At 27.3% G+C, this 57,671-nt stretch carries 59 protein-coding genes and 1 pseudogene (2 of these 60 cut by a window edge); 52 read left to right on the top strand and 8 right to left on the bottom strand.

What is annotated here, in order from left to right; genetic code table 11:
* Positions 1 to 486 carry the beginning of an aspartate kinase gene (locus tag BUB01_RS04905; protein WP_072985570.1) on the bottom strand. It extends 828 nt beyond the left edge of the window, so 486 of the gene's 1,314 nt are visible here — the first part of the coding sequence; its start codon is at positions 484 to 486; the stop codon falls past the left edge of the window.
* Positions 487 to 864: 378 nt separating this feature from the next.
* Between BUB01_RS04905 and BUB01_RS04910 the strand changes: the two genes are divergently transcribed.
* The 21 genes from BUB01_RS04910 to scpB all read left to right on the top strand — a co-directional run bounded on the left by BUB01_RS04910 (position 865) and on the right by scpB (position 19,895).
* Positions 865 to 2,226, top strand: a complete 1,362-nt coding sequence (locus tag BUB01_RS04910) for an efflux RND transporter periplasmic adaptor subunit (RefSeq protein ID WP_072985571.1) — start codon at positions 865 to 867, stop codon at positions 2,224 to 2,226.
* A 12-nt stretch (positions 2,227 to 2,238) separates the two neighbouring features.
* Positions 2,239 to 2,952, top strand: a complete 714-nt coding sequence (locus tag BUB01_RS04915) for an ABC transporter ATP-binding protein (protein WP_072985572.1) — start codon at positions 2,239 to 2,241, stop codon at positions 2,950 to 2,952.
* The gene (locus tag BUB01_RS04920; RefSeq protein ID WP_072985573.1) at positions 2,949 to 4,121 is read left to right on the top strand and encodes an ABC transporter permease; all 1,173 of its coding nucleotides are present in this window, start codon (positions 2,949 to 2,951) and stop codon (positions 4,119 to 4,121) included. The genes BUB01_RS04915 and BUB01_RS04920 overlap by 4 nt, the downstream gene beginning before the upstream one ends.
* A gap of 15 nt (positions 4,122 to 4,136) precedes the next feature.
* On the top strand, positions 4,137 to 4,811 hold the full coding sequence (locus tag BUB01_RS04925; protein WP_072985574.1) for a response regulator transcription factor: 675 nt from the start codon (positions 4,137 to 4,139) through the stop codon (positions 4,809 to 4,811).
* Positions 4,804 to 6,405 carry a sensor histidine kinase gene (locus BUB01_RS04930; RefSeq protein ID WP_084108364.1) on the top strand — a complete coding sequence of 534 codons (1,602 nt, stop codon included), beginning with the start codon at positions 4,804 to 4,806 and terminating at the stop codon, positions 6,403 to 6,405. The genes BUB01_RS04925 and BUB01_RS04930 overlap by 8 nt, the downstream gene beginning before the upstream one ends.
* A 478-nt stretch (positions 6,406 to 6,883) precedes the next feature.
* Positions 6,884 to 7,729, top strand: a complete 846-nt coding sequence (locus tag BUB01_RS04935; RefSeq protein ID WP_072985575.1) for a patatin-like phospholipase family protein — start codon at positions 6,884 to 6,886, stop codon at positions 7,727 to 7,729.
* A 43-nt stretch (positions 7,730 to 7,772) separates the two neighbouring features.
* On the top strand, positions 7,773 to 8,270 hold the full coding sequence (locus BUB01_RS04940) for a deoxycytidylate deaminase (protein WP_072985576.1): 498 nt from the start codon (positions 7,773 to 7,775) through the stop codon (positions 8,268 to 8,270).
* 195 nt (positions 8,271 to 8,465) lie between these two features.
* Entirely contained in the window at positions 8,466 to 9,131 is a 666-nt protein-coding gene (locus tag BUB01_RS04945) for a Type 1 glutamine amidotransferase-like domain-containing protein (protein WP_072985577.1), read from the top strand.
* Positions 9,132 to 9,398: 267 nt separating this feature from the next.
* Positions 9,399 to 10,568, top strand: coding sequence for a D-alanyl-D-alanine carboxypeptidase family protein (locus BUB01_RS04950; RefSeq protein WP_072985578.1), 1,170 nt, complete (start codon positions 9,399 to 9,401; stop codon positions 10,566 to 10,568).
* Positions 10,569 to 10,736: 168 nt separating this feature from the next.
* On the top strand, positions 10,737 to 11,840 hold the full coding sequence (hisZ, locus tag BUB01_RS04955) for an ATP phosphoribosyltransferase regulatory subunit (RefSeq protein ID WP_072985579.1): 1,104 nt from the start codon (positions 10,737 to 10,739) through the stop codon (positions 11,838 to 11,840).
* On the top strand, positions 11,830 to 12,453 hold the full coding sequence (gene hisG, locus BUB01_RS04960) for an ATP phosphoribosyltransferase (RefSeq protein WP_072985580.1): 624 nt from the start codon (positions 11,830 to 11,832) through the stop codon (positions 12,451 to 12,453). Before hisZ ends, hisG begins: the two co-directional genes overlap by 11 nt.
* Entirely contained in the window at positions 12,447 to 13,730 is a 1,284-nt protein-coding gene (hisD, locus tag BUB01_RS04965) for a histidinol dehydrogenase (RefSeq protein WP_072985581.1), read from the top strand. The genes hisG and hisD overlap by 7 nt, the downstream gene beginning before the upstream one ends.
* Before the next feature lie 56 nt (positions 13,731 to 13,786).
* Positions 13,787 to 14,848: a histidinol-phosphate transaminase gene (gene hisC / locus BUB01_RS04970; RefSeq protein WP_072985582.1), complete on the top strand. Its 1,062-nt coding sequence runs from the start codon at positions 13,787 to 13,789 to the stop codon at positions 14,846 to 14,848.
* 1 nt (position 14,849) lies between these two features.
* Entirely contained in the window at positions 14,850 to 15,437 is a 588-nt protein-coding gene (gene hisB, locus BUB01_RS04975) for an imidazoleglycerol-phosphate dehydratase HisB (RefSeq protein WP_072985583.1), read from the top strand.
* A complete protein-coding gene (gene hisH, locus BUB01_RS04980; protein ID WP_072985584.1) occupies positions 15,434 to 16,060 on the top strand; it encodes an imidazole glycerol phosphate synthase subunit HisH in 627 nt (208 codons plus the stop codon). The genes hisB and hisH overlap by 4 nt, the downstream gene beginning before the upstream one ends.
* A gap of 18 nt (positions 16,061 to 16,078) precedes the next feature.
* A complete protein-coding gene (gene hisA / locus BUB01_RS04985) occupies positions 16,079 to 16,801 on the top strand; it encodes a 1-(5-phosphoribosyl)-5-[(5-phosphoribosylamino)methylideneamino]imidazole-4-carboxamide isomerase (RefSeq protein WP_072985585.1) in 723 nt (240 codons plus the stop codon).
* A gap of 17 nt (positions 16,802 to 16,818) precedes the next feature.
* Complete coding sequence (gene hisF / locus BUB01_RS04990) at positions 16,819 to 17,580, top strand: imidazole glycerol phosphate synthase subunit HisF (RefSeq protein ID WP_072985586.1); 762 nt, start codon at positions 16,819 to 16,821, stop codon at positions 17,578 to 17,580.
* A gap of 66 nt (positions 17,581 to 17,646) precedes the next feature.
* Positions 17,647 to 18,021, top strand: a complete 375-nt coding sequence (hisI, locus tag BUB01_RS04995; protein ID WP_084108367.1) for a phosphoribosyl-AMP cyclohydrolase — start codon at positions 17,647 to 17,649, stop codon at positions 18,019 to 18,021.
* 31 nt (positions 18,022 to 18,052) lie between these two features.
* Positions 18,053 to 18,391, top strand: a complete 339-nt coding sequence (gene hisE / locus BUB01_RS05000) for a phosphoribosyl-ATP diphosphatase (protein WP_072985587.1) — start codon at positions 18,053 to 18,055, stop codon at positions 18,389 to 18,391.
* Positions 18,392 to 18,562: 171 nt separating this feature from the next.
* Entirely contained in the window at positions 18,563 to 19,315 is a 753-nt protein-coding gene (locus BUB01_RS05005; protein ID WP_072985588.1) for a segregation/condensation protein A, read from the top strand.
* Positions 19,311 to 19,895, top strand: a complete 585-nt coding sequence (gene scpB, locus BUB01_RS05010; RefSeq protein WP_084108415.1) for an SMC-Scp complex subunit ScpB — start codon at positions 19,311 to 19,313, stop codon at positions 19,893 to 19,895. The genes BUB01_RS05005 and scpB overlap by 5 nt, the downstream gene beginning before the upstream one ends.
* A 58-nt stretch (positions 19,896 to 19,953) precedes the next feature.
* Here scpB and ytfJ read toward each other — a convergent pair whose 3' ends face one another.
* Together ytfJ and BUB01_RS05020 are read right to left on the bottom strand one after the other, a co-directional pair.
* Positions 19,954 to 20,367: a GerW family sporulation protein gene (gene ytfJ / locus BUB01_RS05015; RefSeq protein WP_072985590.1), complete on the bottom strand. Its 414-nt coding sequence runs from the start codon at positions 20,365 to 20,367 to the stop codon at positions 19,954 to 19,956.
* Between the two features lie 44 nt (positions 20,368 to 20,411).
* Entirely contained in the window at positions 20,412 to 20,942 is a 531-nt protein-coding gene (locus BUB01_RS05020; RefSeq protein ID WP_072985591.1) for a DUF2953 domain-containing protein, read from the bottom strand.
* A gap of 178 nt (positions 20,943 to 21,120) precedes the next feature.
* Between BUB01_RS05020 and BUB01_RS05025 the strand changes: the two are divergent.
* The 9 genes and pseudogenes from BUB01_RS05025 to pflA all read left to right on the top strand — a co-directional run.
* A pseudogene (locus BUB01_RS05025) lies at positions 21,121 to 21,918 on the top strand (D-alanyl-D-alanine carboxypeptidase family protein); the annotation flags it as partial.
* Between the two features lie 424 nt (positions 21,919 to 22,342).
* The gene (locus tag BUB01_RS05030; RefSeq protein WP_072985593.1) at positions 22,343 to 23,341 is read left to right on the top strand and encodes a hypothetical protein; all 999 of its coding nucleotides are present in this window, start codon (positions 22,343 to 22,345) and stop codon (positions 23,339 to 23,341) included.
* Positions 23,342 to 23,594: 253 nt separating this feature from the next.
* Positions 23,595 to 24,518, top strand: a complete 924-nt coding sequence (pyrB, locus tag BUB01_RS05035) for an aspartate carbamoyltransferase (protein WP_072985594.1) — start codon at positions 23,595 to 23,597, stop codon at positions 24,516 to 24,518.
* A gap of 12 nt (positions 24,519 to 24,530) precedes the next feature.
* The gene (locus tag BUB01_RS05040) at positions 24,531 to 25,733 is read left to right on the top strand and encodes a dihydroorotase (RefSeq protein WP_072985595.1); all 1,203 of its coding nucleotides are present in this window, start codon (positions 24,531 to 24,533) and stop codon (positions 25,731 to 25,733) included.
* A gap of 3 nt (positions 25,734 to 25,736) precedes the next feature.
* Positions 25,737 to 26,618, top strand: a complete 882-nt coding sequence (pyrF, locus tag BUB01_RS05045) for an orotidine-5'-phosphate decarboxylase (protein ID WP_072985596.1) — start codon at positions 25,737 to 25,739, stop codon at positions 26,616 to 26,618.
* Positions 26,619 to 26,620: 2 nt separating this feature from the next.
* The gene (locus BUB01_RS05050; protein WP_072985597.1) at positions 26,621 to 27,358 is read left to right on the top strand and encodes a dihydroorotate dehydrogenase electron transfer subunit; all 738 of its coding nucleotides are present in this window, start codon (positions 26,621 to 26,623) and stop codon (positions 27,356 to 27,358) included.
* Between the two features lie 17 nt (positions 27,359 to 27,375).
* Positions 27,376 to 28,278 (top strand): dihydroorotate dehydrogenase, encoded by a 903-nt coding sequence (locus BUB01_RS05055; protein ID WP_072985598.1) that lies wholly within the window; start codon positions 27,376 to 27,378, stop codon positions 28,276 to 28,278.
* Between the two features lie 411 nt (positions 28,279 to 28,689).
* The gene (gene pflB, locus BUB01_RS05060) at positions 28,690 to 30,915 is read left to right on the top strand and encodes a formate C-acetyltransferase (RefSeq protein WP_072985599.1); all 2,226 of its coding nucleotides are present in this window, start codon (positions 28,690 to 28,692) and stop codon (positions 30,913 to 30,915) included.
* Between the two features lie 141 nt (positions 30,916 to 31,056).
* Entirely contained in the window at positions 31,057 to 31,776 is a 720-nt protein-coding gene (gene pflA / locus BUB01_RS05065) for a pyruvate formate-lyase-activating protein (RefSeq protein ID WP_072985600.1), read from the top strand.
* Positions 31,777 to 31,844: 68 nt separating this feature from the next.
* On the opposite strand, the gene rd is transcribed toward pflA, so the two are convergent.
* The 3 genes from rd to rocF form a co-directional block, all read right to left on the bottom strand.
* On the bottom strand, positions 31,845 to 32,006 hold the full coding sequence (rd, locus tag BUB01_RS05070; RefSeq protein ID WP_072985601.1) for a rubredoxin: 162 nt from the start codon (positions 32,004 to 32,006) through the stop codon (positions 31,845 to 31,847).
* A 121-nt stretch (positions 32,007 to 32,127) separates the two neighbouring features.
* A complete protein-coding gene (locus tag BUB01_RS05075; RefSeq protein ID WP_072985602.1) occupies positions 32,128 to 32,739 on the bottom strand; it encodes a 3'-5' exonuclease in 612 nt (203 codons plus the stop codon).
* 95 nt (positions 32,740 to 32,834) lie between these two features.
* Positions 32,835 to 33,731, bottom strand: coding sequence for an arginase (rocF, locus tag BUB01_RS05080; protein WP_072985603.1), 897 nt, complete (start codon positions 33,729 to 33,731; stop codon positions 32,835 to 32,837).
* A 214-nt stretch (positions 33,732 to 33,945) separates the two neighbouring features.
* Between rocF and BUB01_RS05085 the strand changes: the two genes are divergently transcribed.
* On the top strand, positions 33,946 to 34,896 hold the full coding sequence (locus BUB01_RS05085) for an L-lactate dehydrogenase (RefSeq protein WP_072985604.1): 951 nt from the start codon (positions 33,946 to 33,948) through the stop codon (positions 34,894 to 34,896).
* Positions 34,897 to 34,954: 58 nt separating this feature from the next.
* Here BUB01_RS05085 and BUB01_RS05090 read toward each other — a convergent pair whose 3' ends face one another.
* Positions 34,955 to 35,923 carry a biotin--[acetyl-CoA-carboxylase] ligase gene (locus BUB01_RS05090; protein WP_072985605.1) on the bottom strand — a complete coding sequence of 323 codons (969 nt, stop codon included), beginning with the start codon at positions 35,921 to 35,923 and terminating at the stop codon, positions 34,955 to 34,957.
* Between the two features lie 336 nt (positions 35,924 to 36,259).
* Between BUB01_RS05090 and BUB01_RS05095 the strand changes: the two genes are divergently transcribed.
* The 8 genes from BUB01_RS05095 to BUB01_RS05130 all read left to right on the top strand — a co-directional run bounded on the left by BUB01_RS05095 (position 36,260) and on the right by BUB01_RS05130 (position 44,344).
* The gene (locus tag BUB01_RS05095; protein WP_072985606.1) at positions 36,260 to 37,636 is read left to right on the top strand and encodes a PhoH family protein; all 1,377 of its coding nucleotides are present in this window, start codon (positions 36,260 to 36,262) and stop codon (positions 37,634 to 37,636) included.
* Positions 37,637 to 37,818: 182 nt separating this feature from the next.
* Positions 37,819 to 38,661 (top strand): M15 family metallopeptidase, encoded by an 843-nt coding sequence (locus BUB01_RS05100; RefSeq protein WP_084108371.1) that lies wholly within the window; start codon positions 37,819 to 37,821, stop codon positions 38,659 to 38,661.
* An 18-nt stretch (positions 38,662 to 38,679) separates the two neighbouring features.
* Positions 38,680 to 39,684, top strand: a complete 1,005-nt coding sequence (locus BUB01_RS05105; protein ID WP_072985607.1) for a phosphodiester glycosidase family protein — start codon at positions 38,680 to 38,682, stop codon at positions 39,682 to 39,684.
* A gap of 15 nt (positions 39,685 to 39,699) precedes the next feature.
* Complete coding sequence (locus tag BUB01_RS05110) at positions 39,700 to 40,683, top strand: hypothetical protein (RefSeq protein ID WP_072985608.1); 984 nt, start codon at positions 39,700 to 39,702, stop codon at positions 40,681 to 40,683.
* A gap of 11 nt (positions 40,684 to 40,694) precedes the next feature.
* Complete coding sequence (locus BUB01_RS05115; protein WP_072985609.1) at positions 40,695 to 41,336, top strand: site-2 protease family protein; 642 nt, start codon at positions 40,695 to 40,697, stop codon at positions 41,334 to 41,336.
* 23 nt (positions 41,337 to 41,359) lie between these two features.
* Positions 41,360 to 41,995, top strand: coding sequence for a tRNA (guanosine(46)-N7)-methyltransferase TrmB (trmB, locus tag BUB01_RS05120; RefSeq protein WP_072985610.1), 636 nt, complete (start codon positions 41,360 to 41,362; stop codon positions 41,993 to 41,995).
* A gap of 489 nt (positions 41,996 to 42,484) precedes the next feature.
* Positions 42,485 to 42,718 (top strand): small acid-soluble spore protein Tlp, encoded by a 234-nt coding sequence (tlp, locus tag BUB01_RS05125; protein ID WP_072985611.1) that lies wholly within the window; start codon positions 42,485 to 42,487, stop codon positions 42,716 to 42,718.
* 360 nt (positions 42,719 to 43,078) lie between these two features.
* Positions 43,079 to 44,344 (top strand): O-acetylhomoserine aminocarboxypropyltransferase/cysteine synthase family protein, encoded by a 1,266-nt coding sequence (locus tag BUB01_RS05130; RefSeq protein ID WP_072985612.1) that lies wholly within the window; start codon positions 43,079 to 43,081, stop codon positions 44,342 to 44,344.
* A 76-nt stretch (positions 44,345 to 44,420) separates the two neighbouring features.
* On the opposite strand, the gene BUB01_RS05135 is transcribed toward BUB01_RS05130, so the two are convergent.
* Positions 44,421 to 45,266 carry a metallophosphoesterase gene (locus BUB01_RS05135; protein ID WP_200802841.1) on the bottom strand — a complete coding sequence of 282 codons (846 nt, stop codon included), beginning with the start codon at positions 45,264 to 45,266 and terminating at the stop codon, positions 44,421 to 44,423.
* A 198-nt stretch (positions 45,267 to 45,464) separates the two neighbouring features.
* On the opposite strand from BUB01_RS05135, the gene BUB01_RS05140 reads away from it, so the two are divergent.
* From BUB01_RS05140 to splB, 13 genes are all read left to right on the top strand, one after another.
* The gene (locus BUB01_RS05140) at positions 45,465 to 46,625 is read left to right on the top strand and encodes a glycoside hydrolase family 3 N-terminal domain-containing protein (RefSeq protein WP_072985613.1); all 1,161 of its coding nucleotides are present in this window, start codon (positions 45,465 to 45,467) and stop codon (positions 46,623 to 46,625) included.
* A 118-nt stretch (positions 46,626 to 46,743) separates the two neighbouring features.
* A complete protein-coding gene (locus BUB01_RS05145) occupies positions 46,744 to 46,950 on the top strand; it encodes a hypothetical protein (protein ID WP_072985614.1) in 207 nt (68 codons plus the stop codon).
* Between the two features lie 395 nt (positions 46,951 to 47,345).
* Positions 47,346 to 47,642 (top strand): hypothetical protein, encoded by a 297-nt coding sequence (locus BUB01_RS05150; RefSeq protein ID WP_072985615.1) that lies wholly within the window; start codon positions 47,346 to 47,348, stop codon positions 47,640 to 47,642.
* A 205-nt stretch (positions 47,643 to 47,847) separates the two neighbouring features.
* Positions 47,848 to 48,219 (top strand): hypothetical protein, encoded by a 372-nt coding sequence (locus BUB01_RS05155; RefSeq protein WP_072985616.1) that lies wholly within the window; start codon positions 47,848 to 47,850, stop codon positions 48,217 to 48,219.
* Between the two features lie 243 nt (positions 48,220 to 48,462).
* Entirely contained in the window at positions 48,463 to 49,008 is a 546-nt protein-coding gene (locus BUB01_RS05160; protein WP_072985617.1) for a flavodoxin domain-containing protein, read from the top strand.
* 3 nt (positions 49,009 to 49,011) lie between these two features.
* Positions 49,012 to 49,593: a CDP-alcohol phosphatidyltransferase family protein gene (locus BUB01_RS05165; protein WP_072985618.1), complete on the top strand. Its 582-nt coding sequence runs from the start codon at positions 49,012 to 49,014 to the stop codon at positions 49,591 to 49,593.
* A 22-nt stretch (positions 49,594 to 49,615) separates the two neighbouring features.
* On the top strand, positions 49,616 to 50,230 hold the full coding sequence (locus BUB01_RS05170; protein ID WP_072985619.1) for a TetR/AcrR family transcriptional regulator: 615 nt from the start codon (positions 49,616 to 49,618) through the stop codon (positions 50,228 to 50,230).
* A 102-nt stretch (positions 50,231 to 50,332) separates the two neighbouring features.
* Entirely contained in the window at positions 50,333 to 51,211 is an 879-nt protein-coding gene (locus BUB01_RS05175; protein ID WP_072985620.1) for a hypothetical protein, read from the top strand.
* 139 nt (positions 51,212 to 51,350) lie between these two features.
* A complete protein-coding gene (locus BUB01_RS05180) occupies positions 51,351 to 51,827 on the top strand; it encodes a flavodoxin domain-containing protein (protein ID WP_072985621.1) in 477 nt (158 codons plus the stop codon).
* Between the two features lie 394 nt (positions 51,828 to 52,221).
* Positions 52,222 to 52,593: a GNAT family N-acetyltransferase gene (locus tag BUB01_RS05185; protein WP_278337118.1), complete on the top strand. Its 372-nt coding sequence runs from the start codon at positions 52,222 to 52,224 to the stop codon at positions 52,591 to 52,593.
* Between the two features lie 478 nt (positions 52,594 to 53,071).
* Positions 53,072 to 54,346, top strand: a complete 1,275-nt coding sequence (locus BUB01_RS05190) for an MFS transporter (RefSeq protein WP_072985622.1) — start codon at positions 53,072 to 53,074, stop codon at positions 54,344 to 54,346.
* A gap of 613 nt (positions 54,347 to 54,959) precedes the next feature.
* Positions 54,960 to 57,431: a polysaccharide lyase 8 family protein gene (locus tag BUB01_RS05195; protein ID WP_072985623.1), complete on the top strand. Its 2,472-nt coding sequence runs from the start codon at positions 54,960 to 54,962 to the stop codon at positions 57,429 to 57,431.
* 159 nt (positions 57,432 to 57,590) lie between these two features.
* A protein-coding gene (splB, locus tag BUB01_RS05200; protein ID WP_072985765.1) for a spore photoproduct lyase crosses the window boundary here: on the top strand, positions 57,591 to 57,671 show its start. The gene runs 942 nt beyond the window's last position; 81 of the gene's 1,023 nt are visible here — the first part of the coding sequence; it begins with the start codon at positions 57,591 to 57,593; its stop codon lies beyond the right edge, outside the window.

The raw sequence follows: 57,671 nt of genomic DNA on the forward strand, positions 1-57,671 counted from the left end.
CACATTGGAAAGTCTGGATTCAATGAGTTGGTTAGTTTTTTCAGAATCTAGATTTCTAGATTTATCAAAAACTATAAGTTCTGCAGCGTCTATAAATTCATAGTTTAAATATTTTGCAAGAATAATACCATTTAAATATTCTCCTCTGCTTGCAGCATAATCACGAGAAAATCCGTTTTCGAGATTTTTCTTTATTATATTTAAGTCATCATCTATGTTTAAATCAAGTCCTAAATCTTTGACAATTTCCTTATATCTATCACTTATCAATTTAAATACTTCATCAAATGGAATAGAGCTTTCTACGTGAGCATGACATAAATATAGAAGATCTGTTATTTTATAATCTTTATTATGTCGTTTACCAGGTGCAGATGGAATTACAAACCTCCTTTTAGAATCAGAAAGTATAATTTCTTTTACTTTTTTAAATTGCTTAGCATCAGCTAATGAGCTTCCCCCAAATTTTGTTACGATACAATCCATTTTTTAGCCCCCTAAATAAATTTTATAAGTTAAATAATAACAATTTTAAAATTAAATTGCAACCTTAAATGATATAAATTTAAGTAATATATTAGAGGAAATATATTCTATATTGCCATAATTTTTTGTGAAAATATTATATTTTTTAATTTTTTCTAAACTATCCGCAATAAAGCTATAGAATACTTGAATTAGAATTATTTATATATGAGTATTATTTAATATCAATATTTTATGTGAGAAACTTATAATTCATTATATGTTTTTAACGTTCATAATTTTTTAATTATTTCATCACTTTAAAAACAAAAGCTTTTTCTAATATGTAATTATATAAAATTTAAAAATCTTTTTTGTTATATAAGTAGGAGGAAGATTATGAAAAAAAATATGGTGAAAATAATAGTAATAGCTATAGTTGCTGTAGTTTCTATAGGAGGTTTGGCTTTTGCTTATTCTAAATATAGTTCTAGTCAGAAGGTAACAGCCTCTCAGAACACATATATTTCTATGAAGACAAGTAAGCAAAATATAAAGATAAATGTGCAGGGAACAGGTTCAGTTGTAGCAGAGCAATCAAGTGATATTATGGGATCTGTTCAGGGAAATATTTCAGGTTTAAACTTAAAGGTTGGAGATAAAGTAAAAGCAGGTCAAACAATTTGTACTATTTCAAGTGATCAACTTGATAGTGCTGTATCTAAAGCTAATAGTAATATATCAAAACAAAATATACAGCTTACAAGTCTTCAAAACCAGTTGCAAAATACAAATACACAACTTCAAAATGCTCAAAATGATTTAAATACTGCCAAAACTCAATTACAAACAGCTACAGGTAATGATGCTAAAACTTTAAATGATAAAATAAATACATTACAAAATCAAATAAACACTCAGACTAATAATATATCTAGCTTACAAAATCAAATAGCTACTCAAAATATAAATATAAGTGATGCAAAAAATGATTTAAAAACAGCTACTGATGAGAGAAGTAAAGCTACTATTGTAGCACCTATAGATGGAATTGTTACTGCTATAAACAATCAAAATGGAGATAGTACCCAAAGTGGGAAAGCTATTTTATCATTAGTAAATACAAATTCTTATAAAGTAAAGGTGTCTGTGGATGAACTTGATATAGCAAAAATTAGAGAGGGATTAACTGCAGATATTACATTTGGTGCATTAAAGGATAAAAAATTTACAGGTAAGGTTTCTACAGTAAGTTTAGTTGGAACTACAACAAACAATGTAACTACTTATGATGTTTATGTTCAATTAGATAGTACAGATGGGGTAGCTTTAGGGATGACAGCCAATGTAAGTATAAATGTAGATGGAAAAGATAATGCTTTAGTAGTTCCATCAGAAGCAATTACGGAAAGAAATGGCAAAAAGTATGTTATGGTACCAAATGAAACAGATAGTTCTACTCAAAATGTTTCTAATAGTAATCAAAATTCACAAAAACAAAAAGGACAAACTTATGGTAAAGGTAATTTAGTAGAAATTAAAACAGGGCTTGAAAATGAAAATTATGTTGAAGTGTTAGATGGATTAACAGAAGGACAAAAAGTTCTAGTAATGCTTCCTAAGAGTACAAATCAATCAAATCAAAATATGAGACAAGGTGGATTTGGTGGAAATAGTGGCTTTGGAGGAGGACAAAACTTTGGTGGAGGTAGCCAAAATAAATCACAAAAAGGTGCATCAGATAATTCAACTAAGAAATAAGGAGGCTATACAATGAATGAGTCTAAGGAAATAATTAAAATAAATGGCGTTTCAAAGATTTATAATACTGGAGCCACTAAATTTAAAGCTTTAGATAATATAAATCTTACGATAAACAAGGGCGAATATGTTGCTATAGTAGGGCCTTCAGGTGCTGGAAAATCTACTTTAATGAATATTATAGGTTGTTTAGATACACCTACAGAAGGTGAGTATATATTAGATTCTGTAAACACAAAGTGTAGCGATTCGAAACTTGCTAGTATAAGGAATTCTAAAATAGGTTTTATATTTCAAAGTTATAATTTGCTTCCTAAAATATCAATACTAGATAATGTAGAATTACCGCTACATTATCTAGGTGTATCAAATAAAGAAGCTAGAGAAAGAGCCGAAAAGGCATTAGATAAAATGGGACTTTCAAAGCATGTTAAGCATAAACCAACTGAATTATCAGGAGGTCAAATGCAAAGGGTAGCTATAGCTAGAGCACTTGTTAGTACTCCTCAAATTATTTTAGCAGATGAACCTACAGGAGCTCTTGATAGTAAGACTGGTAAGGAAGTAATGGAAATTTTAAAATCTTTAAATGATGAAGGAAATACAATAGTTATGATAACACACGATAGAGATTTAGCTAAAAGAGCTAAACGTATAGTAACTGTTATGGATGGAATAATAACATCTGATGAGTATAATGAACAAGTGCAGGAGGTATCTTTATGAAAATAAAAAAGCTATTTGGAATAGCTATAGGGTCAGTTTTAAGTAATAAAGTACGTTCCTTACTTACAATGCTTGGTATAATAATAGGTATATCTTCAGTAATACTTTTAGTTGGTATGGGAGAAGGAACTAAAAAGCAGGTTTCAGATCAAATAGAAAAGCTTGGAACAAACCTTATAACTATTAGTATAACAGGTAAGAAAACTGTACCTATTACTGATAATGATCTTAAAGAATTAAAATCAAGGCCAGGGATAAAAGAAGTAGCGCCGTCTTTAAGCCAGCAAAATGTAAATATAAAAGCAGGCACTGAAACTTCTACAACAAGTGTAGAAGGAACAACTCCAAATTATACAGAAATAAGAAATGTGAATGTAGCAAATGGAAGGTTTATAGAAGATAGAGATATAGAAAATAGATTTCATGTAGCAGTAATAGGAGTAGATACAGCAAATAATGTATTTAATACTACTAATGTAGTGGGAAAAGAGATTTTTGTAAATGGATATAGCTATAAAATAATTGGGGTTTTAGAATCTCAAGGTTCAAGTATGGCCGGTTCTAATGATGATAAAATATTAGTACCAATAACAACAGCACAAAGGGATTTTAAAACTAATGATATTAAAACTTTTTATATAGAAGCAAATTCAAAAGATGATGTTGATACAGCTATGGGATATACACAGTTACTTTTAAATAAAAAGTATAATAATGATACAAAAAGTTATAGAGTACTTAATCAAAGTAGTTTATTAGATACTGCTAATTCAACAACTGAAAAAATGACAGCAATGCTTGGTGGGATTGCTGCTATATCATTGTTAGTAGGTGGTATAGGTATAATGAATATAATGCTTGTTTCAGTTATCGAAAGAACTAGAGAAATAGGTATAAGAAAAGCAATTGGAGCGAAAAGATCTACTATATTACTTCAATTTTTAATAGAAGCTGCTACAATAAGTACATTAGGTGGTATATTAGGAGTTATAGTTTCATATATCGGATCTTATGTAGCATTAAATTTCTTCAACACAAGCATAATTATAACAAATAGTGTTATAATTATCTCATGCGTATTTTCGGTGGCTGTTGGAGTTTTATTTGGAATTTATCCAGCTAATAAGGCTTCCAAGTTAAACCCAATAGATGCATTAAGATTTGAATAAAGTGGAGTGATTTCTATGAATGAAACAATTTTAGTAGTTGATGATGAGGATAGAATGAGAAAGCTTATAGGTGCGTACTTAAAAAAATCAGATTACAAAGTTTTAGAGGCTTGCAACGGATATGAGGCTATTAAAATTTTTGATGAGAATAGAGTTCATTTAATAGTTTTAGATGTAATGATGCCAATTATGGATGGATATGAAGTTTGTAAGGAAATAAGAAAGAAATCAAATGTACCTATAGTATTTTTGACAGCAAAATCCGAAGCTGAGGATATGATCCTTGGCTTTGAACTTGGTAGTGATCATTATGTAACTAAACCTTTTGATACAAGGGTTTTACTTGCTAAAATAAAATCTATAATAAATAGAACCTATAATATAGGTGAAAGTACTGAAATAAAAGAACTTAATTTTGAAGGAATAAGAGTAGACCTTTTATCTCATAATGCATTTGTGGAGGATAAAGAGATATATTTGGCTCCAAAGGAGTATGAACTACTAGTTTATTTAATAAAAAATAAAAATATAGTTTTATCTAGAGAACAAATACTTAATTCTATTTGGGGAATAGATTTTGATGGAGATTTAAGAACAGTAGACACACATATTAAGAAGATTAGGGAAAAATTAGATACTAAAGCAAATTTAATAACTACTATAAGAGGAAGCGGTTATAAATTTGGGTAAAATATTAAAAAAAGTTTATATGGGTGTCTTAGAAATATTAAAGAAGTATAAAATAATTTTTAAAGAAAATAATGATGCACCAAGATTCAAAATTGGTATAAAAAGAAAATTATTTTTGGTTACAGCTATTATTTTCGCATTGTTTATAACAACAAATTTAGTTATAAATTCACTTTTTTTTGAAAAGTTTTATGAAAGAAAAATAACTAGCGAAATGGAAAGTATTTCACAAAAATTAAAACATAGCTATGATAAATTAAATAAGTCTGACGATGTGGAAGATAGAGAAGCCTTAAATAATACTTTAAAAGAATTTGAAGATGAATATCCTATAAAAATAATAATATTAGATGAGAACTTAAAACTTATAGCTCTTCAAAAAACACAACCATCTAGGGATGATGTTATAAAGACAAAAGAGTTAACACAGTTTATTTTAAATTTTAAAAAAGATCCAGAATTATCTCTTAATATTGACAGTATCAAAGCAAAGACAGTTACAATTAATGATTTAAGAGCCAAGGAAAAGAGAATAGTAAGCATAATGAAGGCAAGTAAAAGCAATGATAAAATATTTATAATACGTTCATTACAACCAGTGAATGATGCAGCATCAACTATAAAGGAGTTCTATATATATTCTTATGGCTTTGCTATTTTATTTATAATATTATTATCATTCATATTTTCAAAAATGATAACTAAACCTCTTTTAACTATAAATAAAACAGCCACAAAAATGTCAAAGCTAGATTTTGAAAGTAAATGTCATGTAAACACTAGAGATGAATTTGAAAATGTGGCAGAATCATTAAACTTTTTAAGTGAAAATTTAGATAATGCATTAACTTCGCTTAAGGAGGCAAATATAAAACTTGCAAATGATATAGATAAGGAAAGAAGATTAGAGGCTATGAGAAAAGAGTTTATAGCAGCTATTTCTCATGAACTTAAAACACCAATAACATTAATAGACGGTTATGCAGTAGGACTCAAAGATGAAATTTTTGAAGATGAGGACAAAGATTTTTATTTAGACGTTATAATAGATGAAAGTAGAAAAATGGCAAGTTTAGTATCAGAAATGTTGGAATTGTCTCATTTAGAATCAGGAAATTTTAAACTACAAAAGAAAGAGTTTAATATTGGAGATTTTATACAAGATTTAGTTAAGAAATATACAGGACCCTTGAATGAAAAAGAATTAACTTTAAAAAGTTATATATTAGATAAAATTATATATGCAGATATAAACAAAATAGATCAAGTAATAACAAATTTTATAACAAATGCAATAAAGAATGCAAATAGGAATGGTCAAATAAATGTTTTAATGCAAGAGGTACAAGATGGACTTAGAATATCAGTGGAGAATACTGGTAGCCATATAAATGAAGAAGAACTTAAACTTATATGGGAAAGGTTTTACAAAATAGATAAATCGAGAAATAGAAAACTGGGAGGCACTGGTTTAGGTTTATCTATCACAAAGAATATTTTGGAGCATCATAATTTTCCATATGGTGTAAGGAATACAGATGTGGGAGTAGAATTTTATTTTATGGTGAATAAAGATAGTATAATTGATAGTTAACATCTAAAAGAAGATACTGACTAGGTATCTTCTTTTAATTTTATAAAATTTTTTTAGTTAAAATGTAGTGTGTACTTGCAATTATTTGAGAGCTAATAAAAATATTATTTGTAAAAAACGGATTGATAAATAATTTAATAAGACTACAGCTTACACTATTTTTATTGATGTGAAGTAGGACTATTTTCATAGAAGTACCTAAAATAATTACTATAGTTTAATATATGAGTTATTTTGGTTAAAATTACATATAAGTAAAATGTTTTAAGTTAAGTAAAAATCTAAGTCTGGGTTAATTTACTAATTTATTTGTGAAAACTACTTTTATAAAATTATAAATAATATTAGTCTCATGTAATAAAAAATTTGAGATAATATTAAAAATAAATTTTTAGCATATAGTTTTAAGTAAATTTAATAATAAAGCATAAAAATATGGTAAAATGTTAAATAGTGAATGTTAAAAGAGGTGAAAGATTTGGAAAAGGTAGGTTTAGTATTAGAAGGTGGAGGTATGAGAGGAATTTATACCTGTGGAGTTTTGGATTATTTTATGGAGAATGAAATTTACTTTAAATACATAATAGGTGTATCAGCAGGTATTTGTAATGCTGTTTCGTATGCTTCAAGACAAAGAGGAAGAAGTGAAAAAGTAATATTAGATTATATAGATGATAAAAGGTATTTAAGTTTTAGAAATTTAATAAGAGATAAGTCTTTATTTGGAATGGAATTTATTTTTAATGAAATACCTAATAGGTATGTACCTTTTGATTATGATACGTTTAATAATGAGGAATTTGAATTTATAATAGGTACTACAGATTGTACTACTGGGAAACCAGTATATTTTAATAAAGAGGATATGAGAGACGGCTTAGATGCACTTAGGGCTTCAGCATCTTTACCGCTAGTTTCTCCAATAGTTAGTTATAAAGGGTATGATCTTTTAGATGGTGGTGTTTCAGATTCAATACCAATAAAAAAATCAATTGCTGATGGGAATGAAAGAAATATTATAGTTTTAACTAGAAATTTAGAATATAGAAAAAAACCATCTAAACTTATGAAATTTTTAAAGTATAGATATAAAGATTATCCAAAGTTAGTTGAGGCTATGATTAATAGATATAAGGTTTATAATGAAACATTAGATTTTATAGAACAACTTGAAAAAGAAGGCAAAGCTTTAGTAATAAGGCCTAGTAAAGAAGTCAAGGTTGGTAGATATGAAAAGGATAGAAATAGGTTAATGGAATTATTTAAAAATGGTTACGCAGATGCAAATGATTTAAGTAATAAAATAGAAGAGTTTATAAAATAAATATTTAGAAGTAAAATTATATATAAGTTTTGGAGGAGATAAAATGAGCAAAAGAAAAGATTATATATCATGGGATGAATATTTTATGGGAATTGCACTTATAAGTGCAAAAAGGAGTAAGGATCCTAATACTCAAGTAGGAGCTTGTATAGTTGATAATAATAAAAAAATAATAGGAATAGGATATAACGGGTTCCCTATAGGCTGTTCAGATGATGATTTTCCTTGGGAAAATAAAGGAGAATTTTTAGATACTAAATATCCTTATACTTGCCATGCAGAACTTAATGCAATTTTAAATAGTATAGGAAAAGAACTTAGTGGATGCAAGGTATATGCAACGTTATTTCCATGCAATGAATGTGCAAAGGCTATAATACAATCAGGTATTAAAGAAGTTATATATTTGTCTGATAAATATAAGGAAACAGATGTTGTCAAAGCGTCTAAGCTTCTTTTTGATACTGCAAAGGTTAAATATACAGCATTAGACACAAAGCTTGAAAATCTTAATATTTCATTTAAGCCGGAAGATGTTTAAATTTAGTTAAATGATAAGTATAAACCTTCTTAATTGTAAAAACAATAAGGAGGCTTATGTTTTTTTAGTAAAAAACTGGAATGATTATATGTTGGATATTATTATATTAATAAAAATATTTTTAGAAAATTGAAAAAAGTATTTATCTATGATAGTATATAATAAAAATTGGGGTAAAAATTTAGGGGGCATAATATGAAAATTATACTATTTAGTGAGCAAAGAATAGACCAAAAAAATCCTATGAATCTAGATTTGGCAAAAATTGTAAATAAAAAAGATGCTAAATTAGCTTACATTAGTCCAACAAAAGATGAGGCTAAAAAATATTTTGATCAAACTAAAAATTATTATGATTCTATTGGAATAAAAAGGCTTGATTATTACAATTTATATGATAATTTTGATGATAGTAAAGTTGAAAATATATTAAGTTGTGATGCTATTCACTTGTCGGGTGAAGATACACAAGAACTTTTAAAGATAATTAATGAGAGAAATTTTAAGATTGTTATAGACAAATTTAATGAAACGGATAAACCTATAATATGTGTAGGAGCTGGAAGTGTCATAATGACAAAGAGTATAGAAAGTGTTAAATTTATTGGAGGAAGCTATGACGATAAGCTAAGTGATGGCTTAAATATGGTTGATTTTGAATTTATACCTAATTGGGGAGAAAATAAAAATAATTTATTTATGGTTATTGATTATTCAGCAAAAAGACAACATCCTATTTATTGTTGTAAAGATGGTTATGGAATAATTGTAAATAATAAAGAAATTAATTTTTATGGAGAAATTACTAAAATTGAAAAGGGGAGAGTATCTCTTCTTAATGGAAACGTAAGATTATACTAGATTATAGGCTATTACTTTTAAAACATAAAAAGTAATAGCTTTTTTTATTTGCTCTATAAATGGTTTAAGTTTTATAACTAAAATATGAAGAATTAAATGCAAAAATATAAAATATAATCTATCCTAATTTTGAACTGCTCCCTGTCAAGTAGACAAGGAGTAGTTCATTTAGAAAGATTAAGATAGCTTATTTTAAAAATAATTTTATATAGTTTGTGATAATAAAAAAAAATTTGGTAAAGCTAAATGTGAAAGGAGGATATAAATATGAAAAATAAAAAATTAATTAGTATCTTCTCACTTATTATATTTTTAACTTCAATATTCTCAGTGCCAGTAAAAGCAGCTGAAGATGCAGGAATTAAGGTGGAAGCAAACTCAGCAGTACTTATGGAATCAACTTCTGGAAAAGTAATTTATGAAAAAAATCCTGATCAAAAATTTGCACCAGCTTCCGTAACAAAAATAATGACAATGCTACTTGCTATGGAATCAGTAGACAATGGTAAAATTAAACTTAGTGATAAAATAACCTGTAGTGAAAATGCAAAAAAAATGGGTGGTAGCACTATGCTATTAGATACAGGTGAAATTAGAACTGTAGAAGAAATCTTGAAAGGAATAGCTATAGCTTCAGGCAATGATGCTGCAGTTGCAATGGCAGAATATCTAGGCGGAACAGAAGAGGGTTTTGTAAAAATGATGAATGAAAAAGCGGCTGCCCTAGGTATGAAAAATACAACGTTTAAAAACTGTACAGGATTACCATCAGATGGACATATGTCAACTGCTAAAGACATTTCTATAATGTCTAGAGAGCTTTTAAAACACCCAACTATATTAAAATATACAGGCACTTATATGGATAATATATCAGAGGGCAGAAAGAGTCCTATAGAACTTGTTAACCATAATAAATTAGTTAGATTTTTTAAAGGCTGTGATGGTCTAAAGACTGGTTTTACTAATGAAGCTAAATATTGTATTTCCGCAACAGCTAATAAAGATGGTACTAGAATGCTCGCAGTAATTATGGGAGCACCAACTTATAAGATAAGAAATAGAGATGCAAGTATGTTGCTTAACTATGGATTTTCTAAATTTGAAAGTAAAAAGTTATTAGTTAAGGATCAGGATGTTGAAAAGGTACCATTAAACAAACAGGGAGATAAATTCTTAATGGCAAAAGCTAAGAATGATGTATACATAACCTATGAAAAAGGTAATGGTGATAAGGTTCAAAAGAAGTTAATCTTAAACATAGACGAAAATAAAAAAGCTTTTACTAAGGGAGAAGTAATAGGAAAATGTGAATATTACATAGGAAATTCTTTAGTTGGAAGTGTAGATATTTATTCAGATAGGGACATAAAGAAAGGTAATTTCTTAGACAATATAAAATATAACTTCAAGAATTTATTTAAAGGTGGAGTTTAAAGTTTTAGCCTCTCATAAAGTTTTATGAGAGGTATTTTTTGTGTTTTTATAAATTTAAAAATATTTTCTAAAAAAAGTATTGACAATTAATTGGGAAAAACATATTATAATTATAAAGATATTTTAATGAGTTAAAGCGATATAGTGATAAAGTTCAGGAGGTGAAATATGAGATTAAATGAAATACCAAATGGAACTATGGATTTAATAAATATTCAATGTGAAACAAGAGAAAATTTAATACTAAGAATAAACAATCTTTTTAAATCGTGGGGATATAAAAAAGTGATTACTCCAACTATTGAATATTACAAGGTTATAAATAGTGGTTTTGAAAGTTTTAAAGAGCAAGATATTTATAAAGCTTTTGATAATAATGGAAGAATTCTTGTTCTTAGGCCTGATATGACAATACCTATAGCAAGACTTGTAGGTTCCAAGTTTAAAGGAGTAAAAAAACCTTTAAGATTAAGTTATACTTCAAATATTTTCAGGGTAAATAAGGAATTATTAGGTCAAAAAAATGAATCTACTCATTGTGGAATAGAGCTTATTGGAGAGTGGGTTAAGGGTTCTGATCTGGAAGTGATAATATTAGCTATAGAAAGTTTGAAATTATTTAATTTTAAAAAATTTAAGATTGAAATAACGCATGTAGGGATTTTTAATGAGCTTTGTATTAAGGCAGAACTGGATTTAAAAACAAAAAATAAATTGGCTAGCTTAATAGAAGAAAAGAAAATAAAAGAGCTAGAAGATTTATTAGCTGACTTAACAATAGATGTTGATTATAAAGATATTATAAAAAAGCTGCCTTGGTTAGTAGGAGGAAAAGAGATTTTAGAATTTAACGAAAAATTAGAGCTTAATAGTCTTAAATACTTGAAGACTTTAGCTAAAACTATTGAAGAGTTAGGATATGAAGAGTTTATTTGTTTTAATTTAGGAAGACTACCAAGGATAAATTATTATACGGGATTAATTTTTAGTGCTTATGTAGAAGGGTATGGTGATTTTGTTTTAAATGGAGGACGTTATGATAACTTGTTAAAAGTTTATGGTGAAGCTAATAATGCTGTAGGTTTTTCTATAAATATAGATGCGTTAGCGGAAATTAATACTTTGAATCTATTAATGGATTCAAAAGAAAAGATAATTTTAGAGTATAAAGAAGAGAACTTTATAGATGTTATAAAGGAAGCAGATCATTTAAGAAGTATGGGTAAAATTGTAGAAATTAAATTAAAGAGGAGTAATGAGTATGGCTCTTAATATAGCTTTAACAAAAGGAAGATTAGAAATTAGTAGTTTAGATTTATTTGAAAAAGCAGGCTTTAATTGTAGTTTTAGAAATAATAAGGGCAGAAAATTAATTTTTAAGGATTTAGATAATGATATAAGTTATTTTCTAGTTAAAGCTAATGATGCAATAACATATGTAGAGCATGGAGTGGCTGATTTAGCTGTGGTTGGGAAAGATAGTTTGCTTGAAAGTAGTAGTAATTATTATGAACTTTTAGATTTGAATATAGGAAAGTGTAAGTTTATATTAGCTGGGTTAAAAGACAATAATATCTTTAGTAATAGTGGACATATAAAAATAGCTACTAAATACCCAAAAGTGGCTAAAGGATATTTTAAGACTAAAAATATGGATGTAGAAATAATTAAAATAGAAGGTTCAGTTGAGATAGCTCCTTTAATAGGACTTTGTAATGGAATAGTTGACATTATGGAGACTGGTACAACATTAAAAGAAAATGGGTTAATAGTATTAGATGAAATTTTAAATATAAGTGCTAGATTAATTGCAAATAGGGCAAGCTTTAATTTGAAACAAAAAGAAATAGTAAATTTTTTAGAGAGGATTAGTAGTATATGTTAGAATTAATAGATTTAAGAAATAAAAATAAAGATTTTGAATTAGATAATTTAAGAGATAGAGAGTTGAAAGTTTCTAAGAAAGTACTAGATTCAGTTAATCATATAATAGAGTCTGTAAAAGATAAAAAAGATACAGCAATTAAAGAATTTACTACTAGGTTTGATAAAGTTTTTATAGAAAAATTTGAAATTCCACAAGAAACATTTAAGGAATGTTTAGAAGAGGTGGAAGAGGACTTTTTAAAAGCTTTAATAGAAGCTAAGAATAATATTTATAATTATCATAAATATCAAAAATCAAATGGCTATTTTATGACAGATAAAGATGGTGTATTTAAAGGTCAAAGAGTGATTCCATTAGAAAAGGTTGGTGTATATGTACCAGGAGGGAGCGCTTCATATCCTTCTTCTGTGCTTATGAATGTAGTACCAGCTAAAATTGCTGGAGTTTCAGAAATAATAATGGTAACTCCACCTACTAAAGACGGGGTGTTAAATAAATATGTAGCAGCGGCAGCGTATATAGCAGGAGTAGATAGAGTTTTTACAGTAGGTGGTGCTCAAGCAATAGCTGCATTAGCTTATGGAACAGAAACTATACCAAAGGTTGATAAAATAGTAGGCCCAGGAAATATATATGTAGCTACAGCTAAGAGACTTGTATATGGGATTGTAGATATAGATATGATAGCAGGTCCTAGCGAAATATTAGTTATAGCTGATGAAAATGCAAATCCAGATTATATTGCAGGAGATTTATTATCACAAGCAGAACATGATAGTCTTTCAAGTGCTATTCTAGTAACAACATCTAAAAAAATATATGATAAAGTTTGTTTAAGTATACAAAATCAAATTATAAACTCGCCTAGAAAATCAATTATAGAAGAATCCCTAAAAAATTATGGCAAAGCCTTCTTATGTAATAATTTAGAAGAATGCATTAAATTAAGTAACAGAATTGCACCAGAGCATTTGGAAATAATGACAGAAAAACCAATGGAATTATTAGATGAAGTTAAAAATGCAGGTTCAGTATTCTTAGGTTATTATACTCCAGAAGCTGTTGGAGATTATTTCGGAGGAACAAATCATGTTCTACCTACTAATGGTACATCAAGATTTTTTTCTCCACTATCAGTGGATAGTTTTATAAAAAAATCATCATTTCTCTATTATTCTAAAGAAGCCTTAAGTCTTCATGGAAATAAAATAATAGAGCTTGCAGAAAAAGAAGGATTAGATGCTCATGCAAATTCTATTCGTCTTAGATTATAGAATATTAAATTATGAAAAAATCTAAAAGCTATTTTTAATATGGAGGAGGTTAATATATGTATGATGTAGTTAATAATTATTTTGAAGTAGATAATAAAGAGCATGTAAAATTAAATGCTAATGAAAATCCGTATAAGATTTATGAGTTAACTAAATCCTTAGAAGATTATGAGTTAAACAGATATCCAGATAATGATGCACTTCTTTTAAGGGAAACTTATGGCAAATGCATAGGAATTAAAAAGGAAAATATATTAGCGGGAAATGGTTCTGATGAAATGATAAATTTAATTATTTCAAGTTATATATCAAAAGGAGATACAGTTATAACACTTGAGCCTGATTTCTCAATGTATGATTTTTATACAAGGAGACAAGGTGGAAATATTACTAAGTATAAGTTCTTTTCAGGAGGTAATAAGTTCAATATAGATGAATTTATAAGCTTTGCAAAAAGCAATAATCCTAGACTTATAATATTTTCAAATCCTAATAATCCAACGGGAAATGTTATAGATGAAGTTGATATTTTTAAAATGTTAATTGAATTTGAAGATATAAAGGTAGTTATAGATGAAGCCTATGTTGAGTTTTATGGTAAAAGTATGGTCTCAAATATTGAGAAATATCCAAATCTTATAATTATAAGAACTTTATCAAAAGCATGGTCAATGGCAGCACTTAGGGTTGGCTTTTTAATTGCTAATAACGCTACTATAGAAGAAATTAAAGGAAATAAGGTTCCTTATAATATTAATAGTATAAGTCAGAGTTTAGCTACAGAGCTTTTAAAATACGAGGAAACATTTAAAAAAAATCTAGATTTAATATTTAGAGAAAGAAAAAAAGTTTATAAGGAGCTTGTTTTGTTACAGGAAAAATATAAAATTTTTAAGGTTTATCCTTCAAAAGCTAACTTTATATATGGGCAATTTAATGGGAAATATATTTTGAATTTCTTAAAAGAGTTAGAATTTAATAATATTAAGATAAGAAGTTTTAAAGATAATTATTTTAGGATAACTATAGGAAGCTTTAATGAAAATAAGATTTTAATAGAAGTTATTAAAAATTTCTTGGGAAATATTGTAAAAAAGAAAATAGTAGGTGAATATTAGTATGGTTAGACAAGGCAAATTTTCTAGAAAGACTAATGAAACAGATATTAATCTATTTCTTAATTTAGATGGAAATAAGAGGATTGATATTAGCACAGGAATAGGCTTTTTTGATCATATGTTAACTCTATTCGCTTTTCATGGAAATCTTGACTTTAATATTTTAGCAAAAGGTGATTTAGAGGTTGATGATCACCATTTAATAGAGGATGCAGGAATTCTAATTGGAAAAGCTTTAAAAGAATTATTAGGAGAAAAGAAAGGAATCAAAAGATATTCATCAGTTTTTTTACCTATGGATGAAGCTTTAGCTTTTATAGTAATAGATATCTCGGATAGGTCTTACCTACTATTTGAAGGAGAGTTTAACAAGGATAAGGTGGGAAATTTTTCGACTGATATGGTTGAAGAATTTTTTAGAGCTATTGCTTTAAATGCAGGAATTACTATGCATTTAAAGATTATGTATGGAAAAAATGATCATCACAAGATAGAGGCACTATTTAAAGGTTTTGGAAGAGCTATTAAGGAAGCTATAAGTATAGATGATTCTATAAGTGGTGTTTTAAGTACCAAGGGGGTATTATGATAGGAATAATTGATTATGGTGTAGGAAATTTAAAAAGTGTTTATAATGCATTAAATTATTTAAATATAAAAACAAAGTTTGTAAAATCAAGTAAAGATTTTAAGGATTGTTATGGTTTTATACTTCCAGGAGTAGGGGCATTTAAGCATGGCGTAGAGAATCTAATAAAATCAGGCTTATATGAGGAAATTGTTGATGTTAAAAATGAAGGAAGAGCAATTCTAGGTATTTGTCTTGGTATGCAGCTTTTATTTAATAGAAGTGAGGAAGGAGATAAAGATACTTCTGGTTTGAATTTTATTGAAGGCGATATAGTTAAGCTAAAGGGAGATATAAAAATTCCTCACATAGGATGGAATAGTCTATATTTTAATAAATCTAATTTAAAACAAGATATTTTTAGTGGAATAAAAGAGGAAGCCTACGTTTATTTCGTGCATTCTTATATGGCTAGTGTAGGAGAAGAAAATGTAATTGCTTATACAAGTTATGGGGAAAATAAAATTCCTGCTATTGTAACAAAAGACAATTTAATAGGTATGCAGTTTCATCCAGAAAAAAGTGGAGAAGTTGGTCTTAAATTTTTAAAAAGTTTTTCAGGATTTGCGAAAAATAGAGTTTGAATTAAAGGAGATTAGAAAATGATAATTATACCGGCTATAGATATAAGGAATGGAAAAGCTGTTAGACTTTATAAAGGTGATTATTCTAAAGAGGAGATTGTAGCAGAAAGTGTTATAAAAACAGCTTTAGATTTTAAGAACCAAGGGGCAGAATATATTCATATAGTTGATTTAGACGGGGCAAAAATAGGTGCCTTAAAGAATTTTTCAATAATTAAAGAGGTTATAGATATAACAAAGATTAAAGTTGAAGTAGGTGGCGGAATTAGAAATATAGATACTATAAAAAAACTTATTGATTTAGGAGTAGAAAAAGTCATTCTAGGAACAGCAGCTTTAAATGATTTGAGCTTATTAAAACTTGCAGTAAAGGAATATGGAGAGAAAATAGCTATAGCAATAGATTTTAAAGATGGTTATGTATATGGGAGAGGATGGGTTGAAAAAAGTAATATAAATTTTTTAGATATGTCAAAATCATTAGAAAAAATAGGTATTTCAAATATAATAGTTACAGATATAGATAAGGATGGAACATTAAATGGACCAAGCTATGAAGCATTAAGAGTATTGAATAAAGTAAGTAATATTAAAATAACAGCTTCAGGAGGCATAAGAGATATTCAGGATATAAAAAAATTAAAAGAAATGAATCTTTATGCTGCAATAACAGGTAAAGCCATATACTCAAAAACATTAAATCTAAAAGAAGCACTAGTTCTTTGTAAACTTGAAGTTTAATTAAAAGGAGGGAAATAATGCATACTAAAAGAATAATTCCTTGTTTAGATGTTATAGGCAAGAATGTGGTAAAGGGGGTTAATTTTATAAATTTAGCATCTGTTGGTTCAGCCATAGACTATGCAAAATTTTATAACAATGAAGGAGCAGATGAACTTGTATTTTTAGACATTACTGCAAGTAACGAAGATAGAGGAATAATGATAGACTTAGTTAGGAGTATATCAGAAGAAATTTTTATACCATTTACAGTAGGTGGTGGACTTAAAAATATCAATGATGTAAGAGCTATATTAAAAGCAGGTGCTGATAAGGTAAGCTTAAATTCAGCAGCTGTTAAAAATCCAAGATTGATAAAAGAAGTAAGTGATTATTTTGGAAGTCAGTGTATGGTTTTAGCGGTTGATGCTAAAAGGAGAGCAGATTTTAAAGGATTTAATGTGTTTATCAATGGTGGTAGGATAGACACAGGTATAGATGTATTTAAATGGATAGAGAAAGCGGAAAAGTTGGGTGCGGGAGAAATACTTTTAACATCTATGGATTCTGATGGAACTAAAAAAGGGTTTGATTTAGAACTTTTAAAATCTATAAACAATATAGTTAAAATACCAGTAATAGCTTCAGGGGGAGCTGGTAAGATTGAGGATTTTTACAATGTATTTAAAGAAGCTGATGTAGACGCTGCATTAGCAGCTTCATTATTTCATTATGAAGAAGTTAAGATAAATAAACTTAAAGTATATCTTAAAGAAAATAATATAAAGGTTAGAATTTAGGTATAGTGAAAAGAATAATAGCTAAGCCACTACTCTATTATTTTTTTATATATCTTAGGAGGATGTATGCTAAAAAAAATCACAATTTTAGAAAATGGGTTTGAAGTAATTAATGAGAATATAATAGATGCTATAAATTTTGAAAAGTCTAACGGCTTGGTACCAACTATAATTCAAGATATAGAAACAAATGAAGTATTAATGTTAGCTTATATGAATAAAGAAAGTTTTATAAAAACATTACAAGAAAAAACTACTTGGTTTTATAGTAGAAGTAGAAAAAAACTTTGGAATAAGGGAGAAAGCTCAGGTAACTTTCAGTATGTTAAGGAAGTAAGGATTGATTGTGATTTAGATACTATATTAATAAAAGTTAAACAAGAAGGTGTTGCTTGTCATACAGGAAGCTTTAGTTGTTTTTTTTATAAGGTGAATTTATAAAATAATTGTTAATTTATAAGGAAGGTAATGAATGGATAGAAAAATAGAAAATTCAATAGTAGATTTATATAATTTAATTGCACTTAGAAAAGAAGAGGACTATGAAAATTCATATACAAATTACTTGTTTAAGCAAGGATTAGATAAAATATTAAAAAAGATAGGTGAGGAATCAACCGAAGTAATAATAAGTGCAAAAGGGAATAATAACTATGAGGTAATTAAAGAGGTATGTGATCTTATTTATCATTTATTAGTTTTATTAAATTCTAAAAATATAAGTTTAATAGAAATTCAAGATGAACTTATGAAACGAAAAAGTAAAATGGGTAATTTAAAGGCAGAAAGAAAAGAAATAGAGGTATTATGACATTACAAATTGTGGTGTAAATAGATGTGAAATTTTACTTAAGTAAAGTGTATTTATAAAGTAATTCATGTCTATTTTTTATTTATTATAGTAAGGCGAACAAGCTTGCTTTATAATAAGACAATTGCTATTATATAATATAGGAATTATAGCATTTAAGGGGGATTAGTAATGGCAATGCCAGATATTAGGGTTTCAAATTTTGAAGGCCCGTTTGACGTACTTTTACATCTAATAAAGAAGAATAAAATGAACATTCATGATATAAAGATATTTGAAATAACAACTCAATATTTAGATGTTATAAAGCAAATGAAGGAATTAGATTTAGAAATAACCTCTGAATTTATAGTTATGGCAGCGACCCTTTTAGAAATAAAGTCAAAAACGCTTTTGCCAAAGCCAAAGGAAGAAAATCCAGAAGACGAGCAAGACATGACTAAAATACTTATGGAAAAGCTTATAGAATATAAAAAGTTTAAGCAAGCAGCCATGTTTTTAAGTGAAAAAGCAATATATACAGGAAAGGTTTTTACTAAGAAACCAGAGATAATAGAGGATGTTAAAAATGATATATCAAATGAGGAATTACTTAAAAATTTTGATATGTTAAAGTTGTATACACTTTATAATCAACTTATAGAAAATTACAAAAATAAACAAAACAATGCAAATGTAATTGAAAAAAAGATATATGTGGACAAGTATAAAATAGAAGATAAGATAGAATATATAATTAATAATATAGAAAAAGGGAACTATTATGAGTTTTCAAAGATAGTTGAACAGTGTGAATGTAAAATGGAGGTTGTTGTAACATTCTTGGCTTTATTAGAGATGATAAAACAAAAGATGGTTAAGATAGTTCAACAAGAAAATTTTGAAGAGATAATAGTTGAAAGGAGTACAGATAATGAATATTAATGATATAAATCAATTTGAATTTAAGGAAACTTCAAAAAAAGATAAGTTTTTTTCTATAATAGAGTCATTATTATTTGTAAGTGGAGAGCCACTTACAGGAAAAGAAATAGCTAAGATAATAGAAACTCCTTTAGAGTATACATATGAACTTATGGATGAACTTACAAAAAGGTATGAAGATTCATCAAGAGGAATAAAACTTATAACTGTAAATGGAATGTATCAATTAGTTACAAAGGCAGAGAATAGTGATTATGTACAAAAATTATTAAAGAAAAACTCAAGGCAATCCCTATCTCAGGCATCATTAGAAAGTCTTGCTATAGTTGCTTATAAGCAACCAATTACAAGAATAGACATAGATGAAATAAGAGGAGTTAAAAGCGAAAGTGCTCTTCAGAAATTAATTGAAAGAAATCTAATAAAGGAAATAGGAAGGCTTGAAGTTCCAGGAAGACCAATACAATATGGAACTACAGATGAATTTCTAAGACAGTTTGGTCTTGGAGACTTAAAAGAGATGCCATCTATTGATTTATTCAATGAGGTTATAGAAAATGAAGAAGAACAATTAGAATAAAAAAAGTTGAAAATTGAGAGCTCTAGATAAATTTACTCTCAATTTTCAATTTCATAATTTATTCTTCTTCAAAATCCTCATCATCTTCAGATTTTTGTCCAAACAAATCTTTTATCATGTCAAATAATTGAGGAACTGTATCTACTATTCTGTCATAGGTGTTGTTTTGATCTACAGGGATTAGTCTTACAGAATCACCTCTAATAATTAAAAATGCTACTGGTTTAACTGTAGCACCAGCTCCAGATCCACCTCCAAATGGATAACGATTATCTTTTCCATCAATTATCTTATCACAACTAAATTCACTACCTCCAGAAGCAAAACCAAAGGATACTTTAGATATAGGAATTATGTAACTGCCATCCTTAGTTTCAATGGCTTCACCTACAACAGTATTTACATCTATCATATCTTTTAAGTTTTCCATAGTACTACGCATCAAGTCTTCAATTGGATGATTTAAACTCATAAAATTCCCCTAAAAGGGTTCCCTCCTTATTAAAAAAGTTATACCTAATTTTTTTCTCTTAATTTTTTAAAAATTAATATCGATACATATATTATTTTTGCTAAATTAGTCCAAATTATACTTGTAAAATGTAATTTAAGTAGAAATTTATCTTTAAATATAGGGGTTATGGTTAGGGCCTTTATTTTTACTTTAAAGGGCATATCTAAAATATTAATAAGTAACATAGCTAAATCGTAAGCTGGGGCTATGCTAAGAGCTGTATAAGCAGCATCATTTAAAGAATATTCCATACAAAAATAAATTTCTAATTTGGATTTAAATAAATTTCTAGTAAGGGTCTTATATAATGAACGTAATTTATCAATAGTTATTTTAGAACTATAACTTTTAGTTTTAGAAGTTTTCTTTTTCTTCTTTGCTATTTTTCTTTTAGTTCTTTCTTTAGAAAATAATAGAATTTTAAAAAAATATATTTTAAGCTCTTTATTTTCTAAAGTTATATTTAGTTTTAATGGAAATGGCACTAAAACTAAAAAGATAAAACATAAAAGTATTATAAAAAATATAGACATAGTAAAAATTAAGCTCCTTATAAGATTTCATTGCTATTATTACCATTAATAAGCAAAATTACTCATTAATTCAGGGTTTAATAATTAAACTTAGTGGAAAAATAAATTTAGTTATGAAATATAAGTGAAAAGGAGAGTAAAAATGCGAAATAGAAACATAAGAATAATGTTAGTAATAATGGTATTTCTATTGCTTACAAATAATTTTATAGCATATGGAGATGAAATAAGTAATGATGCAAGATGTGCAATAGCATTAGATAGCAAGAGCAAACAGGTCTTGTACGAAAAAAAGGCCTATGAAGTTGTACCTATGGCAAGTACAACTAAAATTTTAACTGCGATAACAGCTATAAAGTATGGGAATTTAGATGAAGAAATAACTATATCTAAAAATTCTGCAGGAATAAGGGGATCAACAGTTGGATACAGAGCAGGAGAAAAAATAAAGTTAAAAGAACTTCTTTTTGGTCTTATGTTTAAATCAGGAAATGATGCAGCAATCGCTATAGCAGAATATCTAGGCGGTTCAGTAGAAGGTTTTGCAATGCTTATGAATGATATGGCAAAAAATATAGGTTTGTTAGATTCACACTTTGAATCTCCTCATGGCTTAGATAGCCAAAATCATTTTTCAACAGCTTATGATTTGGCTCTAGTAACTTCAAAAGCTATGGAAAACGATTTGTTCAGAGAAATAGTAGGAAGTAAGGAAATATCAAAAGCAAAATATAATTTTACAAGAGATTATAATAATATAAATAAAATTTTATGGAATATACCAAATGCTAATGGTGTAAAAACAGGATATACAGGGCAAGCAGGAAAATGCCTAGTATCTTCTATAAATCATAATGGACGTGATGTAATAATAGTTGTTTTAAATTGTACACCAAGATGGAAGACGACAGAAAAAATATATAAATATGTAGATAAAACTTATGATTTTAAAGAGGAATCATTAAATGATTTAGTAAAAGATACAAAAATTAATGGTAAAGATATAAAAGATGATAAATTTTATTATGTAACTAAAAAGGGAGGAGAATTTGAAAAAAATATAAAAGAATTTCAAGTCCCTAGGAAAAGTATGTGTGGAGATATTTTAGGTAAAATATCTATAATTCAGGGTAAAGAATTAAAAAGTGAATATATTTATAAGAAGTGATACTAAAACTTACCATAATTTTTATGGTAAGTTTTGTTTATATAAAGGATAGATATATAATATAATCCTTAATAAATAATTATATTATAAAAAAATATCTAATTAAATATTTGATTATAAAGATTAAATTATAGAATATATTGTAAAAAAATAAATTTGTAGTATTCTAATAAGCTATGAATTTTAGTATAATGTTTAATTGATATTAAATTCATAGGGGGAAAAAATACAAATGGAAAATGATAAGAAACAAAAGGTAAATTTACTATGCATAATTGGAGCTATAATAATGTTTTTTATAGCAATTATATTAAATTGTATTACGAATGTGCTACAGTTTAGAGTATCAGAAAATTATGTAAAGGAATTAATACCTAAACATGCTTTGGTGGGAATTGGATTTGGACTAGCTGTAGCAATAATTACATTTCTATTTACAATAATTTTAGCAAAGAATAAAAAAAATAAATTGCTTTTAGTGCTGACTATTATATATTTTATAATAAGCATAGGTGTAGGAGCTATTTCAGTTAAGAGTGTTGTTAAAGAAATAAAGCAAGAAAGAGAGACTTGTAAAAAAATTACGGAGATTGTTCAATCATCTTTAAATAATGAAGATATATCGTCACTAGAGTTTGATAAAAATACATATGGATATGGAGTATCTGTACTAGAACTTACACAAAAATATTACATGGATGGATATGGGAAAAGTGTTGCTTTACAAAAAGAAATAGATTTAATTGGATTTAAAACAATTCTATTACCAGAATCTCTTTCAAATAATGAAAAATTAATTGAATCAAAAAATAAGATTAAAAAGACTGCAGACTTATTAAACAAATATAAAAGAGATACTGATGTTACTTTAGAAAATTTCAAAAAAGATGCTAATAGTGATAAAATAAGTAAAATATATAGAAAAGGCTTCGTTAAAGGTGTACTTGAATCCTTTCCTGAAGACAAAGAATATTTGGATAAGTGTTTTAATAGTGCAGATTTAATTTTGAAGGATACACAAAAAATATTAGAATTTATTGAAACAAGACATGGAAATTTTAAAGCTACTGAAAATATGATTTATTTCTATAGTGATTCTGAAGTTGATGAATATAATAATTATCGACAAACTCTTAATAAGGATATTGAAGAAGCCGAAAAAATAGAAGGAGAATTTAAAGACTCTCTAATAAAAAGAGAAAACAAACTAAGTAGCTTTATGGAAAATTAAAATTAAATGGACTTTTTATTTAATGTATTAATTTGACACATGCTATAAAGTGTGATATTATATCTACAATAAAGAAACCTTTAATTTGATCCCGTGAGGTCAATAAGGAAGTTATATAATGTCATTTTAAGAAGTTTAGCATTATTAAGCCTTCCTATTTTTAGGAAGGCTTTTTTTAAAAGCTAAATTATAAAATTATATATCTTTCTCTTCTTTAAATTTAACACTGAGAGGTTAAGAAGGAGTGATAAATATGTTAAAAGGAAAACATCTTATAGGTCCAAGAGATTTTACGCTTGAGGAGCTAGACGAAATTTTAAATTTAGCACATCTAATAATTGAAAATCCAAAGGAATATTCTAAAGTTTGTGAAGGAAAGTTACTTGCTGCATTATTTTACGAGCCAAGCACACGAACTAGACTTTCATTTGAAGCTGCAATGCACAGACTTGGAGGAAGTGTAATAGGATTTTCGGAAGCCAATTCAAGTTCAACGGCTAAAGGAGAAACTTTAGAGGATACTATAGAAGTAGTATCTAACTATTCAGATATTATAGCTATAAGACATCCAGAGTCAGGGACAGCTGAGAGGGCAAAAAAACATTCAAGTGTACCTATCATAAATGCAGGTGATGGCTCTAATGAGCATCCAACTCAAACCTTAACAGACTTACTTACTATTAAGCTTTTAAAAGGAAGCTTTAATAATAACGTAATAGCTCTTTGTGGCGACTTAAAGTTTGGAAGAACAGTACATTCTTTAATAAAGGCCATGTCTAGATATGAAAACAACAAATTTATTCTAATATCACCAAATGAATTAAAATTACCAGATTATATAAAAAAGGAATTCTTAATAGAAAACAATATTGAGTTCATAGAAACTACTTCTCTAGAAGAGGGATTAAAACATGCAGATATACTTTATATGACTAGAGTTCAAGGTGAAAGATTTGAAAAATATGAGGAATATTTAAGTTTAAGAGATAGTTATATATTAAACCGAGAAAAACTAAATCTTGCAAAAGAAGATATGATAGTAATGCATCCACTACCTAGGGTTAATGAAATACAAACAGATGTAGATGATGATCCTAGAGCAAGTTATTTTCGTCAAGCTAAATACGGTATGTATGTTAGAATGGCGCTTATAGCTAAATTACTTGGATGTGTATAGGAGGTTTAATATATGAAATTACTTTTGAAAAATGGACATTTAGTAGATTATAAAACAGATTTTTATGGTGATATTTATATAGAAGATGGATTTATAAAAGATATGGGTAAAGATTTAAACTATAATGTGGCAACAGTAGATTTAAAAGGACTTACAGTAATGCCAGCGTTTATAGATACTCATGCTCATTTTAGAGAGCCTGGTTTTACGTATAAGGAAGATATAGAATCTGGCTCAAAGGCTGCAGTAAAAGGTGGATATACTTTAGTAAATCTTATGGCAAATACCATGCCTATATGTAGTACAAAAGAAGTTTTAGACACTATAAGAAAAAGGGCAAGAGAAGTTGGACTTGTAGATATTCATCAATGTATATCAATAACTAAGAATTTTGATGGTAAAACCTTAAGTCATCTAGATAGTTTTAGGGGAGATAAAAGTATTAAAGCTATTTCTGATGATGGAAAAGGTGTAGAAAGTGATGAAATTATGAGAAAAGCTATGGAAATAGCAAGTGTAAATGACATTGTAATTATGTCTCATGCAGAAACAAGTAGTTTTTCTAAATCAGATATGAGACAGGCTGAAAATACTATGACTTTTAGAGATGTTAACTTGGCTAGGGAGACCAAAGCTAGACTTCATATGGCACATGTATCAACTAAAGAAGCAATGGGCTATATTATAGACGGAAAAAAAGAGGGATTAAGCATTACAGCGGAAGTAACACCACATCATATAGGTTTAACCTCTGATGTTAGTAACTATAGAGTAAATCCACCTATAAGGCCCAAAGAAGATAGAGATTTTCTAATACAAGCTATTAAGGATGGATATGTAGATACTATAGGAACAGATCATGCGCCTCATAGTGAGGAAGATAAAAAGAATAATGCACCAGGTATGACTGGCTTAGAGTTAGCGTTTAATATTTGTTACACAAAACTTGTACTAGAAGGACATATAAGTCTAAATAGGTTAAGTGAACTTATGAGCAAGAGACCGGCTGAAATTTTAGGAGCAAATAAGGGAACTTTAGACTTAGGGAAAGATGGTGATTTAGTCATAATAGATAGAGATAAAGAAATAACAATAGATAGAAATTCTTTAGTTTCAAAAGGAAAAAATACACCTTTTCATGGATATAAATTTAAAGGTGAAGTTGTTATGACTATAAGGCAAGGTAAAATAGTATATAGAGTTTTAGAGGGGTAGAATATGAATATAGTAGATAAATTATATAATAGAGTAGAAAAAAATGGAATGGTTTGTTTAGGTCTTGATACAAGCCTAGCTTATTTACCAGAGGGTTTTAAGAAAACTTACGAAGATGATGGAGAAGCTATATTTGAATTCAATAAAAGAATAATAGATAAAACTTTAGATGTGGTTGCATGTTATAAAGTTCAAATAGCTTATTATGAAGCTCTTGGTTTAAAAGGATTAAAGGCATATAAGGATACTTTAGCTTACCTTAGAAAAAAGGATGCAATAATAATTGCAGATATTAAAAGAGGTGACATTGCTGCAACAGCTAAGATGTATGCTAAAGCACACTTTGAAGGTGATTTTGAAAGTGATTTTATAACATTAAGTCCTTATATGGGAATGGATAGTATAGAGCCATATCTTGAATATGTTAAAGATAGAAATAAAGGGTTATTTGTTTTAGTAAGAACATCTAATAAGGGAGCAGAAGACTTTGAAGCTTTAGACTTAAAAGATGGTGGCAAGCTTTATGATAATGTAGGGGAAAGAGTTCATATTTTAGGAAAGGAATTCTTAGGAGAATGCTCATATAGCCAAATCGGAGGGGTATTAGGATGTACTCAAAGAGAAGAAGTAAAAGCTATGAGAGAAAGCTTAAACCAAATGTTCTTCTTAATACCTGGATATGGAGCTCAAGGTGGAACTGCAGAAGATGTATGTGAATACTTAAAAGATGGTAACGGTGGAGTAGTTAATTCTTCAAGAAAAATTCTTTTAGCTTATAAAGAAAGAAACATGGAAGAGGATTTTGCAGAAGCTTCTAGAATTGAAGCTATAGCTATGAGAGATGCAATAAATGCTGAAGTTAAAAGGGTTAAGGGGGAAAACTAAGGATGAAAAAATATTTTAAAGCAGAGATTCTAGAAAATATTAAATTAGTAGAAGGAATCTATAAGCTAAGTTTTTATCATGAAGCAGATATCAAGCCAGGGCAATTTTATATGTTAAAGCCAAATACTACACTTTTAGGTAGACCGATATCAGTTTGTGAAGTAGATGAAAATAAAGTTAGTTTTGTATATGCAGTAGTTGGACAAGGGACTAATGAATTCAAAAATTTGAAACAAGGAGACACCCTTAATGTAATTGGACCTCTTGGTAACGGATTTGATTATATAAAAAGCTATAAAAGAGTTGCACTTGTGTCTGGAGGAATAGGTATAGCACCTATGTTAGAACTTTCAAAAAGGCTTAAGCAAAATAATAAAGATATTAAAGTAGATTTGGTTTGTGGTTTTAGAGATGAAGCTTATTTAATAGAAGATATTAAACAATATGTAGATAATGTTTTAATATCTTCAGATTCAGGGAAAGTAGGTAAAAAAGGTTTTGTAACAGAGATTTTGAATTTAGACCTTTATGATACAGTGCTTTGTTGTGGACCTGAACCTATGATGAAAAATGTAGTTAATAAATGTAAAGAAAAGAATGTAGAAGTATATGTATCTATGGAAAAACATATGGCATGTGGAGTAGGTGCGTGTCTTGTATGTACCTGTAAAACTAAAAATGGTAATAAAAGAAGTTGTAAAGATGGTCCAGTATTTAACGGATATGAGATAGAACTTTAGTTTTGGAGGTAGAGAGAATGTTAAATGTAAATATAAACGGAGTAGATTTTAAAAATCCGGTAATCGCAGCATCAGGAACATTTGGATTCGGAGAAGAATATAATGAGTTTTACGATGTAGGAATTTTAGGTGGAATCTCATCAAAGGGATTAACATTAAATAAGAAGCTTGGAAATGAAGGCTTTAGAGTTTTTGAAACACCTTCTGGTATGCTTAATTCAGTAGGACTGCAAAATCCAGGAATAGATACTTTCTTAGAGGAAGAACTTCCTAAGATGAAAAAGCTTAATACTAATATAATAGCTAATGTAGGTGGGGCTACCATAGAAGATTATGAAAAAGCTTGTTCAAAATTAAACGGTAGTGGAGTGAATTTAATAGAACTTAATATATCTTGTCCTAATGTAAAATCAGGAGGAATGGCTTTTGGTATAAAATCTAAAGTAGCTGGAGGAGTAGTATCAAAAATAAAAAAGGTTACTAATATTCCGCTTATGGTGAAGTTAAGTCCTAATGCTGAAGATATTGTAGATATGGCTTATACTTGTGTAGAAAATGGAGCAGATTCTATATCTCTTATAAACACGTTAAAGGGAATGGCAATAGACATACATAAGAGAAGACCAGTATTTAATAATATATCTGCAGGACTTTCAGGCCCTTGTGTTAAGCCAATAGCCTTAAGAATGGTGTATGATGTTTCAAAGGTAGTAAATGTACCAGTTATAGGACTTGGAGGAATAACAAATGCAACTGATGCCATAGAATTTATCATGGCAGGAGCTACAGCTATCCAAATAGGGACTGTTAATTTTATAAATCCAATGGCAGGTAAAGAAATAATTACAGGACTTAATGAGTTTTGTATAAGAGAAGGAATTAAAAATATTTCTGAAATTATTGGGATAGCTAGAAAATAGAATGCGAACAATAAAATAGAAAAATCGTCATATAATACGTATTAATACGAATTATATGACGATTTTTCTATGCAATATTGACAATTGGAAATTGTAGTGATACCATTTAAGTGCAGATACGAACTATAACTTTAAAGATATAAAAAATATTCGGATTAAATTGTAAAAAATCAGATTGAAAATATTAATTTTATTTATCTAATTATTATAAATAGTAAATTATATACTTTTAAAAGATTTATATATTATGTATTATAGAAATTAGAGTCTAAGTAAAAAATTTAAGATTATAAAGAAATTTGTTGAGAAATATATAAATATACGTTATAATGAATGTGAATCAATTGATAATTCTTTTCAGTTGAAATACAGTTTTAATTATATAGTTTTAATAAATGGAGGGTAAAACTTATGTTTAAACAATGGGAAGGTTTTAATGAAGGAAGTTGGCAACAAGGTATTGACGTAAGAAATTTTATTCAAAAAAATTATAGTTTATATGAAGGTGATAAGAGTTTTTTAAAAGGACCTACAGAAAAAACTAAAAGAGTTTGGGATAAATGTAGTGAATTGATACAAGAAGAAATAAAAAAAGGAATTATAGATGTTGAGTTAGAAAGAGTATCAGGAATAGACAACTATGAACCAGGATTTATAGATAAAGAAAATGAAGTTATAGTTGGTCTTCAAACAGATGCTCCACTTAAAAGAATAGTAAATCCATTTGGTGGATGGAGAATGGTAGAAAGTTCATTAAAAGAATATGGCTTCAAGATAGATGATAATATGGAGAAGTATTTTCCTATGTATAGAAAAACTCATAACCAAGGTGTTTTTGATGCTTATACAGAGGAAACAAGAAGAGCTAGAAGTGCAGGACTTTTAACAGGACTTCCAGATGCTTATGGAAGAGGTAGAATAATAGGTGATTATAGAAGAATAGCTCTTTACGGAATAGATTATTTAATTGAAGAAAAGAAAAAAGATTTAAAAGAATTAAAAGGAGATATGCTTGAGGAGCTTATAAGAAAAAGAGAAGAAGTTTCAGAGCAAATAAGAGCTTTAGATGAAATTAAAGCTATGGCAAAAAGCTATGGAGTAGATATAAGTGAGCCAGCTCAAAATTCTAAAGAAGCTGTACAAGCAGTTTATTTTGGATATTTAGCTGCTGTTAAAGAAAATAATGGAGCTGCCATGTCTCTTGGAAGAACATCTACATTTATAGATATATTCATAGAAAGAGATTTGAAAAATGGGATATTAACAGAAGAAGAAGCTCAAGAAATAATAGATCAATTTATTATAAAATTAAGACTTGTAAGACATTTAAGAACTCCTGAATATAATGAATTATTTGCTGGGGATCCTACTTGGGTAACAGAATCTATAGGTGGAGTAGGTGTTAATGGTAAGCCACTTGTAACTAAAACTTCGTTTAGATATCTGCATACTTTAATTAATTTAGGAACAGCACCAGAGCCAAATCTTACAGTTTTATGGTCAGAAAAATTACCAAAAAACTTTAAAAAGTTCTGTGCTGAAATGTCAATATTAACAGATGCTATTCAATATGAAAATGATGATGTTATGAAACCTATGTATGGTGATGATTACGCTATAGCTTGCTGTGTTTCTGCTATGAAGGTAGGAAAGCAAATGCAATACTTTGGAGCTAGAGCAAATCTTGCTAAGGCACTTTTATATGCTATAAACGGTGGGGTAGATGAAAGAACTTCTAAGTTAGTAATTGAAGGTGTAGATAAAATAGAAGATGAAATACTAGATTATGAAAAAGTAAAGGAAAATTACTTTAAGGTTTTAGAAAAGGTTGCTAAGATATATGTAGATACTATGAATGTGATTCACTACATGCATGACAAATACGCCTATGAAAAAGGACAAATGGCGTTACATGATACAACTGTAGAAAGACTTATGGCTTTTGGTATAGCAGGACTTTCAGTTGCAACTGATTCATTAAGTGCAATTAAATTTGCAAAAGTTAGACCTATAAGAGAAAATGGAGTTACAGTAGATTTTGAAATAGAAGGAGATTTTCCTAAGTATGGAAATGATGATGATAGAGTAGATGATTTAGCTGTAGAACTTGTTAATAAATTCTCAAGTGAGCTTAAAAAGCATCCGCTTCATAGAAATGCAAAGCATACTTTATCAGTTCTTACAATAACATCAAACGTAGTTTACGGTAAGAAGACTGGTTCTACGCCAGATGGAAGAAAATCTGGAGAAGCATTTGCACCAGGTGCAAATCCTATGCATGGAAGAGATAATAGTGGAGCTTTAGCTAGCTTAAATTCAGTAGCTAAAATACCTTATAATTATGTTTGTGAAGATGGAGTATCAAATACTTTTTCTATAGTGCCGGATGCTTTAGGAAAAACTTTAGAAGAAAGAAGCTTAAATTTAGTAAATATATTAGATGGATATTTTGTACAAGGTGCACATCATTTAAATGTAAATGTATTTAATAGAGATACACTAGTAGATGCAATGGAACATCCAGAAAAATATCCAACACTTACTATAAGAGTTTCAGGATATGCTGTTAATTTTAATAGACTTACTAGAAATCAGCAATTAGAAGTTATAAAGAGAACTTTCCACGAAAATATATAAATGTTTTAAAGAATAAAGCCTTAGCGTTGCTAAGGCTTTATTTAAACTAAATAAAGAAAGGCTACTATATATTTTTTGAATGATAAGTTATACTAAATTAAAGAATTATAAGAGCATTTAATATAAGAGGAGAAAGTGATTATGATTAAAGGAAGAATTCATTCAATAGAATCTATGGGACTTGTTGATGGACCTGGAATTAGATTTATAGTATTCATGCAAGGATGTAATTTAAATTGCGCTTTTTGTCATAATATTGATAGTTTAAATCACAAGGGTGGAAAAGAATATACAAAAGAAGAATTAATAAAAATGATTTTAAGATATAAACCGTATTTTAAAAGTAATGGAGGTGTAACCTTTTCAGGTGGAGAACCACTTCTTCAATGGGAGTTTTTGATAGATATTTTAAAACTTTGCAAAGAGCATAATATTCATACTGTTTTGGATACATCAGGGGTTGGAGTAGGACATTATGATGAAATATTAGAGTATGTTGATTTAGTGCTTTTAGACATAAAGCATGTCACAGCAGAAGGTTATAAGAAAGTAACATTAAAAACAATGGATAAGTTTAATGAGTTTCTGGAAGTACTGCAAAGAAAAAATACACCTATATGGATAAGGCAGGTTGTAACTCCTGGATTAACAGATAGTGATAAATATATGGATGAATTATATGAATTTTTAAAAGGTATTAAAAATATAGAAAAAATTGAGTTTTTACCTTATCATGTTTTAGGAGTAAGCAAATATGAGACTATGAATATCAAGTATAGATTAGAAGGTGTTCCTCCTATGGATAAAGAGAAAACAAAGCTTTTAGAAAAAGCTATACGAAAAAAATTAAATTTAGAGTAAATTTAAAAAATGCAAAGTTAATATATTAAAAATAAAAGCTCTAAGGTGATGCCTTAGAGCTTAGAATCTTATTCTACTACTGAAAATTGATCCTTACCTACAGAACAAAGAGGACATAACCAATCTTCTGGTACATCTTCCCATGGAGTTCCTGGAGCTACACCGTTATCTTCGTCTCCTACAGCTGGATCATAAATATAACCACATACATCACAAATATAACTTTTCATAATTATAAACCCTCCTAAAGTTTAATTTTGAAGAATTAAAAACTCTTCAATATGAAATAATTATATCATATTGAAGAGTTTTAACAATGATTTAAGTTACAAATTTTAAGAATTTATAAAGTTAAGATTTTAATAGGTTTGTGAAATAACCAGGTTGTATATATTTTTGTTTTATACCTTCTATAACTGTAAGGTATGTAGCAGCGGTATCAAAACGCGCATCATGATAATTTCCACTGCCCTCAAATAAATTATTAGATGTTTCTTCTATTTTTTCTTTAGAAATATTTAAGAACTTAACAAGTTCTTCAAGCTTAGGATTTTTATATTCTCCATTTGCTTTTAAAAGCTTACAAATATTTTTGTAATAATTCATAGTACAAAATGTATTTTTAGGATTATAATCGTCTCCCATTCCAGCTAGTTCGTGTTTTAAAAATTTTATATCAAATTGAACATTGTGACCTATTACAAAGTCAGCATCAATAAAATCATTATAAAATTCGTCTAAAGTATCTTCAAAGTACATTCCGTTACTTAAATCATATAGCCTTTCTACAGAAAAACCATGAACTTTTTCAGCTTCAGCCTCTACAAAATCAACAGTAAAGAAAAAATTTTTTCCTATGGTTGTCTGAGGTTTAGTTGAAGAATCAACTAATATGTAGCTAAGTTGGCATATACTACCTGGACGTATTCCGGTAGTTTCAGTATCAAAGAACAAAAGTTTCATTTAAAAGCCTCCTAAATTAGTATTACTAATATTTATAATAATACAAAAAGCTAATAAATAAAAGAAAAAATCTCAAAAACTGAGATTTTTTCATATTATAGCTCTTTAGCAATTAAGTTTAATAAATCAATACAATTATTTAAAGTTTTATTATCTTTATCTATAAACGGATTGAATTCTACAAAATCCATAGATTTAATTTTCTTAGTTGATAAAATGCCTTGAAGTAAATATTTTATTTCGTTAAGCTCCATACCATCAGTAACAGGTGTTCCTGTTCCTGGTACTAGTTCAGCATCTAAACAATCTATATCAAAACTTAAGTGAATATTGTTAATGTTTTTAATTTTTATTAGAAGTTCTTCTAAAGCTTTAGAAACACCTATTTCCTTAATTTGAGAAGTTGTCCAAACTGATAAATCATGTTTTTGTATAAGTTCGAGTTCACCTTTATCTAAATCCCTTGCGCAAAGAATAAATATATTTGAAGGTTTAACTTTTACCCCATCAAAATAAATATTTTTAAGTTCCTTTGGACCTATTCCAATAGAAGCTGCAAGAGGCATACCATGAACATTACCAGTAGGAGAACTAACATCTGTATTTATATCTCCATGAGCGTCTATCCAAATAACTCCAAAGTCCTCACCAAAATATTTAGAAGCACCCGCTACACTACCAAGACCTAATGAATGATCCCCACCTACAACAAATGGAAAAGAATTTGCATTTAATGAATTAAAAACAGAATTTGCCAGGTTTTTATTAACAGTAATTATTTCTTTTAAATATTTCATTTTATTATGCATAGTATATTTAGCATCTATTTCAACGTCTTCAACGTATAAATTACCTGAATCATAAATTTCTCTTTTGCTGTGTAAACTAAGTATATCTAAAAGCCCATGGTCTCTTAAGGTGTTTGGACCTTCTTGCACTCCAACTCTATCAGAACCATAGAATAATGGGACACCAATTACATTTAATTTCATTTTTATTAAGCACCTCCAAGTAAGTTTTAATTTCGACATATTGATTATATATCAAAAAATAAAAAAATATAAGTATTTAAAAAAATTATTTAATATTAAAATTTTTTTGAAATTATTGCTTATAATATAATTGATTATCTCATAAAAAAGTAATATAATATAATTATTAGGAGATAATAATTATTATTTAATAAAGTTTAAGGAGATGGATATAATGAATAGAGTAAAATCAAATAAAATTTCAATAATCGGTGCAGGTTTTGTCGGTTCAACTACAGCTTTTGCACTTATGGATAAAGGTCTTGCATCAGAAATGGTTATAGTAGATATTAACAAGGATAGAGCAGAAGGAGAGGTGATGGATTTATCTCATGGTGCTGCTTTTGTAAAACCAGTAAATATAGTTGCAGGTGATTATGAAGCTACTAAAGATTCAGATATAGTAATAATAACAGCAGGTATAGGACCAAAACCAGGAGAATCTAGACTTGATATAGTGAATAAAAATGTATCTATATTTAAATCAATAGTGCCAGAGGTAGTTAAATATAGTCCCAATTCAATACTTTTAGTAGTATCAAATCCGGTAGATGTATTAACTCATATAACTTATAAACTTTCAGGTTTCCCTGCAAATAGAGTAATAGGTTCAGGAACAGTTTTAGATACTTCAAGATTTAAATATATGTTAAGTGAGCATTTTAAAATAGATGCAAGAAATGTTCATACTTATATAATAGGTGAGCATGGAGATAGTGAAATTGCAGCTTGGAGTTTAACTAATATAGCAGGTATAAATGCAGATGCTTATTGCATCGCAACTTGTAACAAATGTGATAGAAGCTTTAAATACAGTATACCAGATAAGGTTAAAAAGGCAGCATATGAAGTTATTAATAGGAAAGGATACACAAATTATGCAGTAGCTTTAGCTGTAAGACGAATTGTAGAAGCAATTTTAGGAGATGAAGAAACTATTCTTACAGTATCATCGTTATTTAATGGAGAATATGGTATAGCGGATACTTATTTAGCGATACCTACAATAGTAAATAGAACAGGAGCTAGTAAGATATTAGAGATACCATTATCTAATGAAGAACAAGAAAAGTTAAAATCATCAGCTGAAATATTAAAAAATGTTGTTGAAAATTCGAATATATAGCTATAAAGGGGAATTAGTTTATTCCCCTTTATTATTAAATATAATGTTACAAAGATAACTAAAGATTTCTAATAGATATTTCACCAGAAAAAATAGTTTTTTCTTTATTATTAGAATCTAGAACAAGCAATGAGCTGTCATCATTTAAATTAAGTACAGTTACAGATTCAGAGACACCTCTACTTATTAGAAGCACATCTTTATTTATAATATTTGAATTCTCTCGACAAATTGTTAAAGCTTCTTTAAAGTTTCCGTTTGTAAAATTAGTCCAAAATTCCTCAAAATTATTTAAAAATTTAGCTAAGAATTCTTGTCTGGAAAATTCATGTCCATACTCTATATTAAGTGAAGTAGCTATTTTATTTATTTCTTCATTAAAATCAGTTAAAGTAGAATTTATATTAATTCCTATACCTATTATAAGATAATTTATACTGTCCATATCTCCACTCATTTCAGTTAATATTCCGGCTATTTTTTTACTATTGAGAAAAAGATCATTTGGCCATTTGATTTTAACATCTATTGAGAAATCATTAAAAGTTTTATATAAAACAGCTGCTACAAGACTAGTTACTTTAGGAATTTCTTTTATATCCATATTTGGTTTTAAAACTATAGAGCAAAGTATGTTTTTTCGGGGGGAAGAGCACCATGGTCTACCAAGTCTACCACGACCACTTTTTTGAAATTCAGAAACTATTAAAGTACCATTTTCTAAATCCCTCCATAATTCTTTTGCCTTAGTATTTGTAGAATCTATAGTATCAAAATGGAGTAAATTTCTACCTATAAATTTAGTTTTTAGATATGGTGAAATTTCTTCTTTTGTAAGTAAGTTAGCTGATGTTATTAATTTATAACCTTTTCTTGGATAAGATTCTATAGTATACCCATCTTCTCTGAGACTTTTTATGTGTTTCCAAATAGCAGCTCTGGATATGTTAAGCTGACCACTTAAAAACTCGCCAGAAGTATAGGTAGATTTATTTTTAAGAAGTATATTAAGTATTTTTTCTTTCATTAATTTCAGAATCTCCAATCTATGTAATGATTTTCAACTTAATTATAGCATAAACTTAAAAAAGGTGTGGTAAACCACACCCAAATTAAATATATAAAAAGTTAAGAGGGCAAAATTAAAAATAGAATAAAGTGTTAAAAAATATAACTATATTATAACAAAAAAATAAAAAATATTCAATTTTTTTGATAAATATTAATATAAATATTACATTTGGTAAAATAATAATAATTAATAAAAGTGTGGCTAAATTTATATTTTTATCATATACATTATTAATAAGGTGTATTTTGGAATATAACTCATGCTTTATTATAATGAGGGAGGGTGTTAGATTTGAAAAAAACCTATGTACTAGACACCAATGTATTATTATATTTTCCAGGAGCTATACTGACTTTTGGAGATAATGATGTAGTTATACCTGAGGTTGTGTTAGAAGAGCTTGACAACCTAAAGAAAATTAACAATGATTTGGGTCTTAATGCAAGACATGTGGCAAGGTTATTAGATAAACTAAGAAAGGGAGGTAAGCTAAGTGAAGGAATTACCTTAGAAGGTGGTGGTAAACTTAGAGTTGAAACAAATCATTATGATACCCAAATACCTCAATCTTGGGATATTGCAAAGCCTGATAATAGAATAATACAAGTTTGCAAAGCTCTTAAGGAAAAAGGGGAGAAGGTTTGTTTAATAACTAAGGATATATTTGAACGTATAAAAGCTGATACTGTAGATATAGAAGTAGAAGATTTTTATGAAGAGGTAGTTCCAGATCAAACAAGTCAATATACAGGTAGATTAGATGTATATGTGTCAAATGAAGATTTAGATAAATTTTTTAGAGAAAAGAGTTTAGATTCAAGTGTTGTTAAATATTACGATGATGTTAGTCAGAGCTATTTAAAACCTGAGCTTATAATAAATGAGTTTTTAATAATTCATTCAAATATAAATGACAAACAAACAGCTTTAGGAAGATTCAATGGAAAGAAAATAGTACCACTTTATTATAAAGAGACTAATATAATGGGTTTAAACCCGAGAAATGTTGGCCAAAAGTTTATGATAGAGAGTTTAAGTACAAGTGCAGAGATAGCACCATTAGTAATAATAAAAGGTCCGGCAGGAACGGCTAAAACATTATTTTCGTTAGCTGTGGGTCTTCAAAAAATAATAGAAGAACAAAGTGGTAAATATAGAAGGATATTAGTTTGCAGGCCTAATGTAACTATGGATGAAGAAATAGGTTATTTACCGGGATCAGAGCAAGAAAAAATTGCACCATTTATGAGACCTATATATGATAATTTAGAAATTTTAATAGACTCAGATGAGGTTGAAAGATATAAAAATGAAAAGGAGCTTAATGATAAGATAGAAGAGCTTTTTGAGAGAAGGATAATAACTACAGAGGCAGTAGCTTATCTAAGAGGCAGAAGTATAGTGAAAAATTGGGTTATAATAGATGAAGCTCAAAATCTTACGCCAAAACAAGTTAAAGCTATAATTACAAGAATTGGTGAAGGGTCAAAGCTTATTCTAATTGGAGATCCTGATCAAATAGACCAGCCATTCTTAGATTCAAGAAGTAATGGACTTTGTTATGCTTCTGAAAAAATGAAAGGAAGTCAACTTTGTTATCAAGTTACATTAAAATATGATGAATGTGAAAGAAGTGTACTTGCATTTGAAGGAGCTAAAAGATTATAAAATATAAAAAAGATAAGCTAAATTTTAGAAGCTTATCTTTTTTTTACCTTAAAATAGTGCAGTAAATTTAAGAGATTGTAAACTTAAAGTATAATATATTGAAAATACTACTATATACATATATAATAAAATTGCTTAGTTATACTTATTTATTTTTAAATTTATATTAGGGAGAATTTAATATGAGAGATTTAAAGAAATTTTTGAAAAACCCTTCAAAAAAGCTTGTTTTTTTAAGTGATATTATGATGTACATAATTTATTTGATTATAATAGGGACGAGCATATTTACTATAAACTCTATTTGTAAAAACCAAGAACTCAGAAAGAGTGAAAAGGAAGCTATAGAAATAGCAAAAAAAGTGACAGAAAAGCAACAATTATTAGCTAAAACTGAAGAGAATACTAAGAAGAAATATGATGAAAATATAAAAAATATATGTGATTCAAATGAATATCTAAAACTTGTTAATAAAAATATGTTATTAGATAAAAATTATAAACCTCAAGATTTAATAATACCAAAAGTAAAAATAGCCAAAAAAGCAAGTCCTGAAATAAGACAAATGAGAAAAGAGGCTGCTGAAGCTCTAGAAAAAATGTTTTATGATGCGAGAAGAGATGATATAAATTTAATGATTGTTTCAGCTTATAGAAGTTATGATAGTCAAGAAGAAGTTTATGAAAATAAATTAAAGAATGCTGGGATAGAAGAAACTAATAAGTACGTAGCTAAACCTGGTTCAAGTGAACATCAAACTGGACTAGCTGTAGATATAAATGGAATAAAATTTAGTGATTTAAATGAAGATTTTGCAAAAACAAAAGAAGGCTTGTGGATAAAAGATAATTGCAGCAAATATGGATTTATTATTAGATATCCAAAGGGCAAAGAGACCATAACTGGATATAGTTATGAGCCATGGCATATAAGATATGTAGGTTTAGAAACAGCTAAAATAATAACAGAAAAAGGCATAACATTAGATGAATATCTACTAGAAATTGCAAAAAACAAAATTTAATTTGGAGTGATTAAAAATATGCAAAATAATAAAAAATCTCTTAATAAGGGAAAAAAAATAGTAAAAAATATAATTAATTTTTTACTTGCAAATATTATAGTAGGTATGTGTGTTTCAATACCGCTAGTTTACTATGGACCATTAAAAAATGTTAGAGAAATGATGGTAACTACAGCTATGACTACATTTAAGCATAGATATTTTGCAACCTTCTTTCTAACAGATAAAGAAATTAATGAAATATTAGAAAGAAATAAAGCTAATGATGATAAAAATTCAAATGTATCAGATATAAAGGTACTTAATAATAGGGAGACAACCAATGAAAAATCAACAGATGGAATTACATTTGAAGAAATAAAAAAACCAAACTTTAAAGCATATATGTTACAGATTAAAGATTCTAAAAGAGTTGAATTGGGACTTACAGATAGTTTAAACAAATACGGTATAACATTAGATGAAATGGCTAAAAAAAATAATGCTGTAGCTGGTATAAATGCTGGTGGTTTCGTAGATGTTGATGGACAAGGTAATGGTGGTGTACCTACAGGCTTTGTAATGAAAGATGGTAAAATAGTTTTTAATGAAATACCAGCAAATGATAAAATATCACTTATAGGTTTCAATTATGATGGTATATTAACCATAGGTAAATATACTTTAAAGCAGATAGAATCTTTAAAGATTAAGGATGCAGTATCTTTTGGACCATTTTTTGTTGTAAATGGTAAACCTACCATAGAGTCGGGTAATGGTGGTATAGGAATACAACCAAGAACAGTAATAGGTCAAAAGAAAGATGGAACAGTTCTTATGTTAGTTGTTGATGGAAGACAAATAAATAGTGTGGGAGCAACAGGAAAAGAAGTTCAAGATTTAATGTTAGAATATGGTGCTTATAATGCAGCAAATTTAGATGGTGGTTCTTCAACTACTATGTTTTTTGATGGAAAAATTAAAAACTCTCCATCAAGTAAAGATGGTTTGAGATTTTTACCAACTGCTTTCTTAGTTAAATAAAGAGGAGAGAAATTTATGAAAAAATATTTTAAAAATTTAGCTATTTATATAGTTATTGCTATAGCTATTCAAGGCGCTTTTTTAACATATATAAATAATGTATATTTAAAAGAATCAACCGTAGTAGTAGCAAAAACACCAGAAAAAAAGGAAGAACCTAAAAAAGAAGATAATAATATTTTACTTAAATTAAAACCTGAAATGAAGAATACTATAATATCTGAAAGTTCAAAGTATATAGCTTATGAGAATGAAGGAAGTATTTATTACAAATTATTACAGGATGAGAAAGATGCTATTAGAATAGAAACAAATAATATGTTAAAATATAAATGGTTATACAATGATGAGATGCTTATAGCTGAGAAAAATAACAATAAGATAGAGTTTTTTATATACAATATAGATGAAAAGAATAAAACTTTAATAAATAGTCTATCATTAAGAGATAAGAATACTGAAATAGAAGATATAGTAGTATCACCATTGAAAAAAATAGCTTTTGTTAAGGTTAAAACATCAAGAGGTATAGAAATTTATAAACTAAATGGTGAAAAAGACATGGAAAGAGTAAAACTTTCAAGAACAAATATAGAGGATGTAAAGATTATACCTCATGAAGATAAAATAATTTATAGAGCAAAAGATGATAGTAATCTATATATAAGTTATATATCAAAAAGCATAAGTTTTGGTGAAAATGGAGAAATCAAAATTTTAGGTGTAGATAAATCAGATACTATATATGTAGCTACAAAGCAAGATGATAAAATAACAAAAATATATTATGGAAACATAAATACTAAAAAATCAGAGTGGAAGACTATAGATTTAAAAGAACCAATTACGGAAGGGAACTTCTATTTAGCAGAAAATAATACTGCTTATCAAGTTATTCCTTCAGAAAATAAGATAAAATCCTTAATAGATGAAAAAGAATTTAAATATAAAGGTAGTTTCTTAAAATTATATGGAGATAAGGTTATATCTTCAAATTAGGGGGTAGAATATTGAGTAATCAACTATTACGTACTATTTTAACTATACCAGCTATATTAGTGGGCTTTACTTTCCATGAATATGCTCATGCGAAGGTTGCAGATATTTTAGGTGATAAAACTCCTAGATTTCAAGGTAGATTGACACTAAATCCAATAACTCACATAGATCCAATAGGATTTTTAATGATTCTTATATGTAGATTTGGATGGGCGAAGCCAGTTCAGATTAATAGAAGCGCTTTTAAAGATCCATATAAAGATGATTTGAAAGTATCACTTGCAGGGCCAATAGCAAATCTTATAGTTGCCATTTTAGGAGCTATATTATATAAGGTGTATATAGAAATATTTTCAAGTATAGAATTAAGTTCACAAGTTAGTTTAGTACTAGGATTAATATCAATAATTATAAAGATGATATATATAATGAATGTGTATTTATTTATATTCAATTTATTACCGGTACCAGGCTTAGATGGTTTTGCTATAATTGAAGATTTGTTTCCAAACTTTTTTTTACAAATTGAAGAAAAAGTTGATAGATACAAGTTTATAATATTTATAGCTATAATATATTTTGGTGGTTCTATAATAAGTTATCCTGGAGAAGTAATAATTTCTTTAATTGAAAGATTACTAGGCATAATATAATTGATATTAGGAGGAAATAATATATGAGACTAAGGAAAAAATGGTGGGCGAGACCGGAATTAGAAGCTGATTCAAGAGTAATAACAAAGCCTTCCATAAAAAAAGGCAATTGGAGTGAAGAATTTGGAAATAGTAATCCAATTCATTTAGAACTTGGTTGTGGAAGAGGAAAATTCATAACTGAAAAGGCTTTAGAGTTTCCTAATATAAATTTTATAGCTGTAGATTTAAAAGATGAAGTTTTAATATATGTTCTTAAAAAGTTAAAAGAAAATGAAATAACTAATGTCAGAATAATTCCTATGAATATAGGCTTTATAGCAGATGTTTTTGAAGAAAATGAAATCAGTAAGTTATATATAAACTTCTGTAACCCATGGCCTAAGGAGAGACACAAGAAGAGAAGATTGACTCATACAAATTTCTTGAATTTATACAAAGGCTTTATAAAGCCAAATACTGAAATATGGTTTAAAACAGATGATATAGGACTTTTCGATGAATCACAAGAATATTTTAAAGAAAGTGGTTTTGAATTAAAATTTGTAACTTATGATTTGCATAAATCTGATTTTAAAGATAACATAATGACAGAATATGAAACCAAATTTACAGGTCTTGGAATGAAAACTATGTTTTTAATAGGAAAATTATTGTAATAAGAAGTATTAGAATTCTACAAAAAGAATAATAAAAAAAGGGTTAAGACAAGATTTTTGATTGTCTTGATCTTTTTTTATTATGAGATTAGATTTGAAAAATTGTTAAAAGTAAGCGAAGAAAAAAGATATTTGTAGAGATAATTATTAACACTTATAAAGCAAATAATAGAGTATTTCTATCATAGATTGAAGAAAATTTAAACTTATTAATAATTTATTAAAGGTTATATAATTAATAAATATAAAAAGCATTAATTATATAACTTTATTAATTTTAAGTTAGAATAATAAATATAGATTTACACATAATAAATCAGACAATGATTTATTAAAAATCATACCTTTCACATATTACGAATAAAAAAATAGGAAGGAAGTGTTAAATAAAAGCGCTTATTTTTTAAGCAATATATACTTAAGAAATGTAATTTTAAAATAATTTATAAGTACAAGAGATAAGATATAAAGTAAAGGGGATGCTAAGTTATGAAAAATAAACCAGATGATAGAAGTGATAATGTAGAAAAAATTCAATGCAATATAAGTAATACTATTCAAAATATGCATCTTGCAGATGATATGATTGAAATAACAGATGATCAAAAAATGAAACAAGAGTTGATAAATAAAAATGAGAGAAGAGAAGAAGCCCTTAAGGGGATGAGAAAAGAAATTAAAGATGAAGCCATAGTAAGAGAAATGAATATGGATAATAAATAATATTTGTAAGTTAATGCCTTTCTATAAAGATTTTGTAGAAAGGCATTTTATAAATTATAAATTGGGTTAGATTCAATCATAAGAATTAGTTAATAATTTGCAAAATTGCGGTCTATATATTTACAAATAAGTAATATTAATATATAATTAAATAAAATTAAATATTCATTTTATCAAGAACTAGGGGAGAGAGTTAGCTCGATGATCCTATACCAACCTACTCATGAAAGGTGGTTCTGCTAACATCGATAAGTAGAGAAATAGGTGTATATATTCTTCTTGTCGATAATGATAAGAAGAATTTTTTATTATAAAAAGATATACAAATAATGATATATCTAATTTTACAGGGGGGCTATTATGAAAATAGAAACAAAATGCTTACATGAAGGATATCATCCACGAAATGGGGAGCCTAGAGCTCTACCAATTTATCAAAGTACAACTTACACATATGATTCAACAGATCATATAGGAAAATTATTTGATCTTACAGCTGAGGGACATATGTATTCACGTATTTCAAATCCTACGGTTGATGCAGTAGAGAAGAAAATTGCTGCACTTGAAGGAGGAGTTGGGGCTTTATGTACTACATCAGGACAAGCTGCTTCATTAATAAGTATTCTTAATATTCTAAAAGCAGGAGATCATTTTATAAGTGCGTCTACAATATATGGAGGGACTATTAATCTTTTTGCAGTAACACTTAAAAGATTTGGTATAGAGTGTACATTTGTTGATTCTGAAGCTTCAGAAGAAGAGATACAAAAGGCGTTTAAAGAGAATACAAAAGCTGTTTTTGGAGAAACAATTGCAAATCCTGCCATAGCAATATTTGATATAGAAAAATTTGCAAATATTGCTCATAAAAATAATGTACCACTTATTGTAGATAATACTTTTGCCACTCCAATTCTTTGTAGACCAATAGAATTTGGAGCAGATATTGTTATACATTCTACAACAAAGTATATGGATGGCCATGCAATTCAAGTTGGTGGTGTTATTGTGGATAGTGGAAATTTTGACTTTACCAATGGAAAATTTCCAGAGTTTACTGAGCCAGATGAGTCTTATCATGGAGTAATATATTCAGAAAACTTTGGAAGAGCTGCATATATTACAAAAGCTAGAGTTCAAATGATGAGAGATTTAGGCGCATATCCAGGAGCAAATGCAGCATTCCTTTTAAACTTAGGATTAGAAACTCTTGCTGTTAGGATGGAAAAGTATTGCAGAAATGCTGAAAAGGTAGCTGAATTTTTAAATGAATCAGAAAAAGTAGAATTTGTTAATTATCCTAGTTTAGAAGATAATAAATATCATGAAATCAGTAAAAAATATTTACCTCTTGGATCTAGTGGAGTTATTTCATTTTCAATAAGAGGGGGAAGAGAAGATGCTGTTAAGTTCATGGATTCATTAAAGCTTGCTTCTAATGTAGTTCATGTAGCAGACATTCGTACTTGTGTACTTCATCCAGCAAGTTCAACACATAGACAACTTACAGATAGTCAACTTATAGCAGCAGGAATAACGCCAGGTTTAGTTAGACTTTCAGTAGGACTTGAAAATGTTGATGATATTATTTTTGATATAAGAAATGCTTTAGAAAATATATAATTAATATTCATAAAAAGGGACTACATCGAGTTGAACATTTTTATTCAACTCGATGTAGTCCCTTATTTTTAAATTTTTATTTATTATTCAAAGTTATTACTGTAATGTTTGGTGGGTTCATAAATCTAAAAGGGTTTTTAGTGTTTCCAATGCCAGTATTTACATATAGTTCATAGGGTCTTGAATTTTCGTTAACTGTATAATGAGAAACATTATAATTTTTAGCGTATGGAGGTGATATTATTGGACCATAAAAAGGTAATCTAACTTGTCCGCCATGACTATGTCCTGAAATCTGCAAATCTATATTGTAGTCTGTCAATCTATCAGCTACATCAGGTTCATGAACCAATAATATATTATAATCATCTTTGTTTAAATCCTTGAAAGTAGAGCTTATATTTGGGTTGCCAAGCATAAAATCATCTAAGCCAAATAAACTAATTTTTTTTCCCCTTTCTAATGAGATAGACGTTTTAGAGTTTGATAAAAGCTTAAAGCCTGATTTTTTCATAATATCATCATATACTTTAGCACCAGCTCCACCTAAATCATGGTTTCCATAAACAGCAAATTTACCTTTAGAGGCTTGTATTTTATTTAGTATGGGAGCTATGCTTTTGGTTTTGTCATATGTTGATGAATTATCTATTAAGTCACCTGTAAATATAACTAAATCAGGTTTTTGATCGTTTATTTTGATAACAAGTTTTTCTAAGTCTTCTAAAGAATAAAAATCTCCTAAATGGGTGTCTGCAAATTGAATTATTTTAAAGCCGTTAAAAGACTTGTCTATATATGGTGAAGAAATAATCTCATCTTTTACAAATAGTAATTTGGGTTCAATAAATCTTGCATAAATTAAAGTTAGTATCATAAACACTATAGATAAAATTAAAAGTTTTTTTAATATTTTTTTCAATGTGGATTCTCCTTTATAAAGTTATAATTAATTTTAAATTATTATAGCATATAGGTTAAAGATAAATATTACGAAAAAGCTAAGATTTTTAGACAGGATTTTATATGATTAAGATAAAGGAATAATTTTCAACATATATATAAATTAAATTAAGTGTAAACTAATAATAAAAGTACATTAATTAAAGGAGCAATTTATATGAGAAAGATTAAAGGTTTATTAATCCTAGTATTAGTAGTTTCTTTTATTGCGAGTGCCTTAATTTTAAATGATAAAATTACAAAGAGCTTAATAGGAAATAATGAAACTAAAGAAATATTGAATAAACTGACCTTAGAAGAGAAATTAGAACAAATGATTATAATTGAACTTCCATACGTTTATGAAAATAATAATAAAGTTGATTTTACTAAGGTAACAGATAGTGTAAAAGAATTTCTAAAAACTAGGAAACCAGGTGGAATTATATTATTTAAAAATAATATGATTAGTGAAGAACAATCACAGACTATGATAAAAGATATCAAAAGTTGTAAGGATAAAATACCATTTTTTATTACAGTAGATGAAGAAGGAGGGAGAATATCTCAAGTACCAGTAAAACTTAATATTAAGACAGCAGCTGATATAGGAAGAACAGGGAATCCCAAAAATGCTTTTGAAGCGGCAAAAACAATAGGTAGTGAATTAAAAAAACTTGGTTTTAATGTAGATTATGCTCCAGTTATGGATGTCAATACAAATCCTAAGAATCCAATTATAGGAGATAGATCCTTTAGTCCAGATCCAAAAATAGTAGCTACGTTTGGAACTGAATACATAAATGGATTGAAAGAACAAGGAATACTTTCCACTGCAAAGCATTTTCCTGGTCATGGTGATACAATTGGAGATTCCCATAAGGGTTTTGTAGAGGTAACTCATGATATAAATAGGATTGAGTCAGTGGAGTTATTACCTTTTAGAGAGGCTATAAAAGCAAATGTTGATTTCATTATGGTTGGTCATATTACAGTTCCAGCTTTAGACAGCAGTAAAACACCATCCTCACTATCAAAGCCAATAGTAACAAATTTATTAAAGGAGAAAATGGGTTTTAAGGGTGTAGTTATAACTGATGCCCTTAATATGGGGGCAGTAACTCAGAATTATAATAAATTAGAAGCAGTAAAGCTAGCTATAAATAGTGGTTGCGATATTGCACTTATGCCTGATATAACTGTTATTCCAGGAAAAGATATTTCTAGTTATGATGAATTGATTAAATATTTAGTAGATGAAGTCAGAAAGGGAAATATAAAGGAGGAAAGAATAGATGATGCAGTATTAAGAATATTAGATAAAAAACAAGGAATTTAAAAATTTAATTTTAGGTATATAATTTTTTTTACAACTTTTTTAATTAATAATTTAGAAGGAAAAAGTAAATATTTATTGAATATATATATTATTAAAGTAGAAAGGTTGAGATGATTTTATGAAAATAGAATTAAATAATGAAGAGACCTTAAATATATTACATGCATTAAGAAGTGAATTTATGAGTGTAAAACTTTATTTTGAAGAAAACCAAAATGAGCAAGAAAGAATAGGTGTTACAACACCCGAGGAAATTAGAGATACTTATAATACCATTTTAAAGCAAACTAAAGAAGAATTTCCAATGTTAAATTATATTAAATAATCTTATATTTATATAAAAGAAAAGTTAGATTTAATTATCTATCTTTTCTTTTTATATAAGAAATGTGTATCATATAACAAACAATATATAAGTTTCTACATAAACATTGCTTTTAAGTATGATAGGAACAATATTCCTATATTAAATTCCGTAACATAACTAAAAATAAATTCATAAAATATACTGAGTATAAAAGTTTAAAATATTTATATGAATGAAGTTTATAGTTAAATTAAATAATTAAAATACTAAATTTTTAATTAATAAAAGAGCAAACTTCAAGAGTGATAAAGAATTTTATATAGAGCTACATGTCGCAGAAGTAATAATCATGTTCTTGTTGTAGATAAATAAAGTTAAAAAGATTTATAAAAATAAATTAGGAGTGAATTATTATGGAAAATGAAGACTTTAATCAAATAAAGAATACCATTGATAATTTATTAGATATTATTATAAAAGATATAAAGGAAATTTTACTAAATTGTGATGAAACAGATTTTTATGATTATCAGACTCAAATATTACAAGATGTTGAAGACTTTGAGGAGCAAATATATGCTATAGAAAATGAAAGGTTTAAAGATTCTTATCAACTAAGTAAAGAGAAAGAACAGTGGAATGGTTATGAAGGCGATTATACCATAGAGAATTATGTAAAGTACGAGAGTAAATATTATAAGAACTATTAAATAAAGTTATATAATTTTAAATTGTAACATCCTAGAATATCAATTGTAATATTTTAGGATGTTATATTGTTTATATTAGATGAAATATAAGAAGGAGTTTTTAAATAATTACTTAAAACTAATGACAATAAATGTAAAAGGGTGCATAATATAAATTAAGTATAATGCAATAAATATTTAGAAGAAGCAAAAGGGAGTGAGGGGTATGGGAAAATTTAATTTTGGAGTGTTAATTAAATGTATTATTTTTGGAGTGGTATGGGCATTAATTTTATCTCTAGTTGGATTATGTATTAAGAATTTTACTAATTATAGCTTTAAAGATATTTTATTTTTGGAAGGGTTAATAGTAATTCTTTTAAGTGGAATGGCATTAGTTTCTGGTGGCTCTATGGGAGAATCTTTTAAAATTTTAGGAGAAATGAATACAGAGCGTCCAAATCTTGAATTAAAAAGATTTGAAGATGAAAAAACTAAAAACATATTTAAAAGAACTTTAAGTATTGAGAGAAATTCACTATCCATAATTATAGGTGCGTTTATTTGCTTTATAATTAGTTTTGTAATGCCTGTATAACATGAAAAATATCTCCATAAAATAAGAGAAAATGAAGAGTTTAAAAGAACAATAATAATTTAAAATGTGTAAAAGATAAACATAAAATAGTAAAAAACAACTAGTGTAAAATTTAGTTGTTTTTTTGTTTTTAAAAAGATTTTAAATTATATATTGACAAATTATAAAAGTTAGATTTAAAATCATATTAAACAGTGTTCAATGAAATAACAGTGTTTAATAAAGAGAAGTAAGAGGTGAAAAATGAGAGTAATAAAGAAAATCTTTTTTACACTTATAATAGTTATTAGTTTAATGATTTCAATATTTGTTTGGTTTGCAAAATCAAATAATAAAGATTATGGAGATAATAATAAAATAATGAAATCAAATAGAAGTAATACTAAAAAGGCTTTAGTAATATATCAGCCTTCGAGATTTAAGGTTACAGATAAAATTGCTGAAAAAATAGCAGGAGGAATAAAAGATGAGGGATATGATGTTACTCTAAATTATCCAGGAAGTCATTTATCAAATGATATTTCCCAGTATTCAATTGTAGTTTTTGGTTCTCCTGTTTATATAGGCCAAATATCAAGCACATTAACAGATTATATGAAAAGGATAAAGAACTATGAAGATAAAAAGGTATTAATATTTGCTACAGGTTCTCAATTAAATAATGGAGAAGTTGACAAGATAGGAGAAAACCTTAGTACAATAAAAGCTACAGAAAAAATAAATTTCAAAAATGGAAATAAAGATGAAGATAAAGCTTATGAAATAGGTAAAAAAATAGCAGGAGAGTAACTTATGAAAATTTTAAGATGGATTCCTAATATTTTGACTATAGCTAGAATTAATTTAACTCTAATTTATTTGATATTTTTATTTAAGTTAAATATTCATCCTAATAATGAGCTATATCTTATATATGAAGTAATCTTATTTATCCTAATATGTCTAACGGATTTCTTAGATGGAAAACTTGCAAGAAAGCTATTAGTATCATCAGCTTTTGGAAGTATTTTAGATGTAACGGCAGATTTAATTTTTATTATATCAACTCTAATTCTTTTAAATATAAATAATAAAATTCCAACATGGTTTATTTTTGTTGTATTATTTAAGTTCATAGAGTTTATATTTACATCAAGTATTATTAAAAGTTCAAATAATGTTTTTGTATTTGACTGTTTTGGTCGTATTGCAGCAGTAAATTTTTATTTAGTACCTGGACTTACACTATTAACCTATATAGGTGTTAATATTAGTTATTTAAATATATTTTTATATATAACATTAATATTAGTTATTAGTTCATCTTTTGAGAGATGTGTTAATTGCTATAAAATACTTAAGATAAAAGCAGATGATAGAATATTAGATAGATGATTAGGACTTAGGAGGATATATTATGGGAACTTTAGAAAGAAGAAAGCAAGAAAAAGAGATTATAAGGAGAAAGATAATAGATACAGCTAGTGAAATATTGACTAGTGAAGGGTATGAAAATTTATCAATTAGAAAGATAGCAAATAAAATAGAATATTCGCCAGGGATAATTTATCATTACTTTAAAGATAAGGCTGAAATAGTAACTTATATTGTGGAAGAGGGATATGGAAAAATACTAAAAAGTATAACATCAATAAATTTAGACCCTGAAAACCCAGAAAAAACGATTGAAGAGGGATTAAGAAATTATATTAATCTAATGCTTGAAATGCCAGAGCAATTTAAAACCATTTTAATGAGTGATATTGAAGCAATAAAAGAAAAAGTAGATATGCTCAGTGAAGGGGTTTCAAAGGATAGAGGAAGTATGCAAGGACTTTGTAACTTAGTAGAGTTAGGTATGAAAAAAGGAAAGTTTAGAAAAATGGATGTAGAGCTTACGGCACAAATAATATGGACATCAACTCATGGACTTTTATCTAGATTAATATTAGAAAAAAATATACCAGATAAACAAAAAGAAAGACTTATAAATCAGCATTTCAATATACTTATTCATGGATTGCTTAAATGATAAGAAAAATTAAAGAAATTAATATTGTAAAATTGTGGAATTATGGAATTGTGGAATGATATTTAGTTATATTTTAGTATTTATAGTTGGAGGAAAAATAATATGCAAAAAAGATTAAAAGGAATTGATATATTAATAATTTTCATAATTATACTACTAATAGTAATAACAATACTTGGATTATGTTCCTTTGGAACTGATAAAAGCTATGTTATTATAAATCAATATGGGGATAATGTAAAGATTTTTGGAAATGGAATTTATGCTCATGATTCATATTTTAAAGCTCCAATCTTTATTGGTACTGATTGTACTATACTTTTTTTAGTTGTACCAATGATGATATTTGCTTTAATTAGGGAAATAAAAAAAAGAACAATAAAGTCAAAGTTATTTTTAACTTCATTTACAGCAATAGTGCTTTACTATGCTACCAGTATAGCATTTGGAGTAACTTATAATTCACTTCATTTACTGTATATTGCTTTATTCTCAAATTCTCTTTTTGCTATTATTATATTAATAAAGAGTACAAGAGCAAATGAAATACAAAAAGTTCAAAAGAATATTTCACTATCAAATGGATTAAGTATATTCTTAATATTATCGGGCAGTTCTCTTTTTGTAGCATGGTTACCAGATATAATAACATCTTTGACATCTGGTAAATCATTAGAACTTATAGAAATATATACAACAGAGATCACCTATGTGTTAGATATGGGTGTAATAAGTCCGATGATATTTATATCTTTATTTCTTCTTAAAAAGAAAGACGGACTTGGAGAAATTTTACTTTCTATTATTTTAAGAGCATGTGAAATTATAGGAATTATGGTTCTAATACAAACACTTTTTCAAGCTTTAGCTGGTATTAGAATTCCATTTCCAATCCTTATTACTAAAGTTGGAATATTCGTTATACTTGCAATTTTTTCAGTACATTTTAATATTAAGTTTTACAAGAATATAAAAGAGTAGAGATATAAATATTAAATTTAAATTGATTTTAAATATATTTATAGAACTAATAATTGCTAAATATTAAAAATTTATAGAAAGAAAGGTGGTGAATTTTAGTAAGAGTTTAGTGTAATTTAATTTCTTGCTAAAATAAAAAATGAAGACACTTATTATTTATGGAACTAAACACGGTACTACTGAAAAGTGTAGTAAATTTTTAAAGGATAAAATTACAGGTGAGGTTGTAGCTATAAATATAAAAAATGAAAAAATACCTGAGATAGCTCATTTCGATAATATCATAATAGGTAGCTCTATTTATATGGGACAAATTCAAAAGGAAATAAAAAACTTCTATATAAAAAATTTTAATAAGTTAAAAGAAAAAAGGATAGGTCTTTTTATATGTGCTATGAATGAGAAAGATATTGAGCTTCAATTAAATAATGCTTTTGGATCAGAGCTAGCCAATAGAGCTATTGTAAAAAAATGTTTTGGAGGAGCATTTTCATTCAAGAATATGAAATTTTTTGAGAAGTTTATAGTAAAGAAAATTGCTAAAACAGATAAAGATATAGAAAATATTTCAGAAGAAAGTATTAATGAGTTTGCCAAAATAATAAACAATAAATAAATATTTATTAAATGAAATGAAGCGAAATCCGCTTCATTTTTTTATAGAATAATAGTCGCTAAATACATTATAAAGGGTTATAAGAATTAACTATAATTTAAATGGCGCTATGTGGAAAAAATAATATTAATGATTTATTAATATGAAATCATGGAAAATTGTATAAAAAATATATAAAATAGAAGAGGACGTTTTAATATTATAAGTAAATATTGTATGTTTAATTGAAATAAAAAAGAAGAGTAAAAATTACTTTTGTTGAAAAGAGGATTTAATAAAAATTGTAGAATGAAATAATAATCAATCAATTGATTATTTATTATAATGGTTTAGGACAATGTATATTTATCCTTTAACAGATTAGTAAGGTAAAAAGGAGGAATCGAATATTTTTATTTATAAAATACAACTTGCTGATACAGAAGAGGTTGTTGGAATAATTGAACTTAGAGAAATAGATAAAAGAAATAAAATTGGTAGAATATGTAAGTTTTTGATTTTGGACAAGACTAATAGGGGAAAGGGTATAGGAAAGAAGGCATTGATAGAAGTATTAAGAATTGGGTTTGAAGAGTTTAAGTTAAAAAAAATAACACTTGGAGTATTTGAGTTTAATGAGAGTGCTATTAAGTGTTATGAAGGTGTTGGATTTAAAAAAGAGAAGTACATAAGAAATACAGGAAAATTGCCAACAGGTGAATGGAGTTTGTATGAAATGTCTATTTCAAAATCTGAATGGCAAATAAGAAAAGATATATGTTGTTAATAAGTTATATTTGTTAACTGTTATAGATTAACAAAAAATTGTGCTTCAAATCAAATAACATAAGAATAATTTTATAACTATAAAATAAGCGAATATAGTATTACTGTGATTATTATTTTTTATAAATTTCCATAATAGGAAAAATAATATATAGAAAAAATTTTTTGATTATTGGGGGATATTAATTCACGGTGTATCAATAAATAATGCATTAAAATAAATTTTTTAATATAATAAAATTATTAAATTTAGTAGTTGACTTTATGAAGAATTTACTATAATATAACAAATATAAGATATTTATTAAATAAATGGAAAACTAAAATTAAATAGTTAATTGTGAAACAAAATAATAATGATATTTTTTTATTATTGATTTGTTTCTAAAAAAGCTTTAAATAAGCAAGAGTAGGAATTCCTACTTTTGCTTATTATTTTTTTGTTAAAAATTAAATTAATTTAAAGAGGAGTGTAGACTATGGAAAAAGAAACAGAAAGCAAATCAAAGGAATTAAATTCAACGACTAATTTAGAATCTAAAGAAGAACTGCAAGAAAAGTTATGGAATACTAATTTTATTTTATTAATGCAAGGACAGGTAGTATCAATTTTTGGAGATACTGTTTATGATATTGCACTTCGTTTTTTGATTCTTGCTAAAACTGGATCTGTAGCATTAATGGGCTCGCTAATGGCAGCTAGTATTATTCCTAGAATATTTATTTCTCCATTAGCAGGTACATTTATTGACAGGCATGATAGAAGAAAAGTATTAATTATCTCGGATTCTATTTGTGGTATTACAATTCTTTTTGTTGGAGTGGCAGCAATAATGGGCTTCATACAAATATGGATGGTACTTGTAGCGGGAATTATATTAGACGTATGTGGGTGTTTTTTTAATCCAACAACTAGCTCATCCATACCAGATATTGTACCAAAATCTAAGTTAATAAAAGCAAATTCAATATATTCTTCAATCACTTCAGCTAATGATATGGCTGGATATGCATTAGGTGGTTTTTTGATTCAACTTATAGGAGCACCAATATTATTATTATTTAATGGAGTGAGTTTTTTATTTTCAGCTATTTCTGAATATTTTATTACAATACCAGAAGTTAAATCATATACAGAAAAATTAAGTTTTATAGAGGATATGAAATCGGGAGTAAAATTTGTAAAGAATTCAAAAGGACTTAAGTATTTATATATTACAATTGCTTTTTTAAATTTTTTTGCTGCTATGTCTATGACGCTTACGTTACCTTTATTCAAGTTACACAAAGAGTTAGGTGTTGGATTATTTGGAATAGCAATGGCTATTAACACATTTGGAATGCTAGTGGGATTTGGTATATTATCAGTAATTGAAATAAAAAAGGAAATAAGGTTTCATGTATTTATATTAAGTGGAATTATAGTTTCTATTACAATGATTTTATACTCTTTTACATTAAATTTTTATTTAATTTCTATATTATTTTTCCTAGATGGTTTAAGCTTAGCTGTAATGAACTCATTTATTCAATCGAGTATGCAAAAGTATGTACCTTCTAACATGCGCTCAAAAGTATTTGCATTTAAAAATATGTTAACAGGTTCTTTAATGCCATTAGGTATGGTGCTTGCAGGGATACTGGGGGAAATAATGAGTATGAATATAATAATTTTTGTTGCTTATTTAATATTCTTTATATTATTTATTTATCTTTCATTTGTAAAAAGTGTTAAGGAAATAATCAACATGTGATTTTATAATGTGGTTATTGACTATTATTAAAAAGGGTTTGAGGATAAAACATATAAATTTGTAATTATAAGATACAATAATTCTAAATATATAAGCATATCTGTTTTAGACGAGTTAATTGTTTTAATTTCTTTATTATTCATATAACGCCTCTTTTGCGTTAATAGGATTTGTTTAATTAAATTTAAAAAATTCTCAAAAAATATAAAATAATGTCTATATATATGTAATTGTACAATATTATATAATTAATTGTAAATTTATAACATGAATAGAATTTAGAGTCATACTTAAAATTATGAACTGGAATATTAGATTGTATAAAATTAATTTTAGTGTATAATGAAAAATTTCTTATGTCATTAGGATTTAACGTATTTTAAGTTTTGAATTATTAGGGTAACGGGTTTATGTACTACACTAAAAAGCTTAATCAAGATACGTAGTAGCTTTTTTATCTAATCCGTTAAAAGTATTTTCCTATTTTTCTACTAAGTGTTATAGCGTTATTTTCTTTTATTGTAATATATGAAAATCTAATATTAGAAATGTATGGCATAAATATTGCTTTTAAAACAATGAAAATATTTACATTGTGAAAAGGAGTGTTATTATGGCAAGAAGGGCATTATCAAAAAGAATTTCGGTAGCTTTATTAATAGCTACAATTTCAACAATTCCAGGATTTAGTGTTTATGCTAATGTTAATCCTAAAAGTGAAAGTGCTAATTTGATTCAAAAACAAGCTCAAACAGAAACACAAAGTATTTTTAATAATTGGTATCAAAATTTAGTAGGTAGAAAAGCAAATCCAGATGAGACGGCATTAATAAATGCTATTAATGCTAATGATAATCTAGTTTCCACTGAAGATAAAAAAGGATGCTGGGACAGTATGGTAAAAGATTCGCCAGCATTTTTATGGAGCAATTTACCACTTGGAAATAATTCTGCAAATATTACTGCAAGTTATAAAAATGTATATAACATGGCTTTAGCTTATAGACTACCTAACTCAAAGTTTTATAATAATCAAAATCTTAAAAATGATATCTTATTTGCGATGAATTTTTTAAATGAGAAAGTATATAACAATAAGATAAAAAAGATATATGGTAACTGGTGGGATTTTGAAATTGGTACTCCTTTAACACTAGTAAATATACTCACATTAATGAAAACGGATTTAGATAAGGATAGTTTAGATAAAAATTTAGCTTCTATAGATAATTTTGTACCTGATCCTATAAAAAGAAAATCATTAAACAAGCCTTCTTTTAAAGAAACGGGAGCTAACCTTATAGATAAATGTTTTGCAGTTACTATGAGAGGTGTTTTAGGAAATGACGAAAATAAAATTAAGCTTGGTATACAGTATATAGATTCAGCGTTTATTATGAATACAAACTATGGAGATATTACTAAAAAGGGAACAGCTGATGGATTCTATATAGATGGATCATTTATACAACATGATAATTTAGCTTATGCTGCCGGATATGGAGCTGTTTTTCTTGAAAGAGTTTCAGACTTTTTAACAGCATTGAAAGATACAAGTTACTTATCGGGTTTTAAAAATATTGATAATGTTTATAGATTTGTATCAGATAGTTTTGTTCCTCTATTTTATAAAGGGGCAATTATGGACAATACAAGAGGCAGAGGTGTTTCAAGATTAAATAGTAATGATCATTTAGCTGGTAGAGCAATTTTAGTTTATATAAATAAGATTGCCAAAACAAATAAAAGTCCAGAATATAGAAGAACTTATCAAGGTTTCGTTAAGAGTATGATATTATCAGATACAAGCTTTACAGATTATATGAATGGGTTAAGTTTACCAAGAATTCAATCGTTAACAGAGCTTTTAAATGATTCTACAATACCTAATAATCTAGATAACAGAAATGAATTTAAAGCTATGAATTTCATGAAAAGATATGTTAGTCAAAAAGGAAGTTACGCAGCTGGTTTAAGCTTATTTTCAAATAAAATGTCTTCATTTGAATATGGCAATAAGGAGAATAGAAAAGGTTTTTATCAAGGTGCAGGGGTATTAAATCTTTATAATGATGATACAACTCAATACAGTGGAAATTATTACCCAACAATAGATATGGCAAGACTACCAGGTATAACTACTGATGGTTCATATGGAAAGTTAGAAGAGTGGAAGAGTTATTTAAATCCAAAAGAATATTCTGGTGGTGCAACTGATGGAATTTATGGTGCTATAGGATTTGAGTTTTCTAATATAAATTTAACAGGTAGTGATTTATCAGGAAGAAAGTCTTGGTTCTTTTTTGATAATGAAATCGTTGCATTAGGTTCTGATATTAATAGTACAAGCAATTCACCTGTAGAAACAGTTATAGAAAATAGAAAGCTTAAAGCTGATGGATCAAATAAACTTATAGTTCAAGGAAACTTAGTAAATGATAAGTTAAATTCAAATAATAGTACATGGGCTTATTTAGAAGGTAAAACTGAAAACACTGGGATTGGCTACTATATTCCAGAAGGTCAAAATACATTTGCTCAAAAATCTTTAAGGGAAGGAACCTGGTTTGATATAAATAATAGCATAACTACACCTGAAGGTAAAAATAAGGTTAGTGAATATTATGGTTATTTAAGTATTAATCATGGAACTAATCCAAAAAATTCATCCTATAGTTATGTAATATTACCTAATAGGAATCTTAAAGAAATTGAAAACTATGCAAATACAGCTAATATTAAAATACTTAAAAATTCTATAACAACACATGCTGTAGAAGACTCAAAAAAGAATATATTATGTATAAACTTTTTTGAAGCTGATACTTACGAAGATTTTACTGCTTCCAATCCATTATCTCTTTTAGTAAAAGGAAATAATAATGGAAATGAATATTATTTATCTGATCCTACAATGAAGCAAGAATCTATAGAACTTAAGGTTAAAGTAAAAAATATAAATGATTACGATGTGGAAGAAAATACAGAAGTTAGTATTGATAGAGACAGGAATATTATAACTTTTAGAGTGAATACATCTGATAAAGATGGAACTACACATAAGTTAGTTTTAAATAAGAAATAGATTTTAAATTTATATAAGAAGAAAAAATAATCCTTTGAACCTTTGTTATATATTTAGTATATATAGCAAAGGTTTTACAAATAATAATTTTAAAAGCATATTTATATATATGAAAGGAGTAAATAAATCATATTATTATTGATTTATTTGATAAAGATTATGTTTATACCAAAGAGAATTATATTTGAAAAAGAAGCTTTAGATTATGATTTGGGTAAAGAGATTTATAATAAATTTAAA

Source organism: Clostridium cavendishii DSM 21758, from assembly GCF_900141845.1.
Taxonomy (GTDB): domain Bacteria; phylum Bacillota; class Clostridia; order Clostridiales; family Clostridiaceae; genus Clostridium_AG; species Clostridium_AG cavendishii.

Coding starts and splice junctions, on each gene's coding strand:
- pflA (WP_072985600.1), top strand. CDS start 31,057: ATGATTAAAGGAAGAATTCATTCAATAGAATCTATGGGACTTGTTGAT.
- BUB01_RS05165 (WP_072985618.1), top strand. CDS start 49,012: ATGAAAATTTTAAGATGGATTCCTAATATTTTGACTATAGCTAGAATT.
- BUB01_RS05140 (WP_072985613.1), top strand. CDS start 45,465: ATGAGAAAGATTAAAGGTTTATTAATCCTAGTATTAGTAGTTTCTTTT.
- BUB01_RS05040 (WP_072985595.1), top strand. CDS start 24,531: ATGAAATTACTTTTGAAAAATGGACATTTAGTAGATTATAAAACAGAT.
- BUB01_RS04910 (WP_072985571.1), top strand. CDS start 865: ATGAAAAAAAATATGGTGAAAATAATAGTAATAGCTATAGTTGCTGTA.
- BUB01_RS05110 (WP_072985608.1), top strand. CDS start 39,700: ATGAAAAAATATTTTAAAAATTTAGCTATTTATATAGTTATTGCTATA.
- hisB (WP_072985583.1), top strand. CDS start 14,850: ATGGTTAGACAAGGCAAATTTTCTAGAAAGACTAATGAAACAGATATT.
- BUB01_RS05175 (WP_072985620.1), top strand. CDS start 50,333: ATGCAAAAAAGATTAAAAGGAATTGATATATTAATAATTTTCATAATT.
- hisE (WP_072985587.1), top strand. CDS start 18,053: ATGGATAGAAAAATAGAAAATTCAATAGTAGATTTATATAATTTAATT.
- rocF (WP_072985603.1), bottom strand. CDS start 33,731: ATGAAATTAAATGTAATTGGTGTCCCATTATTCTATGGTTCTGATAGA.
- BUB01_RS05160 (WP_072985617.1), top strand. CDS start 48,463: ATGAGAGTAATAAAGAAAATCTTTTTTACACTTATAATAGTTATTAGT.
- rd (WP_072985601.1), bottom strand. CDS start 32,006: ATGAAAAGTTATATTTGTGATGTATGTGGTTATATTTATGATCCAGCT.
- BUB01_RS05075 (WP_072985602.1), bottom strand. CDS start 32,739: ATGAAACTTTTGTTCTTTGATACTGAAACTACCGGAATACGTCCAGGT.
- hisI (WP_084108367.1), top strand. CDS start 17,647: ATGCTAAAAAAAATCACAATTTTAGAAAATGGGTTTGAAGTAATTAAT.
- hisC (WP_072985582.1), top strand. CDS start 13,787: ATGTATGATGTAGTTAATAATTATTTTGAAGTAGATAATAAAGAGCAT.
- BUB01_RS05155 (WP_072985616.1), top strand. CDS start 47,848: ATGGGAAAATTTAATTTTGGAGTGTTAATTAAATGTATTATTTTTGGA.
- hisH (WP_072985584.1), top strand. CDS start 15,434: ATGATAGGAATAATTGATTATGGTGTAGGAAATTTAAAAAGTGTTTAT.
- BUB01_RS05100 (WP_084108371.1), top strand. CDS start 37,819: ATGAGAGATTTAAAGAAATTTTTGAAAAACCCTTCAAAAAAGCTTGTT.
- BUB01_RS05030 (WP_072985593.1), top strand. CDS start 22,343: ATGGAAAATGATAAGAAACAAAAGGTAAATTTACTATGCATAATTGGA.
- tlp (WP_072985611.1), top strand. CDS start 42,485: ATGAAAAATAAACCAGATGATAGAAGTGATAATGTAGAAAAAATTCAA.
- BUB01_RS04945 (WP_072985577.1), top strand. CDS start 8,466: ATGAAAATTATACTATTTAGTGAGCAAAGAATAGACCAAAAAAATCCT.
- hisG (WP_072985580.1), top strand. CDS start 11,830: ATGGCTCTTAATATAGCTTTAACAAAAGGAAGATTAGAAATTAGTAGT.
- trmB (WP_072985610.1), top strand. CDS start 41,360: ATGAGACTAAGGAAAAAATGGTGGGCGAGACCGGAATTAGAAGCTGAT.
- pyrB (WP_072985594.1), top strand. CDS start 23,595: ATGTTAAAAGGAAAACATCTTATAGGTCCAAGAGATTTTACGCTTGAG.
- BUB01_RS05195 (WP_072985623.1), top strand. CDS start 54,960: ATGGCAAGAAGGGCATTATCAAAAAGAATTTCGGTAGCTTTATTAATA.
- BUB01_RS05150 (WP_072985615.1), top strand. CDS start 47,346: ATGGAAAATGAAGACTTTAATCAAATAAAGAATACCATTGATAATTTA.
- BUB01_RS04950 (WP_072985578.1), top strand. CDS start 9,399: ATGAAAAATAAAAAATTAATTAGTATCTTCTCACTTATTATATTTTTA.
- BUB01_RS05050 (WP_072985597.1), top strand. CDS start 26,621: ATGAAAAAATATTTTAAAGCAGAGATTCTAGAAAATATTAAATTAGTA.
- BUB01_RS05090 (WP_072985605.1), bottom strand. CDS start 35,923: ATGAAAGAAAAAATACTTAATATACTTCTTAAAAATAAATCTACCTAT.
- BUB01_RS05055 (WP_072985598.1), top strand. CDS start 27,376: ATGTTAAATGTAAATATAAACGGAGTAGATTTTAAAAATCCGGTAATC.
- hisF (WP_072985586.1), top strand. CDS start 16,819: ATGCATACTAAAAGAATAATTCCTTGTTTAGATGTTATAGGCAAGAAT.
- BUB01_RS05170 (WP_072985619.1), top strand. CDS start 49,616: ATGGGAACTTTAGAAAGAAGAAAGCAAGAAAAAGAGATTATAAGGAGA.
- BUB01_RS05180 (WP_072985621.1), top strand. CDS start 51,351: ATGAAGACACTTATTATTTATGGAACTAAACACGGTACTACTGAAAAG.
- BUB01_RS05085 (WP_072985604.1), top strand. CDS start 33,946: ATGAATAGAGTAAAATCAAATAAAATTTCAATAATCGGTGCAGGTTTT.
- BUB01_RS04940 (WP_072985576.1), top strand. CDS start 7,773: ATGAGCAAAAGAAAAGATTATATATCATGGGATGAATATTTTATGGGA.
- BUB01_RS05020 (WP_072985591.1), bottom strand. CDS start 20,942: ATGTCTATATTTTTTATAATACTTTTATGTTTTATCTTTTTAGTTTTA.
- hisA (WP_072985585.1), top strand. CDS start 16,079: ATGATAATTATACCGGCTATAGATATAAGGAATGGAAAAGCTGTTAGA.
- pflB (WP_072985599.1), top strand. CDS start 28,690: ATGTTTAAACAATGGGAAGGTTTTAATGAAGGAAGTTGGCAACAAGGT.
- hisZ (WP_072985579.1), top strand. CDS start 10,737: ATGAGATTAAATGAAATACCAAATGGAACTATGGATTTAATAAATATT.
- BUB01_RS05145 (WP_072985614.1), top strand. CDS start 46,744: ATGAAAATAGAATTAAATAATGAAGAGACCTTAAATATATTACATGCA.
- BUB01_RS05130 (WP_072985612.1), top strand. CDS start 43,079: ATGAAAATAGAAACAAAATGCTTACATGAAGGATATCATCCACGAAAT.
- BUB01_RS05005 (WP_072985588.1), top strand. CDS start 18,563: ATGGCAATGCCAGATATTAGGGTTTCAAATTTTGAAGGCCCGTTTGAC.
- hisD (WP_072985581.1), top strand. CDS start 12,447: ATGTTAGAATTAATAGATTTAAGAAATAAAAATAAAGATTTTGAATTA.
- BUB01_RS04925 (WP_072985574.1), top strand. CDS start 4,137: ATGAATGAAACAATTTTAGTAGTTGATGATGAGGATAGAATGAGAAAG.
- BUB01_RS05190 (WP_072985622.1), top strand. CDS start 53,072: ATGGAAAAAGAAACAGAAAGCAAATCAAAGGAATTAAATTCAACGACT.
- pyrF (WP_072985596.1), top strand. CDS start 25,737: ATGAATATAGTAGATAAATTATATAATAGAGTAGAAAAAAATGGAATG.
- BUB01_RS04920 (WP_072985573.1), top strand. CDS start 2,949: ATGAAAATAAAAAAGCTATTTGGAATAGCTATAGGGTCAGTTTTAAGT.
- BUB01_RS04915 (WP_072985572.1), top strand. CDS start 2,239: ATGAATGAGTCTAAGGAAATAATTAAAATAAATGGCGTTTCAAAGATT.
- BUB01_RS05105 (WP_072985607.1), top strand. CDS start 38,680: ATGCAAAATAATAAAAAATCTCTTAATAAGGGAAAAAAAATAGTAAAA.
- ytfJ (WP_072985590.1), bottom strand. CDS start 20,367: ATGAGTTTAAATCATCCAATTGAAGACTTGATGCGTAGTACTATGGAA.